We start from the raw sequence: 56,124 nt of genomic DNA, 5'->3' as shown, positions 1-56,124 counted from the left end.
CTGCCGGTCGCCACCGCCTCGATGGCGAGCCGCTCCTGCTCGGCGGTGGGCGCGACGGCCTCCGGCTCGTCGGGGTCGTCCCCGGCGAGCACGGCGGCCACCCTCTTGACCAGGTCGGCGACGAGCGAGCCCCGCCAGGACGACCAGGCGGCCGGCCCGGTGGCCAGGGCGTCCGCCTCGGTCAGCGCGTGCAGCAGCTCCAGCGTGCCCTGCGATCCGACCGCCTCGGCGACCGACCGCACGGTGGCCGGGTCCTCCAGGTCACGCCGGGTGGCCGTGTCCACGAGCAGCAGGTGGTGCCGTACGAGCGTCGCGAGTACGGCGACGTCGTCGCGGTCGAAGCCGATGCGCGCGGCGACGTCCTTCGCGATGATCTCGCCGGCCACCGAGTGGTCGCCGGGCCAGCCCTTGCCGATGTCGTGCAGCAGTGCGGCGACGAGCAGCAGGTCGGGGCGGTGGACGCGCCGGGTGAACTCCGAGGCGCGGACGGCCGTCTCGATCAGGTGCCGGTCGACGGTCCAGATGTGCACGGCGTTGCGCTGGGGACGGCACCGCACCCGCTCCCAGTCGGGCAGCATCCGGGTGATCAGCCCCTCGGCCTCCAGCGCCTCCCAGACGTCGATGGTGGGCTGGCCCGAGCCGAGCAGGGTCACGAGCTGCTCACGCGCCTCGGCGGGCCAGGGCGTGGGCAGGGGGCGCACTCCGGCCGCCATGCGCCGTACGGCGTGCAGGGAGAGCGGGAGTCCGGCCTGGGCGGCGGCGGCCGCGGCACGCAGCGGGAGCACGGGGTCGCGATCGGGGCGCGCGGCGCGGGCGAGCACCACCTCGCCGTCCTGCTCGACGACCCCCTCGGCCAGCGGCGACCTCTCGGCCACCGGCTTGCCGCCCCCGAGCATGGCGCGCAGCCGCGGCCGCACGGCACGCGACCTGAGGACGCGTCCCACCTCGCGCCAGGTGACGTCACTGGCGTACGAGATGACCCGCGCGGCTTCGTAGACCTGCCGCAGCAGGGTGTCGGCGTCGAGCAGCCCGAGCTCGGCGGCGACCTGATCCTGTTCCTGGAGCGCGAGCCGGTCGGTCGCGCGGCCCGTCGTCAGATGCAGGGCGTCCCGGACGTCGAGCAGTCGCCGCCGGGCGTCGTCGAGGCCCTCGCGCGGGGCGTCGGCCAGCCAGGAGGCGGCGACGGCACGCAGGGCGGTGGCGTCCCTGAGGCCGCCCCGGGCCTCTTTGAGATCGGGTTCGAGCAGGTACTGCAGTTCGCCCTGGCGCTCGGCACGCTCGGCGCACAGTTCCTGGAGCTCGGGAAGGCGCTTGGGGGCCTGGTTGCGCCAGTCGGCCAGGACCGCGGTGCGCAGGCCCGCGGTGAGCCCCAGATCGCCGGCGATGTGGCGGGCGTCCAGGAGGCCGAGCTGGACCTTCAGATCCTCCGCGGCCGTCTTGCGGGCCTCCGCCGGCGTGCGCACGGAGTGGTCGAGGGCGAGCCCGAGGTCCCACACGGGGTACCAGATGCGGTCGGCCAGCGCGGCGACCGCGCCGGAGTCACCGCCGTCGTGCAGCAGGACCAGGTCCAGGTCGCTGCGCGGGGACAGCTCGCCCCGGCCGTAACCGCCGACCGCGATCAGGGAGACCCCGCGCAGTGCCTCGGCACCCGCGGTGAACAGCCCCGAGAGCCAGTCGTCCGTCAGGTCGGAGAGGGCCGAACGGCGCGGCGGCCCGGACCGCGCCCCCTCTTGGAGGAGGCGCAGCCGGGCCGCCGCGTAGCCGCTGGGTCCCGAGTCCTCTACGTCCTTGTGCACGTCCGTGCTCGTCACCCAGTAGCTCCAGTTCTGTTCTTCGGTCAGAGCGCGTCCGGGCCGCGCTCGCCCGTCCGGACCCGTACCGCGGTCTCGACCGGCAGGGACCAGACCTTGCCGTCACCGATCTTGCCGGTACGGGCCGCCTTGACGATGACGTCGATCAGCTGCTCGGCGTCGTCGTCCTCGGCGAGGACCTCGATGCGGATCTTCGGGACCAGGTCAACGGTGTACTCGGCACCGCGGTAGACCTCGGTGTGGCCCCGCTGACGACCGTAGCCGCTCGCCTCGGTGACCGTCAGGCCGTGGACCCCGAAGGCCTGGAGGGCTTCCTTGATCTCGTCGAGCCGGTGGGGCTTGACGACGGCGGTGATGAGCTTCATGCGTCCACCTTCTTGCCCGCGCCGTCGGCCGGGGCCGTGACGGAGGTCCGGGCGGCGCCACCACCGGCACCGCTGAAGTCGTATGCGGTCTCGGCGTGCTCGGCCTGGTCGATGCCCGAGATCTCCTCGTCCTCACTGACCCGCATGCCGATCGTCTTGTCGAGCAGGAAGGCCAGGATCGCGGAGGCGATCAGGGAGTAGGCGAGGACCGCGAAGACACCGGCGCACTGCTTCCAGAACTGGTCCAGGCCACCGCCGTAGAAGAGGCCCTCGACGTCGGACTGGCCCTTGCCGCTGGCGAAGAAGCCGATCAGCAGGGAGCCGAGGATGCCGCCGACCATGTGGACACCGACGACGTCCAGGGAGTCGTCGTAGTTGAACCGGTACTTCAGGCCGACGGCCGCGGCGCAGCCGACGCCGGCGATGGCGCCGATGCAGATCGCGCCGATCGGGGTGATCGCGCCACCGGACGGGGTGATGGCGACCAGACCGGCGACCGCGCCGGAGGCGGCGCCCAGCGTGGTGAACGCGCCGTGGCGGATCTTCTCGTAGGCGAGCCAGGCGAGCATGGCGGCCGCGGTGGCGATCTGCGTGTTGACGAACATCAGCGAACCGACGCCGTCGTCGTTGCCGAGCCACGAGCCGGCGTTGAAGCCGAACCAGCCGAACCACAGCAGGCCCGCGCCGAGCATGACCAGCGGGAGGCTGTGCGGGCGCATCGGGTCGCGCTTGAAGCCGACGCGCTTGCCGATGACCAGGATCACACCGAGCGCCGCGGCACCCGCGTTGATGTGGACCGCGGTACCACCGGCGAAGTCGATCACACCGAGCTCGAAGGCCCAGCCGCCGGTGCCCCAGACCCAGTGGGCGACCGGGAAGTACACGACCGTCGCCCACAGGGCCACGAAGAGCGCCCAGGCGGAGAACTTCACGCGGTCGGCGATCGCGCCGCTTATCAGGGCGGGCGTGATGATGGCGAACATCATCTGGAAGACGGCGAAGGCGAGGACCGGGATCGTGTACCCGGACCAGATGTCGCCCTTGTCGATGCCGGTCCATCCGAAGAAGTCGGATTCCCAGCCGATGAGCGAGCCGTGGTCCGTACCGAACGCCATGGAGAAGCCGTACACCACCCACAGGATGGTGACGATACCCATGCTGATGAAGCTCATCATCAGCATGTTGAGGGTGCTCTTGACGCGGACCATGCCTCCGTAGAAGAAGGCGAGTCCCGGCGTCATGACGAGCACCAGAGCGGAACAGATCAGCATGAAGCCTGTGTTGGCCACAGACAGCTTGTCTGCGGCGAGCGTGATGGCGGTTGGTGCCATCGGCGTCTCCTCGTCGTAGGTACGGCCCCGTGCGGGCGAAGCCAGAGCGGAATGAGGGGTGGGCCGGTTATGCGCCATGAGATTCGCGCAGCGCGGTTTCGGTGGAAGCCCCTCGTTGTTTCGCCGCCGTGACGAAGACGCCTTGCGTGTTACGCGTCGATGAACTGGCAGATATGGGCCGCGTCGATCGTTATCGTGGCGCAACCTTCGCTCAAGGAGTCAAACCGGCCGCGGTCGGCCTTCCGATGACCTGGCATGGGGGAGCCGAGTCGGGCAGTTCGGGAGGGCCGGCCGCGGCCGGGGTTCCGGGGATTCAGACGGCTTCCGCGGTCTCCGGGAGTTCCACGGCGAGCTTCTCGGTGAGATCCACGACCTCGGCGAGATCACCGAAATCGCGTACAGCCGTGTCGACCGTCTTTCGGATACGAGTGTTGACCCGCTCGGAGCGGACCTTCTTGGCGATGTGCATGGCCTGTTCCACCAGTACGGTGCTCTGCTCGGGTTCGCGCCGGAGCAGATGCACCGTGGCCATGCCGATGAGATTGAGTGCGTACGACCGCTGGTGCTCGCCGTCCTTGGAGAAGCGCTCCACCGCCCGCTGCATGAGGGGCTCGGCCAGGGAGGCGTAGGTGGGGCTGCGACCGGCCACGTAGGCCAGGTCCCGGTAGGAGTGGGAGTTCTCGCCGTACAGCTCGGCCTCCGAGAAGAACCGGATCCAGTCGGGGTCCGGCTCGTCCCAGTCGTCGGCGTCGGCGAAAACGTCCTCGGCCATCCGGACCGCCCTCTTGCACTTGCCGGGCTGTCCCATGTTGGCGTAGGCGCGGGCCTCCATCGCATACAGCATCGACTGGGTGCGCGGGCTCGCACAGTCCCGGCTGCCGTACTGCGCGAGGTGGATCAGCTCCAGGGCGTCCTCGGGCCGCCCGAGGTGGATCATCTGACGGCTCATGCTGGACAGGACATAGGAGCCGAGCGGCTTGTCGCCGGCCTCCTTGGCCGCGTGCAGGGCGAGGACGAAGTACTTCTGCGCGGTGGGCTGCAGCCCCACGTCGTACGACATCCAGCCCGCGAGTTCCGCCAGTTCGGCGGCGACCTTGAACAGCTTGCGGGTGGTGGTCTCGGGCTGGGGCTCCTGGAGGAGGTCCGTCACCTCGTGCAGCTGGCCCACGACCGCCTTGCGGCGCAGGCCGCCGCCGCACTGGGCGTCCCACTGGCGGAACATCTCGGTCGTCGACTCGAGGAGGTCGAGCTCGGGCTTGGAGAGACGGCCGACGCGCCGGGACGAGGCGGGGTCCGGTTCCCGGTGCGGGGTGGCGGGGGGCCCGGGGACGAGCCACCGCTGCATGGGCTCGATGAGGGACGGGCCCGCGGACAGGACCAGCGAAGTCCCGAGGAAGCCGCGCCGCGCCAACATGAGGTCGCTGCGCGAGAACTCGCTGAGCAGGGCCACGGTCTGCGGGCCCGTCCAGGGCAGGTCGACCCCGGTCGCGGACGGCGACTGGCGGGCGGCGCGCAGTCCGAGGTCCTCGACGGAGACGACGCATCCGAACCGCTCGGAGAACAGCTCGGACAGGATCCTGGGGATGGGTTCGCGGGGGTTCTCGCCGTCCAGCCAGCGGCGCACCCGCGAGGTGTCGGTGGAGATGTGGTTGGCCCCCAACTGGCGGGCTCTGCGGTTGACCTGGCGGGCGAGCTCGCCCTTCGACCAGCCGCTGCGCACGAACCAGGAGGTGAGCAGTTCGTTGGGGCGCTTGTCGGCCTGAGAGGACATCTGCGCGGCGCTCCCGGCGCCCGTCCCGCTTCCGCTGTTGCCGCCCACTGGAACGCCCCCATCCCTGAGACCACTTGTCGCCGAGTGCGCCAAGCCTTATCAGAATGCCGGTAAATACAGCCGTTCGTCCGGCAGTTGTCAGCCTTCGAACGGGGAACCGACTTGCCTCCGGCATACCCACAAGCGCATGTGCCCCCAGGACTCGTGCACTCAAAGTAACCCTACGATCACGCGTCCAGCCATGGCGATCCCGGAAACGCCACCATTCGCCACCCCTTCGAATGAACCTACGGTCACCTCCGCACGATTCACTTGACATAGACCGAGCAGGGGTAGGCGGAGCGGTGCACTCAGGGGCGCACATGACCTGACGCACCACCCGGGGCACCTCCGAGCGCCGATGTCGCCCGGAAGAAGCAACGGAGAGTGACTGGCCGCGTCCGTCGCGTAACCACCGGCGCGCTGGACCCGTTGGAGGGGGCATGGGCTTCACGATCGGCGGCATTCGGGAGATCCGTTCCGGTACCCGCAGGCGCGGCCGCTCCTCGGAGTGCACCACCGTCGCCGAGTTCACCGGACTCTGGGGCTGGGACGTCGTTCCGGGCGCGCGCGCTTCGGCCGGCGCCTGCTCCTGCGGCCGCGCGGACTGCCGTGAGCCCGGCGCCCACCCCCTCGACTTCGCACCCCCGGTCCCGGCCGGGGCCACGCTCGACGACGTGACCAAGGCGTGGTCGGAGTTCCCCGGCGCCTCGGTGATGCTGCCCGTCGGCCGTGCCTTCGACGTCATCGAGGTCGCCGAGCCGGCCGGGCGCCGCGCCCTGGTCCGCCTGGAGCGCATGGGCCTGCCCCTCGGCCCGGTGACCGCGACCCCCGAGGGCCGCGCCCAGTTCTTCGTCGCCCCCGGCGCCGCGTCCGACCTGAGCGAACTCCTCTACCGCATGGGCTGGGACGACGCCGCCTCCCTCGACCTGCGCGGCCTGGGCTCGGGCACGTACCTCACGGCTCCGCCGTCGGACCGGGGCGGCCTGGGGCCGGTGCGGTGGCTGCGGCCACCCTCCCTGGACACGGCCACGAAGCCGCCGGCGGCCCGTCTGCTGCTGGGCACCCTGGCATACGTGGCCCACCGGTCACAGGCGTAGGACGTACGGCGTACACAGCGAAGCGCCCGCTCCCAACTGCACCTTGGGGGCGGGCGCTTCTTCGCGAGTACGGCTTTTCACTCGCCGATCAGCGCGTCCACGAACGCTTCCGGCACGAACGGCGCCAGGTCGTCGGCGCCCTCTCCGAGGCCGATCAGCTTGACCGGCACGCCCAGTTCACGCTGGACCGCGACCACGATGCCACCCTTGGCCGTGCCGTCCAGCTTGGTCAGGACGATGCCGGTGATGTCGACGACCTCGGCGAAGACGCGGGCCTGCACCAGACCGTTCTGCCCGGTGGTGGCGTCCAGGACCAGCAGCACCTCGTCGAGCGGGGCGTGCTTCTCGACGACCCGCTTGACCTTGCCGAGTTCGTCCATGAGACCGGTCTTGGTGTGCAGCCGCCCCGCGGTGTCGATGAGGACCACGTCGATCCCCATCTCCTTGCCCTCCTTCACCGCGTCGAAGGCGACGGAGGCGGGGTCGCCGCCCTCGGGTCCGCGCACGGTGTGGGCGCCCACCCGCTCGCCCCAGGTCTGCAGCTGGTCGGCGGCGGCGGCACGGAAGGTGTCCGCGGCGCCCAGGACCACGCTCCGTCCGTCGGCCACGAGGACGCGCGCGAGCTTGCCGGTGGTGGTGGTCTTGCCGGTGCCGTTGACCCCGACGACCATGACGATGCCCGGCTTGCGCTCCGCGGGCTCGGTCTTCACCGTGCGGTCGACCTCGGTGCCGACCAGTTTGAGCAGTTCCTCGCGCAGCAGTCCGCGCAGCTCGTCCGGGGTGCGCGTGCCGAGCACCTTCACCCGCTCGCGCAGCCCGTCGACCAGCTCCTGGGTGGGGGCCACGCCGACGTCGGCGGTGAGGAGGATGTCCTCGATCTCCTCCCAGGTGTCGTCGTCGAGGTGCTCGCGCGACAGGAGCGTGAGCAACCCCTTGCCGAGCGCGTTCTGCGAGCGGGAGAGCCGGGAGCGCAGCCGGACCAGGCGGCCGGCGGTGGGCTCCGGGATTTCGATCTCGGTCGGGGGGAGCTCTTCTACGACGGGCGGCGCCGAGCCGTCCGGGAGGTCCACCTCCTCTATGGTCCGGCGCGGTTCGTCGCGCGGCGTCTCGGCCTCGTCGCCGACGTGCGGCTCGGCCGGAGGGGCGGTGATGTCGGGGGCGGCGGGAGGCGGCGGGGGCAGCGGCTTCTTGCGCCGACTGCCGACGACGAGCCCGCCGAGCACACCGAGCACGACCACGGCGATGACTACAGCAAGGATGACGGTTTCCATAACGCACCCAGTATCGGCCATGGGTCACGGCCGCACCCAGCGCGTGTTTTCACACAGGGAAAATAGCCACAAAGGGACTTTTGGTAGGACTAACGGCTCCCACAAGCGGTCCGGGCCGGCGCGTGCGCCTGCCGGCACCGGGGCGGCTTCAGCCCGGCAGCGGTCACCGCGTGGGCGGGACGGCCTCGGCACGGGCTCCTCCGCACGGCGGTCGAGTGGTTCACCGGCCCGCTCGCCTCGAACAACCCGGTCGGCGAGTACGGCCTCGGCCGGGCGGCGACGATCGCGATCTCGGGGCTGCCGTACGCGGCGCTGCTCAAGCCTGCTCTCGTCGACCGGCCCGGCGGACGGCCGATCGGGTCGACACCCCCGCCGGACCGTCCCTCGCCCTTCGGCACGCGCGTGCCGTCTCCATGGCAATCTGATGCCCCGTCAGCTACCGTCCCCGCACCATCCGCCCGGTGAAGGGGGACCCCCATGCCCGTCACGGTCGTCCGTTTCAACCTCGTCGAGCCCGGCGCGACGCCCGCGTCCCTCAGCGCCCGCTACCGGGCCGCCCTGGACATGGCCGCGTACGCCGACGAGCACGGGATCACCACCGTGCAGACCGAGGAGCACCACGGCGTCGACAACAACTGGCTGCCGTCGCCGTTCGCCTTCGCGGGCGCGGTGTTCGGCGCGACGCGGAGGATCGCGGTCACCGTCTCCGCCGTGATCGGCCCGCTGCACGACCCTCTCCGCCTGGCCGAGGAGATCGCCGTACTGGATCTGCTGAGCGGCGGACGGCTGGTGACGGTCGCCGGGATCGGGTACCGGCCGGAGGAGTACGCCCTGTTCGACGTGGAGTGGAGGCGGCGCGGCCGTCTCCAGGACGAGCTGCTCGAGACCCTGCTGAAGGCCTGGACCGGCGAGGAGTTCGAGTACCGGGGTCGTACCGTACGGATCACCCCGCGCCCCTTCACCGACCCGCACCCCCTCCTCCTGGTCGGCGGCTCCTCCAAGGCCGCCGCCCGCCGGGCCGCTCGCCTGGGTCTCCCCTTCTTCCCCAGCGCCCACCTCCCAGAACTGGAGGCCTACTACAAGGAGCGGCTGGTCGAGTACGGCACCGAGGGCTGGACCATGATGCCGACGGCCGAGACACCGTTGCTGCACATCGCCGAGAACCCGGACGAGGCGTGGGCGCGTCACGGAGAGCACTTCCTCCACGAGGCCCGGACCTACGCCTCCTGGCAGTCCGGCGACATCCGCTCGGCGGTGCGGTCGGCGGCCGCGAGCGTGGAGGAGCTGCGCGCGGAGGGCGTGTACCGGATTCTGACACCGGACGAGTGCGTCGAGCAGGGGCTCGACAATCTCGTCCTGCATCCACTGGCGGGCGGGATGCCGGTGGAGGAGGGGTGGCGGAGTCTGCGGTTGTTCGCGGAGGAGGTGCTTCCCGTACTGAACGGCTGAGCCGGGCGATCTCCGGTGGTCGACGAGGACTCGGCGATGCTCCACTGAGCCCATGAGCTTGTTGGTGGACGTGTTCGTCCGGGAGCCGGACGGCAAGCGGCGGATACTTGACGTGCCGGACGGCGTGTACCAGTCCGGCGGCTTCGAGTCGTGGCGTACGACGGTGTGGGGTTCGGAGTTCGTGCGCTCGCTCGGTGCGCGCTTCCTGCCCGTGCTCGCCTACCAGGACCTCTATGTCGAGGCCGAGGACGTGCCGGAGTTCCGGCGCGAGGTCGCCCTGCTGCACGCCCGTCTCGACGAGGTCGCCCACAGCACGCAGCGGCCACGGACGGTCGAGGAGCACCGGCACCAGATCGAGACCAGGTTGCAGATCATCGAGGAGAGCATCCGCAAGGCCCTGGAGATCGGCGGAGGCGTCCTCATCTGGTGACCCGCGGGGACAGCACCGCCGCCCCCGGTCCAGGCGGTTGCCGGACCAGGGGCGGCGGAGGGTTCGGGGAGAAGGGCAGCGGGGTGTTGGCCCCTCACCCCGGGTTCGCGGGGGCCGTCAGCCCATCTCCTCCAGCGACTTGCCCTTCGTCTCCTTGACGTACTTGAGGACGAACGGGATGGAGAGCGCGGCGAAGACCATGTAGATCACGTAGGTCGCGGAGAGGTTCCAGTCAGCCAGCGACGGGAAGCTCGCGGTGATGGCCCAGTTGGCGATCCACTGCGCGGACGCGGCCACACCGAGCGCGGCGGCGCGGATCCGGTTCGGGAACATCTCGCCGAGGAAGACCCAGACGACGACACCCCAGGACAGGGCGAAGAAGAGGACGAAGACGTGCGCGGCGATCAGCGCGGTCCAGCCCTGTGCGGCCGGCAGCTTGCCGTCGACCAGGTCGAAGGAGAACGCCCAGGCCTCCAGCGCGAGACCGATCACCATGCCGACCGAACCGATCAGGGCGAGCGGCCGGCGGCCGACGCGGTCCACGAAGATCATCGCGATCACGGTGCCGACGATGTTGATGATCGACGTCGTGAAGGAGTAGAGGAACGAGTCCGTCGGGTCGACGCCGACCGACTGCCACAGCGTCGAGGAGTAGTAGAACGCGACGTTGATGCCGACGAACTGCTGGAAGACCGAGAGGCCGATGCCGACCCAGACGATCGGCTTGAAGAAGAAGCTCCCGCCGAGCAGGTCCTTGAAGGTCGACTTGTGCTCGCTCTTCATGGCGTTCTCGATCTCGGCCACGCGCGCGTCGAGGTCGATCCTGTCACCCTCGACCTCCTCGAGGATCTCGCGGGCACGCTCGTGCTTGCCGACGGAGATCAGGAAGCGCGGGGACTCGGGGATGGCGAAGGAGAGCAGGCCGTAGAGGACGGCCGGGATCACCATGACGCCGAGCATGACCTGCCACGCCTCGAGACCCATCAGCTTGCCGCGCTGGTCGCCGCCGGCCGCGTTCAGCAGGCCCCAGTTGACCAGCTGCGAGACGGCGATGCCGATGACGATCGCGGCCTGCTGGAAGGACCCGAGGCGACCGCGGTAGGCCGGCGGGGCGACCTCGGCGATGTAGGCGGGGCCGATGACCGAGGCCATACCGATGGCGAAGCCGCCGACGATCCGCCAGAACGCCAGGTCGTACAGCGCGAAGGGCAGCGCCGAGCCGACGGCGCTGATCGTGAAGAGGACAGCAGAGATCTGCATGCACCGGATACGGCCGATGCGGTCCGCGATACGTCCCGCGGTCGCCGCGCCGATCGCGCAGCCGATCAGGGCGATGGCGATGACCTGCGCCAGGGCCGCGGAACCGATGTCGTAACGGCCCCGGATGGCCTCGACGGCGCCGTTGATCACGGAGCTGTCGTAGCCGAAGAGGAAGCCGCCCATCGCGGCCGCCGCCGCGATGAAGATGACGTGCCCGAGATGATCGGGGTGAGCCGCCTGGGCTCCTGACTTGGACGCCTGCTCTGTGCTGGTCAACGTGTACTCCTCGGGCCACCGGCAACGCTGCCGGCTGGGGGCGACCCTTCCAGATAGGTGGTACCTGAAGGTAAAAACAACATTGCCGACCCTATGCCTTCAAGTTTCGAAGTCAAGAGGGCGGTAGGTGTGAGAAAAGAGGCACGGATGACCAACACATGTTCAATACTTGAAGTGTTGATGGAGGGCTAACGGAGCCGCTGTGAAATCACCTTGGACACACCGTCGCCCTGCATGGAGACGCCGTACAGCGCGTCGGCGACCTCCATGGTCCGCTTCTGGTGCGTGATCACGATGAGCTGCGAGGCTTCCTGCAGCTCCTGCATGATCCGGATCAGCCGCTGCAGGTTGGTGTCGTCGAGGGCGGCCTCGACCTCGTCCATGACGTAGAACGGGCTGGGCCGAGCCTTGAAGATCGACACCAGCAACGCCACGGCGGTGAGCGAGCGCTCGCCACCGGAGAGCAACGACAGCCGCTTGACCTTCTTGCCCGGCGGACGGGCCTCGACGTCCACTCCGGTGGTGAGCATGTTGTCGGGGTCGGTCAGGATGAGCCGCCCCTCGCCGCCCGGGAAGAGCCGGCTGAAGACACCCTCGAACTCCCGGGCCGTGTCCCGGTAGGCCTCGGTGAAGACCTGTTCGACGCGTTCATCGACCTCCTTCACCACTTGAAGCAGGTCGATGCGGGTCTTCTTCAGGTCCTCCAACTGCTCACTGAGGAACTTGTGCCGCTCCTCCAGCGCCGCGAACTCCTCCAGGGCGAGCGGATTGACCTTGCCGAGCTGCTGGTACGCCCGCTCGGCCGCCTTGAGCCGCTTCTCCTGCTCGGCCCGGTGGAACTGCTTCGGCTGGTTGCGCGGATGCTCGGGATCGTCGGGCAGCTCCTCGCCCTCTGCGGGCGGGGAGGGCGGTACCGGCTGGTGGGGGCCGTACTCATCGATGAGCCCTGCCGGTTCGACACCCAGTTCCTCGAGCGCCTTGGTCTCCAGCTGCTCGATCCGCATCCGCTTCTCGGCGCCGAGCACCTCGCCGCGGTGCACGGAGTCGGTCAGCTTGTCGAGCTCTGACTTGAGATCGCGGCCGGTGTTCCGCGCGGCGGTCAGCTCCCGTTCCCTGAGCGCCTTGGCGGCGTCGGCGGCGGTCCGCTCCTCGTCCGCGCGCGCGAGGGACACCTCGACGTGCGCGAGCAACTGCCGCGCGCCGGAGGCGACGGCTTCGGCCACGGCGGCCTCGTGGCGCAGCCGGGCCCGCCGCTGTTCGGCACGCGCGCGTGCGTCTCGCTCCGCACGGGCGGCACGGTCGAGGGAATCGGCCCGTCCGGCGAGCCCCTTGACCCGCTCCTCATGGGTACGGACCTGGAGGCGGGCCTCCATCTCGGTCTGGCGGGCGTTGGCACCGTCGGCGGCGAGACGGTCCCGTACCGACGTGTCGGGCTCCTCCTCCACCGGCATCTCCTCGGCGACGGCGAGCCGTTCGGCGAGTTCCTCGACCTCTTCGAGCGCCTTCTCCAGGGCGTCCTGCGCTCGCGCGGCGGCCGCGGTGGACCGCTCCGCCTCACCGGCGGCGCCTTTCGCCTGGCCGGCGAGGCGGCCTAGCTGCTGAGCGACGGCCGACTTCTCCCGGTCGGCGGCACGTCGGCGCTCTCCGAGCTCCTCCACCAGGGCCGTGCTCTCCTTGCGGTGTGCCACCGCCGCGTGCTGGGCCTCGCCGAGTTCCTCGCACTGCACGGCCAGCTCTTCGAGTTCGGCGGCGGCCTGGTCGACGGATGCCTGTACTTCGAGGAGGCTGGGGGCGCCCGCGGAGCCGCCGTGCGCGAAGTGGGCGCCTAGGAGGTCGCCCTCGGCGGTGACGGCGGTGAGGTGGGGATGGGCGTAGACGAGGTCTTCGGCGTCTTCGAGGGTGCCGACGACGACGATGCCCTGGAGCAGGCGTCTTACTGCGGGGAGAAGATCCTGGGGGGCGCGGACCAGGTCTGCCGCGTGCTGATGTGTGGCCTCTGCGGGGCCGTCGTGGCTGGTCGCGCCGTTCCCTGGGCCCCTGAAAGGCGCGTCTTCGGCGCCGCCTGCCAAGAGGAGTGACGCTCGGCCCGCGTCCTGTTTCCGCAGCAGGCGGATCGCGTCCGCCGCTGCCGACGGGGAAGTCACCGCGAGGGCGTCCGCCGCCGCGCCGAACGCCGCCGCCAAGGCTGCCTCGTGCCCCGGAGTCACCGTCAGGAGTTCCGCCGCCGGACCCAGCAAACCTGTGAGGCGGTCCTTCGCGCCCAGCAGCGCTCCCGTCCCGTCCTTCCTCCGCAGTCCCATGGCCAGCGCCTCATGCCGGGCCTGCGTCGCCGCGCGTTTGCGTTCCGCCGCCGTGACCGCCTCTCGGGCCACCGTCAGCGCTGCCTCCGCCTCGGCGAGCCGGCACTTCGCCGCGTCGTGCCGCTCCGCCAGTTCCGCGTCGCCCGCGTCCAGGCCGTCCACCTCGGCCTTCAGTGCCTCGTACTCCTCCTGCGCGGCGACCGCCCGCTCCTGGGACTCGTCCCGGGCGGCGGCGAGGCGGTCGATCTCGGCCTGGGCGGAGGCGGCGCGGGAACGGGCCGCGTTGACCTGGCCGCCCAGCCGGGCGAGGCCTTCCCGGCGGTCGGCGATGGCACGGGCGACGTCCTTCAGGCGCCGTTCCTCCTGGATGAGCTCCCGCTCCAGTTCGGCGCGGTGCGCGACCGTGTCCTCCAGGGCGTGCTCGGCCGCCTCCAGAGCGGCCTCCAGCTCGGCCTCCTGCTCGCGGATGCGGGCGGCCTCGCGTTCCATGTCCTCGGGGTCACGGCCACGTCGTTCCTCGGGCGGCGCCGAGGTCGCGCTCTTCACGCGCGCGTCGGCCAGCGAGACCGTGCCGCGCACCCGCTCGGCGAGCTGGGAGAGCTCGTACCAGGTCTGCTGGGCGCGCTGCAGCCGGGGCGTGAGCTGTCGGACCTCGTCCTCCAGAAGCGCCTCCCGCTGGAGGGCCTTCTTCAGCTCCTGCTCGGCGGCGTCCTTGCGTTCCTTCAGCGCGGCCTCGTCCGCGACCTCGGTCTGCAGCGCCTGCCGCAGTCGTACGAGATCGTCGGCGAGCAGCCGGAGGCGGGCGTCCCGCAGGTCGGCCTGGATGACGGCGGCCCGGCGGGCCACCGCGGCCTGACGGCCGAGCGGCTTGAGCTGGCGCCGGAGTTCGTCGGTCAGGTCCTGCACGCGCGCGAGGTTGGCCTGCATCGCGTCGAGCTTGCGGAGGGCCTTCTCCTTGCGCTTGCGGTGCTTGAGGACTCCGGCGGCCTCCTCGATGAAGGCCCGGCGGCCCGTCGGATCGGCGTGCAGGACGGAGTCGAGCTGGCCCTGGCCGACGATGACGTGCATCTCGCGGCCGATGCCGGAGTCGGAGAGCAGGTCCTGGATGTCGAGGAGGCGGCAGGTGTCGCCGTTGATCTGGTACTCGCTGCCGCCGTTGCGGAACATGATCCGCGTGATGGTGACCTCGGCGTACTCGATGGGCAGGGCGCCGTCGGAGTTGTCGATGGTCAGGGACACCTCGGCGCGGCCCAGCGGCGGGCGGCCGGTGGTGCCGGCGAAGATGACGTCCTCCATTTTGCCGCCGCGCAGCGACTTGGCGCCCTGCTCACCCATGACCCAGCTGAGCGCGTCCACGACGTTGGACTTGCCTGAGCCGTTCGGCCCCACGACACACGTGATCCCCGGCTCGAACCGGAGCGTGGTCGCCGAGGCGAACGACTTGAACCCTCGGAGGGTCAGCGCCTTGAGGTGCACGCCGCTGGACTCTACCTTCCGGGGGTGTCTCACTCCATGAACGCGTTGTTGCCAGCGGTTTCACCGTTGAACGTGCAGGGCACACCAAACGTTAAGAGGGTGAAAGGATGCACGGGGGCAAGAAAGAAGGGACGCCGAAGCGTCCCTTGCAAACTCTGACAACTTAGCGGTTGATACAGGCCGCCCAACCACTGCGTGAGCTGTCGTGGAGCGATGCAGCGATCAGGTGAGCGCAGGCTCCGCCTGGTGTGCGTCGATGCTCTCCAGGAGACTTTCGTGAGAAGCGGCAGCCGCGAGCGCGTCGTTCTCGGCCTGGATCCGTACGAGCTCGGATTCCAGATCCTGTACGCGCTGCTGGAGCCGTCGCATCTCGGCGAGGAGTCGAGGGTCGGAGCCGCCGACGTAACCGAGAAGCGCCTTTGCCATGATGGATGGTCCTCCACACTGAGTGACCGACCGAAGCGGTGTGGGTCGTGAGGGATTCGCACCCGCGGTGCTTGACACTTTTGAGTTCATGCTGCTGTTCATCCATGCCAAACAGCTAAGGTGCGCGGGGTGCTTTCAGCGTCTCACCAAAAAGTTTGACGGTCAACACGATCACGCCCCGTATTGGCGGACAACCCGGTCCGGCGCGACCTGAGACGGCGGCGCTGCGGCTCCCTCGGGGCCCTCGGGACGTGACGGTCAGTCTTAGCCGCGGAGCTTGCCACGGCAGGGCCTTCTTGGCAACCACCAGCGACTTTCTGCTTCGGGCAGGTGCCAGTGGCATGTCCCTCCGCTTCCGCCTGGGCCGCTTTACAGAAACGGCTCATCGGATGGCGAAGCCGTCGTAACCCCCACGGGGTGTGTCCCAGATCTCGGTGACACCGTCTACGCGGCCGGGCGTGTCGTCACCCAGGAGCCAGTCGAGGAGTCCCTGGCATCCCTTTCGCGGGCCCTCCGCGACCACTTGCACGCGTCCGTCGTCCAAATTGAGAGCAAAACCACTCAGGCCGCCGATCTCCAGCGCCTTGGCCCGCGTGAACCAGCGGAAACCCACACCTTGGACGCGTCCGCGCACCCAGGCGACCAGTCGTACATCCTCGCTCATGGGTGCAACCTAACCGGCCAATGTCTCTCTGGGCACTCCCTCCCCAGGCGCCATGCGGTACTGTCCGCTGCCAATGAATCTCATACGAAACTCACTCGATCGTGTGGGTTTCGTGACTGGTTGACCGGGGGGACGCGTCGACCTCACGAACGAGGACTAGGAAGGCAAGCACATGGGACGCCACCGACGCTCCGCCGCCGGCCGCGCCGCCACGGGCCGCGCCACGGGGGTAACAGCGACACACAGCTCCTACGGGAGCGGTTACGACCCGCAGGACTCGTACAACTTCGCCTCGGTGGGCGTCTCGACGTACCCGGGCCAGGAGGACCCCGACCCCTACGCGCGCAGTGACGCCTACCTGTTCGCGTCGGAGGAGGAGTACGCGCTCTACCGGGGCGAGGGCTACACGCCCGCCGACGGTTCCCGGCGCAGTGGGTCGCACCGCCGGCGCAAGAGGAACCTCGTGACGCCGGTCAAGACCGGTCTGCTCGGGGTCTCGGCGGCCGTCGCGATCGGCACGGTCGCGGTCGCCACCGGTGTGGTGCCCGGCCTGGACAACTACAAGCTCGGCGGCGGCAGCACCACCGGCGGCGATGTGCAGGCGGCGGGCTCGCCGACCAACTCCCCGGCCGAGCAGGGCGGCACGTCCGGCAGCGCCGACAGCCGTGAGGACGGCAGCTCGACGAGCCGGGATGCCGACCGCGCCTCCTCGCCGTCACCGGCCCCCTCGACCTCGGCCTCGACCTCGACGCCCGCACCGGCCGAGAAGCCGACAAAGAAGCCGGCTGCCCCGCCGAGCAAGAAGCCGAAGACGACGCCTTCCCAGAGGGAGAAGAAGCCGGCGAAGAAGGAGACCACCGCGCCGGTGGAGGTCTCGACCGAGGCCGCCGCGGCGGCCGAGGTGCTCAGGCTCGTCAACGCCGAGCGGGCGAACGTCGGCTGCAGCCCGGTCGCCGCCAACAGCGCGCTGGCCGATCTCGCCGGGGCCTTCAGCCAGGCCATGGCCGACCAGGGCTTCTTCGACCACACCGACCCGAGCGGCGCCACGCCGTGGGACCGGGCCGCGCAGGCCGGGATAACCAGCCTCGGCGGCGAGAACATAGCCCGGGGCCAGTCCGACCCGGCCGCGGTCATGGAGGCCTGGATGAACAGCCCCGGCCACAAGGCCAACATACTGAACTGTGACTTCAAGACGCTGGGCGTGGGTGTGGTCTTCGGTTCTGGCGGCCCCTGGTGGACGCAGGACTTCGGCTACTAGAGGACACTGAGGCAGATTGCACTAACTTCCGGTTAGTGCAATCTGTTGGTTAGCGCTGCTTTCCAGTACGCTCATGATATGGACACCACGCAGCAGCCCCTGGAGGCGCAGGACCTCCCGTACGACGTGTTCGCCAAGGCCTGCCCTTCGCGCGGCACGCTGGAGCATGTGACGGGCCGCTGGGGCGGACTCACGCTCGGCGCCCTGTACGAGGGCTCGCTGCGCTTCAACGAGCTGCGCCGCCGGGTCGACGGCGTGAGCGAGAAGATGCTCTCCCAGACGCTCCAGGCGCTGGAGCGCGACGGCCTGGTGCACCGCGAGGCCCAGCCCACCAACCCGCCCCGGGTCGACTATGAACTGACCCCGCTGGGCCGCGAGGTCGCCGAGCGGCTGCTGGGCCTCATCCACTTCGTCGAGGGCCGCATGGACGACGTCCTGGCCGCCCGCGAGCGTTACGACGTGACGCGCGGCGCCCGCTGACACCTCGGGCAGAAGTAGCTGGACCGGTTCATCCAGGGCCGTCGGCGCATCGGCGTACCGCACCGCTTGCACGGCAGCCCCTCCCGGCCGTACGCGTCGAGGGACCGGTCGAAGTAGCCGGACTCACCGTTGACGTTGACGTACAGGCTGTCGAAGCTGGTGCCGCCGACCGCGAGGGCCGCGTTCATCACGTCCCGCACGTGGCCCAGGAGTTCGGCCGTGCGCGGGCGGGTGAAGTTCGCGGTGGGGCGCTCGTAGTGGATGCGGGAGCGCCAAAGGGCCTCGTCCGCGTAGATGTTGCCGACTCCGCTGATCAACGACTGGTCGAGCAAGGCCCGTTTGATGGTGCTGCGCTTGCGGCGCAGGGCCTGGTGGAAGGCCTCGTCGTCGAAGAGCGGGTCGAGAGGGTCGCGCGCGATGTGCGCGATGACGTCGGGCAGCCCGTCGGGGGTGTTGTCGTGCAACGACAGCCCGCCGAAGGTCCGTTGGTCGACGAAGCGCAGCTCGGTGTCCACCTCGTCCGCGAACCGCACCCGGATCCTGAGGTGCTTCTCGTCGGGGGCGGCATGCGGCTGGACCAGCAGCTGGCCGCTCATGCCGAGGTGGGCCAGGATCGACTGGTCCGTGTCCTCCAGGGGCAGCCAGAGGTACTTCCCGCGGCGGCTCGGGGTGCCGACGCGGCGGCCCTTGAGGCGGTGCGCGAAGTCGTCGGCACCGGCGAGGTGACGGCGGACCGCGCGCGGGTGCAGCACCTCGGCCTCGGCGACCGTACGGTGGGCGACCCACCGCGCGAGGCCCCGCCGTACGACCTCGACCTCGGGCAACTCGGGCATGGGGCTCCCCCGTCACGGACCGGTGTATGAACCGAGCGCCCGCCCCGGTGTTCGGGGGCAGGCGCTCGGCTGCGCTGTTCTTCCAGACGCGCTGGTGCTCCAGGCGTCAGTCGGAGACGGACGACGGACCTTCTTCGTCGTCCTTGGCGGCTTCGACGACCTCAACGGCCTCGACGGCCTTTTCGGCCACCGCCTTGGCGCGCTCGTCCGCGGCGGCCCGGATGGACCTCCAGGCGGACTCCGCGGCCTGCTGCTCCGCCTCCTTCTTGCTGCGGCCGGTGCCGGTGCCGTACGAGACGCCTCCGACGCGGGCGGCAGCAGTGAAGGTCTTCTCGTGATCGGGGCCGGTCTCCGTGACCAGGTACTCGGGCACGCCGAGCCCCTCGGTCGCGGTGAGCTCCTGGAGACTGGTCTTCCAGTCCAGGCCGGCACCGAGGTTGGAGGACTTCTCGATCAGGGGGTCGAACAGGCGGTGCACCAGTTCGGAGGCCGCTTCGAGACCCTGGTCGAGATAGACCGCGCCGATCACCGCTTCCAGGGTGTCGGCGAGGATGGATGCCTTGTCCCGGCCGCCCGTGCCCTCTTCACCACGGCCGAGCCGGATGAAGGAGCCCAGGTCGAGCCCACGGCTGACCTCCGCCAGTGCGCGTGAGTTGACCACCGCGGCCCGCAACTTGGCCAGTTGGCCTTCGGGCAGGTCGGGGTGGGTGGTGTACAGCGTGTCCGTGACCACGAGGCCGAGCACGGAGTCCCCGAGGAACTCCAGCCGTTCGTTGGTCGGCAGACCGCCGTTCTCATACGCGTAGGAACGGTGGGTCAGCGCACGCACCAGAAGGGCGGACTCGAGTTTGTACCCGAGCCGCCCTTCCAACAGCGTGTGGGACGAGGCCTGGTTGTCGCCCGCGTTCTTCTTCGGCGTGGACACAGTGCCTCTCACCAGCCGCTCAGACCTCGAGGACCTGGCGCTTGTTGTAGGTGCCACAAGCAGGGCACGCGATGTGCTGCAGCTTGGGCTCGTGGCAGCGCTCGCACGCAACCAGGGTGGGGACCGCAGCCTTCCACTGCGACCGGCGGTGGCGCGTGTTGCTGCGCGACATCTTCCGCTTCGGAACAGCCACGGCTACTTCTCCTGCTTCTCGTCGACGCCCGGTTCGGCGCCGCTCATCTCGTCCTTCTCGCCGTCTTCGAGTGAACCGGCGAGTCCCTGCAGTGCCGCCCAACGGATGTCGACGGCGTCATGGTGGTGGTCCGGGTCGTCCGTGAGCCGTGCCCCGCACTCGGAGCACAGGCCCAGACAGTCGTCCTGGCACACCGGCTGCATCGGCAGTGCGAGCACCACCGCATCACGCAGCACGGGTTCGAGGTCGAACAAGCCGTCCTCGATGAAGAGCCTGTCCTCGTCTTCCTCGGCGTCGTCGGCCGGTTCCGCTTTCACGCGGCCACGGTCGTCGGCGTCAGGGTACGAGAACATCTCCTGGAAATCCGCTTCGAGCACCAGCTCAAGCGGCTCCAGACACCTTACGCACTCCCCCTCGGCCTGTGCACGGGCGGTGCCTGTGACAAGCACCCCTTCCATGACCGACTCGAGGCGGAGTTCGAGCACGACCGGGGCGCCTTCCGGCACTCCGATCACTCCCTGGATGCCGAGATCCTTGGGAGCGTCGATCTCGCGGGTCAGGCGCTGCAGCGCGCCAGGACGCCGCCCCAGCTCGTGTGTGTCGAACACGAGAGGGTTGCGGTGGTCAAGGCGGGCGTTCAGGGCCATTCCTGCTTTCGATCTTCGAGCTCAGGGGGTCGCCGCCCTTCGGTGCTCCCGGGCAGCGTTGATCGCGGACGTACGCGCGACCGAAGAGCCAGGATACTGGACCTTTCGCTCACGGCCCAATCCGGTGCTCTCCTACTGGCCGCGACCCTGCTCGTACGCCCTCAACTGCTCCGGCGTGATCATGCCGGTGTCGAAGAGGCTGGTCTCGTCCAGGGCGTAGCTCTGCTGCGACTGGTGGGTCTGCTGGGCCTGCTGGGCCTGCTGCGCCTGGTTCGGGTCGTACTGCTGCTGGTCGTAGCCCTGGTAGGCATAGGGATCGGCCTGCTGGTAGCCGTACGGGTCCTGCTGGGCGTAGGGGTCGGGCTGCTGCTGATAGGCGGCGTAGGCGTCGCTCTGCTGCTGGTAGCCGTACGCCGGCTGCTGGGTGTAGTCCGGCTGCTCGGACTGGCCGCGGGCCTGGGTCCGGGCGTCCTGCTCCGCGAGGGCGGTGAGGTCGGCCAGGTAGTCGGCGTCGCTGGAGTGCTGGACGGTGGAGGTGTCGTCGGCGAGGGCGCCGAGGTCGTCGGTGGCGATACGGCCGTGCAGCTTCTGGCGGCCGCGGCCGACGGCCTCCAGGGTCTTGGCCAGGACAGCCTCGAAGGCGCCGAGTTTGGCGTCGACGTAGGAGTCGGCGTCCTTGCGCAGGGTCTCGGGGTCGTGGCTGCGCTCGGGGGCGTCCTCGTCCTCGTAGCCGTTCTCGTCGACGCCCGGGCCGGTGCCGAGGAGCTTCTCGCGGCCGCGGCCGACCGAGCCGAGGGTCTTGGTGAGGACGACCTCGAAGTTGGCGAGCTTGGAGTCGACGTAGTCGTCGGCCTCCGCCCGGACCTCCTCGGCCTCCTGGCGGGCCTCGTTCAGGATCCGGTCGGCCTCGGCCTGGGAGCGGCGGGCGACCTCGGTGTCGGAGATCAGGGAGCCGCGCTCGGCGTGCGCCTGCCCGATGATCCGCTCGGCCTCCTGGCGGGCCTGCTCGACCATCTGCTCGCGGTCGCCGATCAGTTCCTGGGCCTGCGCGAGGGAACCGGGCAGGGCCTGGCGCAGCTCTTCGAGCATCGCGAGCAGTTCGGCGCGGTTGACCATCACCGAGGCCGACATGGGCATCGACCGGGCACCGGAGACCGTGGAGACGATCTCGTCGAGCTTGTTCTGCACGTCCACCTGTGCTCGCCACTCTCTACAGCTGTGTTGGAGACGGACGGGACGACTGTAGTCCCATCAGCCCTTGCGCAGGCGCTTGTCGAGTGCCTCCAGGACCAGCGGCGGGACCAGGTGGGAGACGTCTCCGCCCCAGGTCGCGACCTCCTTGACGAGCGAGGAGGACAGGAAGCTGTAGGTGGGGTTGGTCGGGACGAAGAGGGTCTCGACGCCCGAGAGGCCGTTGTTCATCTGGGCCATCTGGAGCTCGTAGTCGAAGTCGCTGACCGCGCGTAGGCCCTTGACGATGGCCGGGATGTCGCGCTCCTTGCAGTAGTCGACGAGGAGGCCGTGGAAGGCCTCCACGATCACGTTGCCGTACTCGGCGGTGACCTCGCGGATCAGGTCGATCCGCTCGTCGATCTCGAAGAGGCCCTTCTTGGACTTGTTGATCATCACCGCGACGTAGACCTCGTCGTACAGTCTGGAGGCGCGGGAGATGATGTCGAGATGTCCGTTGGTGATCGGGTCGAACGACCCGGGACAGACGGCGCGGCGCACTTGAGATCCCTCGCTCTCCGGTCCGGTCATCGTGCGTCTTCGCACGTAGAGGCGGCGCGACCGTACCAAAACGTTCCCTCGCCGTAGCGACGGGCCTTGACCGCGTCGAAACCGGGCGGCCACTGGAATTCTCCACCTCTGGTGCTGCGCTCCACGGTGACCAGGGCCTGCGGCGCTAGCCAGTGTTCGGTGCGGAGTGTGAGGAGAATCTCGCGAAGATCGTGATCTGTGACTCGGTACGGCGGGTCGAGGAAGACGAGGTCGTACGGCTCGGTCGGCGCCGGTTGTTGAATGATCTGTTCCGCTTTGCCTGCCCGTACCTCGGCGCCGGGGAGGCCGAGGTTCTTGACGTTCTCGCGGATCGTGCGGGCGGCTCTCCCGTCGGCCTCGACCAGGAGGGCGTGGCTCGCGCCGCGGGAGAGGGCTTCGAGGCCGACCGCGCCTGAGCCGGCGTACAGGTCGAGGACCCGCTCGCCCGCCAAGGGGCCGCCGAGGAGGGACTGCCAGGTGGAGAAGAGACCTTCGCGCGCGCGGTCCGAGGTGGGACGGGTTCCGTTGCCCGGCGGGACGGCCAGGCGGCGTCCGCCGGCTCTGCCCGCGATCACGCGAGTCATCTTCGGTCCTTGTTCGGGGGATGGTTGCGGATCCAGTTTCTCAGCCCTTTTCCAGGTACTGCTCCCTCTCCTCGTCCAGGAGCGCGTCCAAGGCTGTGCGCAGGCCGGGAAGGCCTGTCAGCTCGGGATCCGCCTCCACCACCGCCGTCGCCTCCTGCCTCGCCTCCGCGATGATCTCCTCGTCCTCGATCACGGCGAGGACCCGCAAGGAGGTCCGGGCACCGGACTGGGCCTGGCCCAGCACGTCACCCTCCCGGCGCTGCTCCAGGTCGATGCGGGAGAGCTCGAAGCCGTCGAGGGTGGCGGCGACCGCGTTGAGGCGCTGGCGGGCCGGGCTCGCCTCCGGCATCTCCGAGACCAGGAGACACAGACCCGCCGCCGAACCCCGGCCCACCCGGCCGCGCAGCTGGTGGAGCTGGGAGACGCCGAAGCGGTCGGCGTCCATGATGACCATCGCCGTGGCGTTCGGGACGTTGACGCCCACCTCGATGACCGTGGTGGCGACCAGGACGTGGGTCTCGCCCGCGGCGAAGCGGCGCATGACCGCGTCCTTGTCGTCCGGGTGCATCCGGCCGTGCAGCACCTCGACCCGCAGGCCGCTCAGGGGGCCCTTGGCCAGTTGGTCGGCGATGTCCAGGACGGCGAGCGGCGGGCGCTTCTCGGCCTCGTCCTCCGCGGACTTCCTGGCCTTCTTCGGGTCGTCCTCCGCGTCACCGATGCGGGGGCAGACGACGTAGGCCTGATGGCCGTTCTGCACCTCCTCGCGGACCCGCTCCCAGGCGCGGGTGAGGAAGTGGGGCTTGTCGGCGGCGGGGACGACATGGCTGGCGATGGGTGAGCGGCCGGCCGGGAGCTGGTCCAGGACGGAGGTCTCCAGGTCGCCGAAGACCGTCATCGCGACCGTGCGCGGGATGGGCGTGGCCGTCATGACGAGGAGGTGCGGCGGCTGCTTGCCCTTGCCGCGCAGGGCGTCCCGCTGCTCGACCCCGAACCGGTGCTGTTCGTCGACCACGACCAGACCCAGGTCGTGGAACTGCACCTTGTCCTCGATCAGCGCATGCGTCCCGATCACGATCCCGGCTTCACCGGTGACCAGATCCAGCATGGCCTGCCGGCGGGCGGCCGTCCCCATCGAACCGGTGAGCAGCACGACCTTGGTGCCCTGCTCGGAACCGCCGAGCATGCCACCCTCGGCCAGCTCCCCCATCATCTCCACGATCGACCGGTGGTGCTGCTGGGCGAGCACTTCGGTGGGCGCCAGCATGGCGGCCTGCCCGCCCGCGTCGACCACGGCGAGCATGGCGCGCAGGGCCACCATCGTCTTTCCAGATCCGACCTCGCCCTGTAGCAGGCGGTGCATCGGATGGTCCGTCGCCAGGTCGTCGAAGATCTCCTTGGAGACCTTCTGCTGCCCGTCCGTGAGGGTGAAGGGCAGTCGGTCGTCGAAGGCCGAGAGGAGGCCGTCCGGTGCGGGTTTCCGCGGTACCGCCGGGAGTTGGGCGTCCGCGTGGCGGCGGCGGGCCAGGGCCACCTGGAGGACGAAGGCCTCGTCCCACTTGAGGCGCGACTGGGCGTCGGCGATGTCGGCCTTGGTGTGCGGGCGGTGGATCTTGAGGAGTGCCTCGGGGAGTGGGACCAGGCCGCGGCCCTCGCGGAGCGACTCCGGGAGGGGATCGACCGCCTCCTGAGCGCTCGGCAGGACCGTCTGGATCGCCTTGCCGATCTTCCAGGACTCCAGTTTGGCGGTGGCGGGATAAATGGGAATCAGGGCGCCCGCCCAGGTCTCCACCGTCTCGGCTGCCTCGTCGTCGGCCCCGCGCAGCAACTCGTAGGCCGGATGAGCCAGTTGGAGGCGGCGGTTGAAGAGGGAGACCTTTCCGGCGAACATCGCGCGGGTGCCGGGCAGGAGTTCCTTGTGGGGCTTGTGCACGCCGTGGCCGAAGAAGACCAGTTGGAGGCGGCCGCTGCCGTCCGTGATGGTGACCTCCAGGCGCTGGCCCTTGCCGCGCGGTGCCTTGGCGGAGGCGAAGGTGTGCAGACGGGCGTCGGCGACCTGGGCGACCACGGTGACATGCTCGTCCATCGGCAGCTCGGCGAGGTGGGTCAGCTGCCCCCGCTCCTCGTATCTGCGCGGGTAGTGGTGCAGGAGGTCGCCTACGGAGTGCAGGCCGAGATGCTCGGCCATCACCTTCGCGGTGGCGGGGCCGAGCACCTTCTTCAACGGTTCTTCCAGTGCGGGCACGAGATCCATTGCACACCACGCCACTGACATTGCCGTATACATAGTGGGAAACCCCTGGTCAGACGGCTGGTTGGGGACTTAGGATGGCCCGCTCCGGCCATCCCCGCGGATCCCCGCCCCACCCGGGACCGCCCGACCCCGCGCCGCGCGAACGTTCCTCCCACCGGCGCTGCGACGATGGATTCCCAGACCTCACAGACACCCCAGGTACCTCAGCAGCCTCATACGTTTCAGGTCGACCTGCGCGGTCTGGTGGACCTCCTCTCCCATCACCTCTACTCCAGCCCCAAGGTCTATCTGCGCGAACTGCTCCAGAACGCGGTGGACGCGATCACGGCCCGCCGGGCCGAACAGCCGGACGCCCCGGCCCGCGTGCGGTTGTACGCCGAGAACGGCACCCTGCGGGTCGAGGACTCCGGGGTGGGGCTCACCGAGGCGGACGTGCACAGCCTGCTGGCCACCATCGGACGCAGTTCCAAGCGGGCCGAGGGACTTCAGGAGGCCCGCTCCGACTTCCTCGGCCAGTTCGGCATCGGGCTGCTCGCGTGTTTCGTGGTCGCCGAGCGGATCCGGGTGGTCAGTCGCAGCGCCCGTACGCCGGACGCGCCGCCCGTGGAGTGGACGGCGAGCGACGACGGTTCGTACGAAGTGCGGACGCTGCCCCCCGACGCCCGTCCGGAGCCGGGGACCACCGTGCACCTGGTCGCACGGGCGGGCGCCGGCGAGTGGCTGACGCCGGAGCGGGTCCTGCGGCTCGCGCGGGACTTCGGCTCCCTGCTGCCGTACGACGTCCGGGTCGGCGACGAGGCGGTCACCGACCTGCCCGCCCCCTGGGACCGGCCCTACCCCTCCCCCGCCACCCGCAGGGTGGCCCTGGCCCGGCACTGTCACGACCTGTTCGGCTTCACCCCGCTGGACTCGATCGAGCTGAACGTGCCGCTCGCCGGGATCCGGGGCGTGGCCTACGTCCTTCCTTCGGCGGTCAGCCCCGCCCAGCGGGCGACCCATCGCGTCCATCTCAAGGGCATGCTGCTGACCGAGCGGGCCGAACAGCTGCTGCCGGACTGGGCGTTCTTCGTGCGCTGCGTCCTGGACACCGACAGCCTGCGTCCCACGGCCTCGCGTGAGTCGCTGTACGAGGACGAGACGCTGGCCGCCGTACGGGAGGCCCTCGGGGAAAGGATCAGGTCCTGGCTGACGGGCCTCGCCGCCGGGGACCCGGAACGGCTCGCGGCCTTCCTGTCCGTGCACCACCTGGGCGTGAAGTCGCTCGCACGGCACGACACGGACATGCTGCGCACGATGCTGCCGTGGCTGCCGTTCGAGACGACCGACGGGCGGCTGTCGCTGGAGGAGTTCGCGCAGCGGCACCCGGTGGTGCACTTCACGCGGACCGTCGAGGAGTACCGGCAGGTCGCGCCGATCGCCTCCGCGCAGGGCGTCGGGGTGGTCAACGGCGGTTACACGTACGACAGCGACCTGGTCGAGGCGCTGCCCTCGGTGCGGCCGGGGACGGTCGTCTCCGAGCTGGACGCGGACACCGTCACCGCCCACATGGACCTGGTCGACCCGGCCGAGGAGCTGGCGCTCGCCGGTTTCCTGGCGGCCGCGCGGGCCAGGCTCGATCCGCTGGGCTGTGACGTGGTCCTGCGCGCGTTCCGGCCGCTGTCCGTGCCCGCGCTGCACCTGGACGACCGGGATGCCCGGCACGAGCAGGCGCGGGCGGCGGCCGAGGACCGCGCCGACGACCTGTGGGCGGGCATCCTCGGCTCGCTGCGCGGCAGCGCCCCACGCGCGCGTCTGGTGCTTAACCATCTCAACCCGCTGGTGCGGCGGATCGGTGCGCTCGGCGATCCGGACCTGATCGGCACCGCCACCGAGTCCCTGTACGGGCAGGCCCTGCTGATGGCCCAGCGCCCGCTCAGGCCCGCGGACTCGGCCTTGCTGAACCGGGCCTTCATGGGCCTGCTGGAGTGGGCCACGAACGGCGAGGAGGGCCCGTGACGAGCGGGATCGACGGGATGGACGGCGACCACGGGGTCACGGGCTTCGACGCCCTGCGCCGGGCGATGGCGGAGAACGCCGAGGAGCCGGAGGGGCCCGCCCGCAACGCGCGCGCGGAGCAGCTGCTCGCCGAGGCCGAGAAGCTGAACATCCCGCTCGCGGTGATCGAGGCGCTCGGGCACCAGCTGAAGGTCTACAACTACAGCTCCGAGAAGGCCAAGATGTTCGTCCCCTTCGCGCGGCTGCTGCGCATGTGGGACGAGCGGCCGGAGGACTTCGACGAGTACGAGACGCACTCCCTGCACTGGGTCTTCAAGTGGATGACGACCGGCATGCTCGACCAGCCGCACGTCCCGCTCGCCGCCATGGAGAAGTGGCTCGGCGAGATGGAGCACCGCTACCGGCTGGCCGGGCACTCCGAACGGGCCGTGCGCAGCGCGGAGTACAGCGTGGCCGCGCATGTCGGGGACCTGGCGCGGGCCGAGCGCGCGTACGCCGCGTGGCTGGGCGCAGACCGGGACGCCATGGCCGACTGTCACGCCTGTGAGCTGCACGAGCAGGGCTGGTGGCAGACGCAGTGCGGGAGGGACGAGGAGGCGCTCGCACTGTGGGCGCCGGTTCTGGAGGGCGAGTTCACCTGCGCCCACGAGCCGCACGCGGTCCTCGCCTCCTCGCTGACGCCGCTGCTGCGGCTGGGCCGGCTCGACGAGGCGCGCGCCAACCATCTGCGGGGCTTCAGGCTCGTGCGGTCCATGGAGAGCATGCGCAGCGCCTACGCGGACCATGTCGAGTTCTGCGCCCTCAGCGGCAACGAGGCGCGCGGTCTGGAGCTGCTCGCCGAGCGTCCCGCCTACTTCACCGACGACGGGCATCCGCGCAGCAGGCTGGACTTCACGGCCGTGGTGGCCCTGCTCATGGACCGGCTGACCGAGCTGGGCCTGGGCGACCGGCCGGTGCCGGGGCCCGCGGGCCGGCAGTGGACCGCGTCCGAACTCGCCGCCCACGCGCGCACGGAGGCGCTCGCGCTGGCCGCCCGCTTCGACGAGCGCAACGGCACCCCGCATGTCAGCGAGCGGGCACGCGCGCGCATGGCTCAGCGCCCGCTGGTGGAGCGGCTGCCGCTGGGAGTGCGGGCGGTCCGGACGGCCGCCACCCCGGTCGCGCCACCGGTCCCGGTGACTGCTCAGGAGCCCGGTCTGCCCGCGCTGATCGCCGAGGCGCGGCGGCTGTCGGACACCCTGCAGCCGAACGCCGTCGAGGCGTGGGCGGCGGTCGCGAGGGCCGCACGGGGCGTCAAGCTCGAGCCGCGCGACCGGGCGGAGATCGCCGACCACCAGGCGATGGACCTGGGTCCCGCGGGAACCGAACTGTTCGAGCGGGCCGCCGAGTTGTACGCGGAGGCGGGCGACCCCGGCGAGTCGCTCGCGGCACGCGCGCGTGCCGCCTACGTACGCGCGCTGGCGGGCGAGGTCGACGAGGCGCTCACCGTGGTCGCCGGGTTGTACGACGAGGTCCTCGCGCTGTACTCCGTGGACGACACGGGCGTACTGCAGACGGCGTCGGTGCTGATGTCCCGGGCGCGCATCCTGATGCGGCAGGTGCACGAGGCCGAGGAGGACGCGGCCCTCCCGGAGGCGGAGCAGGCCGTGCGGGAGGTGCTCGCGCTCGTCGAGGGGCGGACCGGGGACGACGTACGGCTCGCCGCGCGGGTCGCCGAGGCGCAGGCGATGCTGGCGGAGCTGGCCTCGCGGGCCGGGGACGTGGAGGGGTCCGCAGAGCTGTTCACGTGGGCCGTGGCGGGGTTCGTCGAGGCGGGCCTGCCGTGGTTCGCGGTGGAGTACGAGGCCCGGCTGGCCGGGCTCCTGCACCATCTGGGCGATCCGGTGGGGACGGAGCGGGCGCTGCGGGCGGCCCTTGAGCACGGAGGCCCGCACCTGGAGGCGATCGGGCGGGCCCAGCTGCATCTCCAGCTCGCCGAGGTCGTCGGCGGCCGGGGGCTCGACGAGGAGGCGGCCGAGCACGCCCTGGAGGCCGCTCACTGGGCCGACGAGGCCGGGGAGGGCCCGACGCTGGGTGCCCTGGCCCGACACCAGCTGGGCGGGTTCCTGCTGCGGCAGGGCCGGTGGGCCGAGGCCGCCGAGGTGCTGGAGTCGGCGCTGCCCGACCTGAGCGCCGAGACGCACGGTGACGGAGCGGTCGTACAGACGCAGTGGTGGCTCGGTGACTGTCTGAGCGAGCTGGGCGAGCACCGGGAGGCGGCCGAACGGCGTCTGCAGGCCGCCGAGATCGCCCGGCACTGGCCCGAGCAGCACGACCACGCGACGCTCGCCCACCTCGCCGCCGAGTCCCTCGGGGCCGCGGGTCTGCCCGCCGAGGCCGACCGGGCGTACGCGCGCGCGGGCGGCCTGTGGCGTGAGCTCGGCAACGTCCACGGGCTGATCCGGTCCCTGCGCGCCCGCGCGTGGCTGGCGCTGCGCGTCGAGGACGGGGCCGACGGGGCACGGGAGTTGATGGCGGAGGCGGTCCGGGAGTGCGAGGCCGCGCTGGGTGAGACGCGGGCCGAGGAGGAGGCGTGGCAGCGGCTTGTCGGCGAACTCGGCCACACCCACCGGCAGTTCGGGGACCTGCTGGCCCGTTCCGTGCCCGAGGACGCCGAGGACGACTCGATCCGGGCGGTGTTGGAGGAGTCGCTGGCCCAGGTGGTGGAGGCGATCGTGGTGTTCGCCTCGCTCGGCGACGACGCCCTGGACGCCCGGACCGGTGCCGAGCTCGCGGCGGGCTGGCTGGCGGCGGATCTGAGCCGGCCGGCGGAGGCGGCGGCACGCGCGCGTGCGGTGCTCGACGCCTATGGCGGCACGGACGGCTCCGGCGAGGCCCGCGACGACGAGACGGCGCGGGCCCGGCGGGCCGAGGCCGAGCAGATGATGGGGCTCATGGAGGAGCAGGACGGCTGAGCGCCCAGGGGTGCTATTCGACCCCGATGAGCAGCACGGCTCCCTGCCGTCCGCCCCGGTACACCACCGTGTCGACGGCGAGGTGGGACTCCCGTACGCGCGTCTCCAGGTGGTCGGCGACCGCCTCGGGGGCCTCGTCGCCGAGGACGAGGGTGACCAGTTCGCCGCCGGCCGAGAGCATGCGGTCCAGGACGGTCTCGGCCGTGACGGTGACGTCCGAGCCGATCACGGCCACGTCCCCGTCGATGAGGCCGAGGACGTCACCGGCCTGGCAGATGCCGGCCATGGTCCAGGACTGGCGTTCGGCGACGGCGACCTCGGCGTAGCGGGTCGCGCCGGCCGCCGAGGTCATCTGGACGACGTCCTCGTCGAACCGGCGCTCCGGCTCGTGCACGGCGAGCGCCGCGATGCCCTGGACCGCGGAGCGCGTCGGGATCAGCGCGACGCGGATGCCCTCCGCGCGGGCCTGCTCGGCCGCGGCGGCCGCGGTGTGGCGCAGGTCGGCGTCATTGGGCAGCAGCACGACCTCGCGCGCGTGGGCACGCCGTACGGCCTCCACGAGCTCCCCGCTCGCGGGCGGCTCCCCGGGGCGGGCGAGCACGGTGGTCGCGCCGGCCTCGGTGTACAGCCCGGCCAGGCCCTCGCCGGGCACGACGGCGACGACGGCCCGCTGGGCGCGCTCGCGCGGCAGGCGTTCGGCGCCGGTGGTGTGCACGTCACCGAGCGCGAAGTGCGTGACGCGGATCCGGTACGGCCGCCCGGCCTCGATGCCCGCCTCCACGGCGGCGCCGGCGTCGTCGACGTGCACATGGACGTTCCACAAGCCGTCGCCGCCGACCACCACGAGCGAGTCCCCGAGCCCGTCGAGCCGCTCCCGCAGCCGTGCGACGGCCCTGTCGTCGGCCTCCAGGAGGTAGATCACCTCGAAGGCGGGCCCACCGGTGCCCGGGGCGTCGGCACATTCGTCGGGGGCGGCCGTGGCGGCTTCGGCGGAGCCCGCTTCCGGAAACGTCCCGCTCGTGACCGGCACCGCCCTGGGCGCCTCCCCCGTGAACGTCTCCACCAGCGCCCCCAGCACCGCCACCAGTCCTCGCCCGCCTGCGTCCACCACCCCGGCCCGCTCCAGGACGGCCAGCTGGCCGGGTGTCGCGGCTAGGGCGGCGCGCGCACCGTCGTAGGCGGCCCGGGCGACCGTCCCGCAGTCGCCCTGTGCAGCCCCGGCGGCGTCGGCGGCGGCCGAGGCGACCGTGAGGACCGTGCCCTCGACGGGGTGGGCCACGGCCTGGCGGGCGGAGTCGGCCGCGTGCCGCAGGGCGAGCCGGAGTCCCTCGCCGTCCGTGTGAGCCGTCTCACCGTCGGCGGCCAGCACCTGGGCCATGCCCCGCAGCAGCTGGGCGAGGATCGTGCCCGAGTTGCCGCGGGCGCCTATGAGGGCCCCGTGCGCCATCGCGCGCGCGGCGTCCGCCAGTGCCGGTTTCCCCGAGCCATGGGCGTCGTGGCCCTCGAACACGGCTTCCACGGCCGCGAACGCGGACTCCGCCGTCAGATACAGGTTCGTGCCGGTGTCCCCGTCGGCGACGGGGTAGACGTTGATCGCGTCGATCTCCTCGCGCGCCCGGCCCAGGGCCCGCAGCGCGAGACCGCACCAGGTGCGCACCGCGAGAGCATCGAAGAATGTCTGCGGCACGTGTGCCACCTGCGCCTCCTCGGGCTGCTGGACTGGACGCAGCGTAGACCCCGGGCGGGTGTCCACCGGAAGAGGGCCGGGAACGAGTGGCTGGTCAGCCATGGTAGTTTCGTTCTACTGGCGCAGTCGTTGTATGCTGCTCCGGTTGCCCGATCCCGATCGGGCCATTCCCCCTGGCAGTGCCACTCAGATCTCTGATCCTACGATCTCGATCCAGGCTTGCCGGGATCCGACCGTAAGTGCATCTGAAGTCTTTGGAGTGACCCGTGGCTGCCAACTGCGACGTCTGCGGCAAGGGGCCGGGCTTCGGCAACAACATCTCGTTTTCGCACCGCCGTACGTCCCGTCGCTGGAACCCGAACATCCAGCGACGCCGTATCGTGGTCGGCGGGACGCCGAAGCGCGTGAACGCTTGCACCTCGTGCATCAAGGCCGGCAAGGTCTCGCGCTGACGCACAGCTAAGCGCGCGGCCGCTGCTGGTTCGCTGCACTGAGCCGGTCCACCGAGAGGTGGGCCGGCTTTTTGCCGTGTCCCGGGACCGGCCGAGCTGCCAGAATCCGGTGAATGCGCTTCGGCATCCTGGGCCCCCTGGACATCCGCACCGACGACGGCGTCCGCGTCGACCCCGGCGGCCCCCGTCCCCGCGCCCTGCTCACCCTGCTGCTCCTCGACGCGGGCCGCACGGTCCCCGTGGAACGCCTCATCGACGGCCTCTACGGCGCCGAGCCGCCCGTCGGCGCCGCCAACGCCCTCCAGTCGCAGATCTCCCGCCTCCGCAGGCGTCTGGCCCCGCACACGGAGATCGAGGCGACGGCGGCCGGTTACCGCATCGCCGTCACCGCCGACACGACAGACGCTCTCCAGTTCGAAAAGCTTGTCGCGGACGGACGGGCCGCTCTCGCCGCCGGAGACCACCAGCGGGCCGCGGCCGCGCTCCGGGACGCCCTCGCCCTGTGGCGCGGCCCGGCCCTGCCCGACCTCCCGGACGCGCATGCCGAGCGGGCCCGGCTCGCGGAGCTCCGGCTGGCCGCCGTACAGGACCGGATCGACGCGGATCTCGCGCTCGGCTGCGGCCCCGAACTCGTACCGGAGCTGCGGACGCTGCTGTCCGCATATCCGCTGAGCGAGCGCCTGTACGGGCAGCTGATGCGGGCCCTGCACGCGGACGGGCGGCCAGCGGAGGCGCTCACGGTGTTCGAGGAGGCCCGGCGCACGCTCGCCGACGAACTCGGCGCCGATCCCTCGCCCGAACTGTCGGCGCTGCACCTGGAGCTGCTGCGAGGGCGGCGAACCGAGCGCCGGAAGGGTGTCCCCGCCCAGCTCACCCGTTTCGTCGGCCGGGAGACCGAGCTCGACCGGATCGCCGGGGCCCTGTCCGAGGCACGGCTGGTCACGCTGACGGGCCCCGGCGGAGCGGGCAAGACCCGGCTCGCGATCGAGGCCACGCAGGCCCACGCGGGCGCGTGCTTCGTCGAACTCGCGCCGCTCACCGACGCCACCCGCATCCCTTATGCCGTCCTGACCGCGCTCGGGGTGCGCGACGGCTTCCGTACCCCGGCGACCGACGGCACGGACCGGCTGCTGGCCGCCCTGGAGGACCGCGAGTCGCTCCTCGTGCTCGACAACTGCGAGCACCTCGTCGAGGAGGCCGCCGGGCTCACCGCCCGGCTCCTCGCGGCCTGCCCCGGCGTCCGTGTGCTCGCCACCAGCCGCGAGTCCCTCGGCATCACGGGCGAGGTCGTGGTGCCCGTGCCGCCGCTGCCGCCCGAGCCCGCGGTGCGGCTCTTCCTGGACCGCGCCCGGGCCGTCCGCCCCGGATTCGAGAGCCACGCGCGTGTGGCCGGCATCTGCGCGGCCCTCGACGGGCTGCCGCTGGCGATCGAGCTCGCGGCCGCGCGTCTGCGCACTCTCACCCCGGACGAACTGGCGGAGCGCCTGGACGACCGGTTCCGCCTCCTCAACCGCGGCGACCGCTCCAAGGCGCCCCGGCACCGCACCCTGCGGGCCGTCGTGGAGTGGAGCTGGGACCTGCTGGACGACGAGGAGCGGGAGCTCGCGAGCCGGCTGACGGTCTTCCCGGGCGGGGCCGGCCTGGAGGCGGTCGAGACGGTGTGCGCGACCCCGTACCCGGAGGACCTGCTGGCCTCGCTGGTGGAGAAGTCCTTCCTGGAGGTGTCCGAGGGCCGTTACCGCATGCTGGAGACGATCCGCGCGTTCGCCGCCGAGCGGTGCGACCGGGTTCGGCCGCTGCGGGACGCCCACGCCGCGTACTTCCGCGAGCTGGCCGAGCGGGCGGAACCGGCTCTGCGCGGCGGCGGCCAACTCCCCTGGCTGGCCCGCCTGGACGCCGAGCGGGACAACCTGGACGCGGCCCTGCGTCATCTCGTCGCGACGGCTCCCGAGGACGCCCTGCGGCTCATGGCGGCCCTGTCCTGGTTCTGGCGGTTGCGCGCCCCGCACGGCGAACGCGTGCCGCTGGCCCACGCCCTGCTGGCGGCGTTGGGCGACTCCCCTCCCCCGGGCCTCGCCGAGGAGTACGCCCTGTGCCTGATGAACACCGTCACCGGCCGCGGCGACGACCCCGGCGAACCGGGCCGCATCGCGCGCGTGGCCGCCCTCATGCACGCCCTGGACGGGCCGCTGCGGCTGCCGTTCACGATGGTCCTGTGGTCGCTGGCGGGCGGCCCGCTGTACGCCGTGAACGACGACCTGCTCGCCGTCCAGGTCGGCGACCGGCCCTGGGGCCGCGCGCTGCTGGATCTGGGGCTCGCCTACCAGGCGCAGTTCAAGGGCGATCCGGTGGCTTCCGAGGCGACGTTCGCGCGCTCGCTGGCCGGCTTCCGTACGACCGGCGACCGCTGGGGCATGGCCAACTGCCTGGACCCGCTGGGCGGTTTCGCCGGCCGGCGCGGCGAGTACGACCGCGCCCTGGAGTTGTTCGACGAGGGCCTGGAGTACGTCCGGGAACTGGACGCACCCGAGGAGACCTCCGACCTGCTGCGGTCCCGGGCCACCGTGCTGCTGTACCGCGGCGACACCGAGGAGGCGGTGGCGCACTTCTCGCGCGCCGCCGACCTGGCCCGGGCGGGGGGCGCCCCGGACAAGGTGGCGGCCGCCCGACGCGGTCTCGGCGACTCGGCCCGGCTCTCCGGGCACGGGCACCACGCGCGCGTGCACTACGAGAGCGCCCTGGAAGCCTGTGCCGCGAACTGGTTCAGCGCCGGCGAGACCGTCCTGATCCTCATCGGCCTCGGCCACACGGCCGCCGCCGAGGGCGACCCGGAGCAGGCCCGCGACTGGTTCTGCCAGGCCCGCACGCACGCCTTGGAGGCCCTGGACGCCCCGGACCTCCTCGCCCTGGCGGCCGTCGCCGAGGCCCTGGCCTCCGTCGCCCCGCACCCCGGCCGGGCGGCCGAACTCCTGGGCGCCGCCGAGGGTCTGCGGGGCGCGTCGGCCGAGGGCGACCCCGATGTCGTACGGACGAAGGAGTCCGTACGGCGACAACTGTCGCCCGAGGCCTACGACAAGGCCTTCGAGCACGGCCGCGCCCTTCGGTCAGCAGCGGTCAGCGAACGGTAGGAGGACGGTCAGCGGTCCCGTCGAAGCTGCGGGCATGACGAACAAGACGCACGACCTCAGTCACCTCACCGTCCTGATCTCCGGAGCCAGCGTCGCCGGGCCGGCGCTCGCGCTGAACCTCATGCGCTACGGCGCCCGGGTCACCGTCGTCGAGAAGGCGCCGGAGCTGCGCGGCGGCGGCTTCGCCGTCGACTTCCGCGGTCATGTGCACCGCAGGGTGCTCACCGAGATGGGCATCTGGGACGAGATCCACGTCCGTCAGACCCACATGGGCCGCCAGATCGTCGTCGACGCGGACGGCGCCCCGAAGGTGGACCTGCCGTCGGACATGATGAGCGGCGACGTGGAGATCTTCCGCGGCGAACTCGCGCACATCATGTACGAGCGCACCCGGGACCGCGTCGAGTACGTGTTCGGCGACTCGGTCGCCACGCTCACCGACTCGGCCGACGGTGTCGACGTCACCTTCGAGAAGGGCCCGGCGCGCCGCTTCGACCTGGTGATCGGCGCGGACGGCCTCCACTCGCGCACCCGGTCCCTCGTCTTCGGCGACGAGTCCCGCCATCTGCGCTTCCTCGACCACTACGTGGCCGGCTTCGAGGTCCCCAACCACCTGGGCCTGGACCGCACCGGCCGGGTGTACAGCGAGCCGGGCCGGGCGATCGCACTCGGCAACTACGACGGCGATCCGGACCGCGCGGGCGCGCTGCTGGTCTTCCGCTCCGAGCGGCTGTCGTACGACCGCCGGGACCCGGCCGCGCACAAGCGGATCCTCGCCGAGCGGTTCGCGGGGATGGGCTGGGAGGGGCCGAACGTCCTGAAAGCCCTCGAGGCGGCCGACGACGTCTATTTCGACGCGATCGCCCAGATCCACGTCGACCGGCTCACCCAGGGGCGCGTGGCACTTCTCGGGGACGCGGGGTACGGGGCCACGATGGGCGGGATGGGGACCGGGGTGGCGATCGTCGGCGCGTACGTCCTCGCCGGTGAGCTCGCCCTGGCGGGCGGCGACCACCGTGCGGCGTTCGCCGCCTACGAGGCCCGGATCGCGGGCTTCGCCAAGGGCTGCCAGAAGACCTCGGGCAACGCGGGCCCGTTCTTCGCGCCGGCCACCGAGCGGCGGATCCGCAGCCGGGACCGGATGTACCGGCTGCTCGCCTCCCGTCCCCTCGCGGCCTTCTTCAAGCGGCTCACCGAGAAGTCGGCGACCAACATCAAGCTGCCGGAGTACCCCGGCGCGTGAGTGCCCAGGCGTGGTCCACGGGGCCGATCCCGCCGCCGAGCGCGAACCCGGCGGCGATCGCCCCGGTGACGTACTCCTTGGCGGCCGCCACCGCCTCCGGCACGGACTGTCCCTTGGCGAGCTGCGAGGCGATCGCGGAGGCCAGGGTGCAGCCCGTGCCGTGCGTGTGCCGGTTGTCGTGGCGGGGCGCGCGCAGCCAGTGCTCCGCACGGCCGTCGGTGAGCAGGTCGACGGCGTCGCCGGTCAGATGGCCGCCCTTGATGAGCACCCACGTCGGTCCGTACGACAGGACCGCCTCGGCGGCCTCTCGCATCCGGGACTCCGAGTCGACCCGGACGCCGGTGAGTTGCGCCACCTCGTCGAGGTTCGGGGTGGCGACGGTGGCGACCGGGAGCAGCTTCGTGCGGACGGACTCCAGGGCGGAGGAGGCCAGCAGCGAGTCGCCGTGCTTGGAGACGCCGACCGGGTCGACCACGGCCGGGGCGTCGGTGGCCGCGAGCAACTCGGCCACCGCCTCGACGAGTTCGGCCGAGGCGAGCATCCCGGTCTTCACGGCCCGGACGCCGATGTCGTCCACGACACTGCGGTACTGGGCCCGCACCGCCTCGACGGGCAGCTCCCAGGCGCCCTGTACGCCCAGGGAGTTCTGCGCGGTGACGGCCGTGACGACACTCATGCCGTGCACGCCGAGCGCGAGCATGGTCTTCAGGTCGGCCTGGATTCCGGCGCCGCCGCCGGAGTCGGAGCCGGCCACCGTGAGCACCAGGGGCTTCACGACTCGATGTCCCCGCCGAAGTGGTCCCAGCCGCCCTTGCTCGTCCAGGGCGCCCCGTCGACCGTCACCTGGGGCAGCGCCGAGGGGTTGAGGACCTCGCCGATCACCTTCCAGCGGGCCGGGAGCTTCACGTCCGGTGAGAAGGTCGCCACGATCGCGTGGTCCTCTCCCCCGCTCAGCACCCACTGCATGGGGTCGACACCGACGGCCTGTCCGATGTCGTTCATCTGGGAGGGGATGTCGATCGCGCCGGAACGGATGTCGATGCGGACCTTGCTGGCCTCGGCGATGTGTCCGAGGTCGGCGATCAGCCCGTCGCTCACGTCGCACATCGCGGTCGCGCCGAGCGCCGCGGCGGCCGGGCCCGCGTGGTACGGCGGCTCGGGGCGCCGGTGCGCCTCCACGAACGCGCGGGGCGAGCGGAAGCCGCGGGAGAGCACCGCGTACCCGGCCGCGGACCAGCCCAGCCAGCCGGTCACCGCGACGAGGTCGCCGGGCTGGGCGCCGGCCCGGGTCACCGGCTCCTGGCCCCGCAGATCGCCGAGGGCGGTGATGGAGACCATGATCGTGTCTCCCCGTACGACGTCCCCGCCGACCACCGACGCGCCCGCGACCTGGCACTCGTCACGCAGGCCGTCCATGAGCTCCGAGGGCCAGGTGACGGGGAGTTCGGCGGGCACGACCAGGCCGAGCAGCAGGGCGGTCGGCACCGCGCCCATGGCGGCGATGTCCGCGAGGTTCTGCGCGGCCGCCTTGCGGCCGACGTCGTAGGCCGTGGACCAGTCGCGGCGGAAGTGCCGGCCCTCCAGAAGGATGTCGGTGCTCGCCACGACCCTGCGGTCGGGCGCGGCGACCACCGCGGCGTCGTCGCCGGGACCCACCCGGACCGCCGGGGTGGTGGTGAGACGGGAGGTGAGCTCCCTGATGAGCCCGAACTCGCCGAGCTCACCAACAGTGCCCTTCATGGCCCTTACGCCCCTTCTGTGCCGTGCCGTGCCCGGTCGCGCGTCATCAGTGTCCTCGATACGGTCGAGGGGACCGTGAACTTCTGCAGTGTCCGCACCCCGGCGCGGGCGTCCACGCCTCCGCGGGTCTCCCCGCGACGAGCGGCGACGCGATACCGTGGCGTTCCTTTTCCCCACATGATCCTCGTGGCCGCCCTGGAGGTTCCGTGGTACAGGCGTACATCCTGATCCAGACGGATGTCGGCAAAGCGTCGACCGTCGCCGAGACGATCAGCAAGATTCCTGGAGTCATCCAGGCCGAGGACGTGACAGGACCGTATGACGTGATCGTCCGTGCCCAAGCCGACACCGTGGACGACCTGGGCCGCTTGGTGGTCGCCAAGGTCCAGCAGGTGGATGGCATCACCCGCACCCTGACCTGCCCGGTCGTCCATCTGTAGCCCCCGTCTACCCTTGGCCGGTGAACTTCTTCCGTCACCGGCCTCTCCGTCTGCCCACGCTCGCCCTGCTGATCGCGGTCGCGGGCTGCTCCTCCGCAGACGACAGCGCGTCGGCGGCGGTTCCCAGTCCGGGTACGAAGGCCACCAAGCTGTGCGCGAACCTGGACAAGGCGCTGCCGCCAAAGCTGGACGGGCTGAGTCGTGAGGATCCCGAGCCCGCGTCCACACTGACGGCGGGCTGGGGAAGCCCGGCGATCATACTGCGCTGCGGTGTCGTGCAGCCGCCCAAGATGGTCGACCCCAAGGTGGCCGAGGGCAGCGACCCGGACGCGGTCGCGGGCGGTGTGAACGGCGTCGACTGGCTGATGGAGAAGGAGGACGACGGCGCGTATCGCTTCACCACAGCCAATCGCAGCGCGTACGTCGAGGTCACGGTACCGAAGGGGCGGGACAGCACCGGGGCGCTGGTCGACCTCGCTCCGGCCGTGAAGAAGGCGATCCCCGAGGGGATCGCCGACTAGCTGACGACCGGCTAACGAAGCCCCGTCGGCCTGCGCAGTGCCGCCTCGATCAGCCTGTCCACCAGCTCCGGGTAGCTGATCCCGCTCTTCTCCCACATCTGCGGGTACATCGAGATCGGTGTGAAGCCCGGGAGCGTGTTGATCTCGTTGATCACGAACTCGCCGTCCTCGGTGAGGAAGAAGTCCGCGCGGACCAGACCCTCGCAGGAGGCCGCGTCGAAGGCGTCGACCGCGAGCTTCTGGACCTCGGCCGTCTCCTCGGGCGTGAGCGGCGCCGGCACGATCCCCGGGGTCGAGTCGATGTACTTCGCCTCGAAGTCGTAGTACGCGTGCTCCTGCGGCGGGGGGATCTCGGCCGGGACCGACGCGCGCGGGCCGTCCTCGAACTCCAGGACACCGCACTCGATCTCGCGGCCGCGCAGCGCCGCCTCCACGAGGATCTTCGGGTCGTGGCTCTGCGCCTCGGCGATCGCCTCGTCAAGGCCGGACAGGTCGTCGACCTTGGTGATGCCGATCGACGAACCCGCGCGCGCGGGCTTCACGAACAGCGGCCAGCCGTGCTCGCCCGCGAAGTCGACGATCTTCTTGCGGGCCGCGGACTCGTCCCGCTCCCACTCGCGCGGCCTGATCACCACGTACGGGCCGACCTTGAGCCCGAAGGAGGTGAACACCCGCTTCATGTACTCCTTGTCCTGGCCGACGGCCGAGGCGAGCACACCCGCGCCGACGTACGGGACACCGGAGAGCTCCAGGAGGCCCTGGAGGGTGCCGTCCTCGCCGTAGGGGCCGTGCAGGACGGGGAAGACGACGTCGACCTCGCCGAGGGCCTTGGGCACCGATCCCGGCTCGCTGTAGACGACTTCACGGTTCGCGGGGTCGACGGGGAGCACCACGCCGCCCTCGCTCGACTCGGCGAGTTCCTCGACGCTCGGCGTACGGCGCTCGGTGATCGCCATGCGTTCCGGTTCGTCGGCGGTGAGCGCCCAACGGCCGTCCCGGGTGATGCCGATCGGCAGGACGTCGTACTTGGTCCGGTCGATGGCCCGCAGTACGGCGCCGGCGGTGACCACGGAGATCCCGTGTTCGGAGCTGCGCCCGCCGAACACGACGGCCACGCGCGGCTTGCGAGGCGGCTGCTGAGGGCTCTGGGGGAGGTTCTCGGTGCTCATATCGCGTTGAGAGTACCCGTTGGTAGTGCCCCGATACAGCGTGCGCCCCCGCGGCGAACGAGGCAAAAAGCGAGGTGGTAGCTCAGCGTCGTTCGGGTTTCGCGCTGCGCGACATCAGCTCCTTGACGGCGACCACCGGGGCCTTGCCCTCGTGCACGATGCCGACGACGGTCTCGGTGATCGGCATGTCGACGCCGTGCCTGCGGGCCAGGTCCAGCACGGACTCGCAGGACTTGACGCCCTCCGCGGTCTGCTTGGTGACCGCGATGGTCTCCTGCAGGGTCATGCCCTTGCCGAGGTTGGTGCCGAAGGTGTGGTTGCGCGACAGCGGCGAGGAGCAGGTCGCCACCAGGTCGCCGAGACCGGCGAGTCCGGAGAACGTCAGCGGGTCGGCGCCCATGGCGAGTCCGAGCCGGGTCGTCTCCGCGAGACCGCGCGTGATGAGCGAACCCTTGGCGTTGTCACCGAGGCCCATGCCGTCCGCGATACCGACGGCGAGGCCGATGACGTTCTTCACGGCGCCGCCGAGTTCGCAGCCCACCACGTCGGTGTTGGTGTACGGACGGAAGTACGGCGTGTGGCAGGAGGACTGGAGCCGCCGGGCGACCGCCTCGTCGGTGCAGGCGACCACGGCGGCGGCCGGCATCCGGGCGGCGATCTCCCGCGCGAGGTTGGGCCCGGTGACCACGGCGATGCGGTCGGCCCCGACCTTCGCGACGTCCTCGATCACCTCGCTCATCCGCATCGCGGAGCCGAGTTCGACGCCCTTCATGAGGGAGACGAGAACCGTGTCGGGCGCGAGCAGGGGGGTCCAGTCGGCGAGGTTGGCGCGCAGGGTCTGCGAGGGGATCGCGAGGACGGTCAACTCCGCGTCGCGCGCGGCCTCCGCGGCGTCCGCCGTCGCCCGGAGGTTCTCCGGGAGTTCGACGCCGGGAAGGTAGTCCGGGTTCGTCCGCGTGGAGTTGACGGCTGCCGCGAGTTCGGGACGCCGCGCCCACAGGGTGACCTCGCACCCCGCGTCGGCGAGCACCATGCCGAACGCGGTGCCCCATGAACCGGTACCGAAGACGGCCGCCTTGACGGGCTTGCTCACTTGCTCTTCTCCCCCTCGTGGCCGTTCTGCGCCTGGGTCCGGCGCCGCTGCTCGATCCGCTCGCGGCGCGGGTCGTAGGCCGTCTCGGGTGCCTTCACACCGCGGATCTGCTCCAGCTGGGCGGTGACGGCGGCCATGATGACCTCGGTGGCCTCCTTGAGGAGGTCCGGGGTCATCTCCTTGCCGTAGAACGGCGACAGGTCCACGGGCGGGCCCGCCAGGACGTGCGAGGTCTTGCGCGGCAGCACATGGAGCTTCTTGGCGTACGGCGGCAGCAGTTCGTTGGCGCCCCACTGCGCGACGGGGATCACCGGGCACTTGGTCTGCAGGGCCACCCGCGCGGCACCGGTCTTGCCGACCATGGGCCACTGGTCGGGGTCCCGGGTGATGGTGCCCTCGGGGTAGAACGCGACGCATTCGCCGCGGTCCACGGCGTCGATGGCGGCCCTGAAGGCGCTGAGCGCGTCCGTGGTCTCGCGGTAGACGGGAATCTGGCCCGTGCCGCGCATCATGGCGCCGATGAATCCCTTGTTGAAAAGACCGCTCTTCGCGAGGAATCGCGGAACACGTCCGGTGTTGTACTGGAAGTGCGCGTACGCGAAGGGATCGATGTGCGAATTGTGGTTGACCGCGGTGATAAATCCGCCGTCGGCCGGAATATGCTCCATTCCACGCCAGTCCCGCTTGATCAGAACCACGAGCGGCGGTTTGGCGATCACCGCTGCCAAGCGGTACCAGAAGCCGATTCTGCGGCGGGGCACGCGGACACCTTCCTCTAGGGCCTGGGGGGCCGCACAAGTGTCGCCCCAGGCCGCCGGTCTGTCGAGAACACCGTACGCCCCGCCACCGACACCACCGGATGGGCCGCGTGACGACTGAGTGACAATGGCCGCCACCAGAGAAGGACGGAACACGCGTGCAGTGGACGTTGGTCATCCCGCTGAAGCCCTTGGCGCGGGCCAAGAGCAGGCTCTCGGACACCGCGGACGACAGGGTGCGCCCGGGGCTGGCCCTCGCCTTCGCCCAGGACACCGTGGCGGCCGCGCTGGCCTGCCCCGCGGTCGGTGATGTGGCGGTAGTCACGGATGACGCCCTGGCGGGCCGCGAGCTGGCGGCGCTGGGCGCCCGGATCGTCCCCGACGAGCCACGGGGCGGCCTGAACGCGGCCCTGTCGCACGCGGCGGCCGTCGTACGGTCCACCCGTCCCGAATGCGCGCTCGCGGCCCTGAACGCCGATCTTCCGGCGCTACGGCCCCTGGAATTGGCCCGGGTCCTCGATGCCGCCGCGGAATTCCCGCGCGCTTTTCTCGCGGACGCCGCGACAATCGGCACCACTCTGCTGGCGGCCCGGGAAGGCGCGGAATTGCGCCCCGCCTTCGGCCCGGATTCCCGCGCACGACATCGCGCCTCGGGAGCGACGGAACTCCCGCTCACCGGGGTGGATTCCGTACGACAGGACGTGGACACCGGCGAGGACCTGCGGGCCGCGCTCGCCCTCGGGGTGGGCCCTCGGACGGCCGCCGCCGCGGCGCGGTTGCTGATTCCCGGGCAGTAGGCTGCGGCCATGCAGGCGACCGCGTACACGTACGACCCCGAAAGCCGCAGCGGGCAGGTGATTCTCGACGACGGCACCCCCGTCCCCTTCGACACACCGGCGTTCGACGCGGGCGGTCTGAGGCTGCTGCGTCCCGGACAGCGCGTGCGCATCGAGATGGACGGGGACAAGGTCACCCTGGTGACCCTCCAGACCTTCTGAACACCCTGTGCACACGCCGCGGGCCGGACTCCGATGCGGAGTCCGGCCCGGCGCGTGAGTGCCCTGTGCCCTTACCTCTTGCGGGCCGTGGCCTTCTTGGCGGTGGTGGTGCGGGCCGCCGACTTCTTGGCCGGGGCCTTCTTGGCGGTCGCCTTCTTCGCGGGGGCCTTCTTGGCCGTCGCCTTCTTGGCGGTGGTCTTGCCGGCGGCGGTGGTCTTGGCGGTCGCCGCGCTCTTGGCGGGCGCCTTCTTCGCCGGGGTCTTCTTCGCGGTGGCCGTCGTCTTCTTGGCCGTCGTCTTCCTCGCGGTGGTCTTCTTGGCCGCGGCGGTCTTGGCGGTGGCCTTCTTCGCGGCCGCCTTCTTGACCGTGGCCGAAGCCCCGCCGGTCAGGCTGCCCTTGGGCGCCTTCTTGACCGCGACGTCGTTCTTCGGGAGCTTCTTCGTGCCGCTCACCAGGTCCTTGAAGCCCTGGCCCGCGCGGAAGCGCGGAACGGAGGTCTTCTTGACCCGAACCCGCTCGCCCGTCTGGGGGTTACGGGCGTAACGGGCCGGCCGGTCGACCTTCTCGAACGAACCGAAGCCGGTGACCGAGACCCGGTCGCCCGCGACCGTAGCGCGGACGATGGCGTCCAGGACCGCGTCGACCGCGTCGGCGGCCTGCTGGCGGCCGCCGACCTTGTCGGCAATCGCTTCTACGAGCTGCGCCTTGTTCACGTCTTCCCCTTCGGAGACATTGCCAGAACGAAAGTGTTCAAGCTTTTTCGCACGTTAGGCAGATATATACCGCAAATCAAACACGAAACGGGCTTATCACCCTTGTGCCGCAACGAACTCGGCTGCTCTGGACTTGTTCAGCGTTCCTCTTCGGGGATTCGACCCGCGTCGAGGTCGGCCATGAACCCCTCCAGACGCCTTGTCGCTTCGACGACGTCGTGCTTGGCCGCGGCCGTAATGACCAGCAGCTTCCGGGTCAGCGCCATCCGTACGCCCTCCGGGACTTGCAGTGCGCGCACCCTTGCGTGCGCTTCCTTGAGTTGGTCCGCGACTGCCGCATAGAGCTCGAGTTGGCCGTCGTGTTCCATGCACAGATTGTGCCATCTGGGGCGAGTTGTCGCCTGCTAGGGGTGCAACTGCCGCCTCAAACGGCCTTCCGGGCACATCCGGAAGCCGCGGCTACAAGGGACGCGTACCCCGACAACACCCGCCGTAACGTGGGAAGTTGAACGGGCGTGTCGCATCGCGCGAGGCCGTCGGGGCGCAGACACGGCCGTACCCCCGATCGGGCTGATCGGGGGTACGGCGGGGGTGTTGAGGTGGCCGAAACTCGACTTGTTCAGTTGCTCCGAAGGAGGGTCCGGGTGTTCCGGCCGCCCTCGGGGTCAGCTCTGGAGCGTCCTCGGCTTGTACGAGGGCCGCTTGGCCTCGTAGGCGGCGATGTCGGCCTCGTTCTGGAGGGTGATGGAGATGTCGTCCAGGCCGTTCAGCAGCCGCCAGCGGGAGTTCTCGTCCAGCTCGAAGCTCGCCGTGATGCCCTCGGCGCGCACCTCGCGGGCCTGGAGGTCGACGGTGATCTCGGCCTCGGGGTCCTTCTCCGTGAGGTCCTGGAGCGCGTCCACGATCTTCTGCTCCAGAACCACTGTGAGCAGGCCGTTCTTGAGCGAGTTGCCGCGGAAGATGTCGGCGAAGCGGGAGGAGATCACGGTCTTGAAGCCGTAGTTCTGCAGCGCCCACACCGCGTGCTCACGGGAGGAACCGGTACCGAAGTCGGGGCCGGCGACCAGGACCGTGGCGCCCTTGCGCTCGGGCTGGTTGAGGATGAACTTCTCGTCCTTGCGCCAGGCCTCGAACAGTCCGTCCTCGAACCCGTCCCGCGTCACCTTCTTGAGCCAGTGAGCAGGGATGATCTGGTCGGTGTCGACGTTGGAACGGCGCAGCGGGACGGCCCGGCCGGTGTGCGTGGTGAATGCTTCCATGACTCTCAGACTCCAGCGGCGACAGGGGCGTCGGACAGATCGGCGGGCGAGGCCAGGTGGCCCAGCACCGCGGTCGCGGCCGCGACCTGCGGCGACACCAGGTGCGTACGACCGCCCTTGCCCTGCCGGCCCTCGAAGTTGCGGTTGGAGGTGGACGCGGAGCGCTCACCGGGGGCCAGCTGGTCCGGGTTCATGCCCAGACACATCGAGCAGCCCGCGTGCCGCCATTCGGCGCCGGCCTCCTTGAAGACGACGTCCAGACCCTCGGAGACGGCCTGCAGGCCCACGCGCGCGGAGCCGGGAACGACCAGCATCCGTACGCCGTCGGCGACTTTGCGGCCCTTGACGAGCTCGGCGGCGGCGCGCAGGTCCTCGATCCGGCCGTTGGTGCACGAACCTACGAAGACGGTGTCCACCTTGATGGAGCGCAGCGGCTGCCCGGCCTCCAACCCCATGTATTCCAGGGCCTTTTCGGCGGCGAGGCGCTCCGAAGCGTCTTCGTACGAAGCGGGATCGGGGACGTCCGCCGAAAGCGGCGCACCCTGGCCGGGGTTGGTGCCCCAGGTGACGAACGGCGCCAGCTCGTCGGCCTTGATGACGACCTCGGCGTCGAACTCGGCGTCCTCGTCCGTCTTCAGGGTCTTCCAGTACGCGACGGCCGCGTCCCAGTCCTCGCCCTTGGGCGCGTGCGGGCGGCCCTCGAGATAGTCGAAGGTGGTCTGGTCGGGGGCGATCATGCCCGCGCGGGCGCCGGCCTCGATCGACATGTTGCAGATGGTCATGCGGGCTTCCATCGAGAGCTTCTCGATGGCGGAGCCGCGGTACTCCAGGACGTAACCCTGGCCGCCACCGGTGCCGATCCTGGCGATGATCGCCAGGATCAGGTCCTTGGCGGTGACGCCGTCGGGCAGTTCGCCGTCGACCGTGATGGCCATGGTCTTCGGGCGGACCAGCGGCAGCGTCTGGGTGGCCAGGACGTGCTCGACCTGGGAGGTGCCGATACCGAACGCCAGGCCGCCGAAGGCACCGTGCGTGGAGGTGTGGGAGTCGCCGCAGACCACGGTCATGCCGGGCTGGGTCAGTCCGAGCTGCGGACCCACGACGTGCACGACGCCCTGCTCGACGTCGCCCAGCGGGTGCAGGCGCACACCGAAGTCGGCGCAGTTCTTGCGCAGCGTCTCCAGCTGGATCCGGGAGACCGGGTCCGCGATGGGCTTGTCGATGTCGAGGGTCGGGGTGTTGTGGTCCTCGGTGGCGATGGTCAGGTCGAGCCGGCGCACCTGGCGACCGGTCTTGCGCAGACCGTCGAAGGCCTGCGGGCTGGTCACCTCGTGCAGCAGGTGCAGATCGATGAAGAGGAGGTCGGGCTCGCCCTCGGCGCGCCGGACGACATGGTCGTCCCAGACCTTCTCCGCGAGTGTCCTACCCATCGCTTTCCCTCCGGCCGGCAAACGTCCACCGGCCCAACTAGAGATCTTGAGGAGACGGCACCCGGCCCCTGTTCACGGGCGCCCGTCACCAGGCCCGTACGGTCACCGGGCCGCTGTGTCTACAAGGGTTGCGCGTCTCACGAAAAAAGGAACTTGCGTTTCACAGAGTGAGACGTGAGTATCGTTTCATGGACAACAGTAGCGGCGTCGGCGTTCTGGACAAGGCAGCCCTTGTCCTGAGCGCTCTGGAGTCCGGTCCGGCCACCCTCGCGGGCTTGGTCGCGGCGACCGGACTGGCACGACCCACGGCACACCGGCTGGCCGTGGCTCTGGAACACCACCGCATGGTGGCACGCGACATGCAGGGCCGTTTCATTCTGGGCCCACGCCTCGCCGAGCTGGCCGCGGCCGCCGGCGAGGACCGTCTCCTCGCGACGGCCGGCCCGGTGCTCACGCATCTGCGCGACATCACCGGCGAGAGCGCACAGCTCTACCGCCGCCAGGGCGACATGCGCATCTGCGTCGCCGCGGCGGAGCGCCTGTCGGGACTGAGGGACACGGTCCCGGTCGGCTCGACGCTCACCATGAAGGCGGGCTCCTCGGCCCAGATCCTGATGGCGTGGGAGGAGCCGGAGCGCCTGCACCGCGGCCTCCAGGGCGCCCGCTTCACCGCCACGGCCCTGTCGGGCGTGCGACGCCGCGGCTGGGCCCAGTCCATCGGCGAACGCGAGCCGGGCGTCGCGTCGGTGTCCGCACCGGTACGCGGCCCGTCCAACCGCGTGGTGGCCGCCGTCTCGGTCTCCGGTCCCATCGAGCGCCTGACCCGCCACCCGGGTCGCATGCACGCCCAGGCGGTCATCGACGCCGCCGCCCGCCTCTCCGAGGCACTGCGCCGCACGGGCTGAGGAGGACTCCTTCGGAACGAGACCGGCCTCAACGCCGCGGCAGGTCTCGGACCGACGGGAAGTTGCCCCACCCAGGGGGCGCGGGGAACCGCGCGATCAGCCCCCCACGGGCCCGCACCTGACCCCCTCCGAAGCCCCGACGGCGCAGCATCCGCCACCACACAGGCGGTCGCCGCCCGTCCGACCCGCCGTCGCTCGGCGTGCAGTTCCCCGCGCCCCTCAGGGAGTCACGCTCCCGGACTTGTGGGCGAACCGCTCCTTGGCAGACCGCCCCCTGCGCTCAACCGGCACCTGACCATGCGCCGCCGCGAGTCCGAACGCCGGCATGTCCGCGTAGATCGACTCGTAGGACCCCTCCGGCACCACATACGTCTCATGCCACAGCCCCACGTGCTGCCGTGCCTTCCCCGCCTTCTCCTTGCGGTTGATGATCGCCCACGCCCGGTGGTGGAACATCTCCGGCGAGTGCGCGTAGGCGTACAGCTTCTCCTTCGACTCCCAGTACTGGACGACGTAGTACGTCCGCGGTGAGGCCGTCAGCAGCACATGCGAGAGCAGTCCCCGCTCCGGAGCCTTCTGCAGTTCCCGCAGCATCCGCGGCATGGCCAGGAAGACCGGGACCCAGTGGTGCACGGCCCAGAAGTGGTTGATGCGCATCCCGATCAGCAGGACCACGACGTCCTTCTCCGCGGACGCGGTGGTGCGGCCTGCGGCGACCTTCTTCCCGACCATGGGACCCCCTCGTTGGCGAGCAGCACTATCCGAGTGCGGCATGTTTGGATAGTGCCGGTATCCGAGAGGGGGTGCAAGAGATGCGGCTGGCCGAACTCAGCGAGCACAGCGGTGTGTCCACCGCGACGATCAAGTACTACCTGCGCGAAGGGCTGTTGCCACCGGGACGCCAGATCAACGCCACGACGGCCGAGTACGACGAGGAGCATCTGCGGCGGCTTCGGCTGGTGCGCGCGATGATCCAGGTGGGCCGGGTACCGGTGGCGAAGGTGCGCGAGGTGCTCGGGCACGTGGACGACGACTCCCTGGGCCGCTCGATCCGGCTCGGCGCGGCGCTGTGGGCACTGCCACAGGTGCCCGAGCCGGACGAGGACGACGAGTACGTCCGGGCCGCGCACCAGGAGGTCGCCGCGCTCCTGGACCGGCTCGGCTGGGAGAACGCCAAGCAGCTCACGACCATCTCCCCCGCTTACCGCTCACTGGTGGTGGCGGTGGCCGCGTTCCGCCGGCTCGGCTACGAGTGGGGGGCCGAACAGCTCGCGCCGTACGCGGAGTTGATGCACCGGACAGCCGTCCTCGATCTGGACAACCTGGAGACGCACCCGTCGGAGGCGGAGCGGGTCGAGTTCGCGATCCTGGGCGCGATCCTCAACGAGCCGCTGCTGCAGTCGCTGCACCGGCTGGCCCAGGAGGAGGAGTCGACGCGGCGCTACGGCTTCGCATGAGCCCCGGACACGGCGAAGGCCCTCCACCGAAGTGAAGGGCCTTCCTCTACGTACCCCCGACCGGATTCGAACCGGCGCTACCGCCTTGAGAGGGCGGCGTGCTAGGCCGCTACACAACGGGGGCGTGGAGCCTGCGTTTCCGCAGGTCCGAGCTGGTCTACCTGGACTCGAACCAAGAATGACGGTACCAGAAACCGTAGTGTTGCCAATTACACCATAGACCAAGGTGATTTAGAGTAAATCGTACCCCCGACCGGATTCGAACCGGCGCTACCGCCTTGAGAGGGCGGCGTGCTAGGCCGCTACACAACGGGGGCCCCAGCGATCCCGAGTTGATCGAGATCAGTACCCCCGACCGGATTCGAACCGGCGCTACTGCCTTGAGAGGGCAGCGTGCTAGGCCGCTACACAACGGGGGCTTCGCGGAATCGATCTCCGCTTTTTGCAGATGAGCTCTGCGAGCTGGCCTACCTGGACTCGAACCAAGACTAACTGAACCAGAATCAGTCGTGCTGCCAATTACACCATAGGCCACTGGAACGCAAGCCCCTACGGGGATCTTGTTCTAGTTCTGCTCCTCCGGATCCCGGCCTTTCGGCCCGCTCCCCGGCGGCGCAGGAAGAACATTACCTGAAGGTGGACGGGGCTCCAAAACGGGTATCCGCGCCGAGGATGGCGGGCAGTTCGGCGAGCGAGGCGATGCGCCGCGGTCCGGCGGGGGTGGGGAGATGGGCGTGCACGGCGCCGTCGCGGTCGATCCAGACCGACAGCAGTCCGGCCTCGGCGGCGCCCCGACCGTCGATCTCCGGGTGGTCGCCGACGTACGCCACCTGGTGCGGGGCCAGTTCCAGGGCGTCGCAGGCCGCGAGGAAGGCTCCGGCCTCGGGCTTGGAGACGCCCAGTTCGGCCGCGCACAGGATGACCTCGAAGCGGTCGTGCACGCCGAGCACGCGCAGCTTGTGGTCCTGGACGTGGATGCTGGAGTTGGACAGCACCGCGTGCCGGTGGCTGGCGGCGAGGGCGTCCAGGGCGGGCAGCACGTCGGGGAAGAGGGCCCAGGCGGTCTCGTAGTGCGCGATGTACCGCTGGAACCAGGCGTCCGCCTCTGTGTCGGTCAGCTCCTCGCCCAGGAACACCCGCACCCGGTCGCGCCGCTGACCCTGGAAGTCGACCTCCCCCGCCGAGAACCGCGCCCACTGGGTGTCGGTCACCGCCCGCCACCGCACGATGGCCTGCTCGACGTTCTCGTACGTCTCGAGCAGCCCCTCGGCCGTCAGATGCAGACGCATTCCGATGCGGTCGGCTCCCGTGTAGTCGAACAGGGTGTCGTCCACGTCCCAGACCACGGCCCGAATGCTCATGATCCGACGGTAACCCGGGGTTTGGGGCCGCGTCCGGCGATTGCGGCCCCTCCGGACTCGGGCGGGCGGCGCGGCGTGCACTGGCACACTGGGCTCATGACCGAGTACCGCGTCCAGTTCACCGTCGAGGCCCGCACCACGTATGACGCCTTGCCCGCTGAGCGCCGAGCCCACCTGGACAGGGCCGTGCGGATACTGGCCCGTGACCCGTTCCGGAAGACGTCGACCGCGCCACTGGGGCCGGACGACAATCTGCGCAAGGCCTATGTGGCCCCTGGCCTGATGCTGGAATACGTGGTGGCCGGCGCGATCATGGTCGTTGTCGTCGTCTGGATCTTCGACGAAAGCCAGTACCTGATTGACGAAGCCGACGCTCAGTGACCATGTGTGAGGGGCGGCACCCGGAGTTCCAGGTGCCGCCCCTCACACGTGCGTCGGCTACGCCGTCAGCTTCGCCAGCGCCGCGTCGATGCGGGCCAGCGTCTTCTCCTTGCCCAGGATCTCCAGGGACTCGAAGAGGGGCAGGCCGACCGTACGGCCGGTGACGGCCACGCGGACCGGGGCCTGGGCCTTGCCGAGCTTGAGGCCGTGGGTCTCGCCGGCGGCCAGCACGGCCTCCTTGAGGGACTCCGGCGAGGTCCAGTCCGCGGACTCCAGGTTCTCGCGGGCCGTGCGCAGCAGGGCGTCCGAGCCCTCCTTCATCGCCTTGTTCCACGAGGGCTCGTCGAAGACCGGCTCCGGCAGGAACAGGAAGTCGACGTTGTCGGTGATCTCGGAGAGGACCTTGAGGCGGGTCTGGGCGTGCGGGGCGATCGCCTGCCACTTCGACTCGTCGAAGTCCTCCGGGGACCAGGGGGCGAAGGGGGCCTTGAGCCACGGGGCGCAGCGCTCCGTGAAGTCCTTCACGTCCAGGAGACGGATGTGGTCGGCGTTGATCGCCTCGCACTTCTTCAGGTCGAAGCGCGCCGGGTTGGGGTTCACGTCCGCGATGTCGAAGGCCGCGATCAGCTCGTCGGTGGTGAAGATGTCCTTGTCCGCCGAGAGCGACCAGCCCAGCAGGGACAGGTAGTTGAGCAGGCCCTCGGGCAGGAAGCCGCGCTCCCGGTAGAGGTTGAGCGAGGCCTGCGGGTCACGCTTGGAGAGCTTCTTGTTGCCCTCGCCCATCACGTACGGCAGGTGCCCGAAGGCCGGCACGGACTTCGCCACGCCCAGCTCGATCAGCGCCTTGTACAGGGCGACCTGGCGTGGGGTGGAGGACAGCAGGTCCTCGCCGCGCAGGACGTGCGTGATCTCCATCAGCGCGTCGTCGACCGGGTTCACGAGCGTGTAGAGGGGCGCCCCGTTGGCTCGTACGATCCCGTAGTCCGGCACGTTCTCCGGGGTGAACGTCAGCTCGCCGCGGACCAGGTCCGTGAAGGTGATCGTCTCGTCGGGCATACGGAAGCGGACGATGGGCGTACGGCCCTCGGCGACGTACGTGGCGACCTGCTCCTCGGTCAGGTCGCGGCAGTGGCCGTCGTAGCCCGAGGGCCTGCCGGCGGCGCGAGCGGCCTCGCGGCGGGTGTCCAGCTCCTGCTGGGAGCAGTAGCAGTAGTACGCGTGACCGGCGTCCAGGAGCTTGGCGGCGACGTCCTTGTAGAGGTCCATGCGCTGCGACTGCCGGTACGGCGCGTGCGGGCCGCCGACCTCGGGGCCCTCGTCCCAGTCGAAGCCCAGCCAGCGCATCGAGTCGAGCAGCTGGTTGTACGACTCCTCGGAGTCGCGGGCCGCGTCGGTGTCCTCGATGCGGAAGACGAGCGTGCCCTGGTGGTGCCGGGCGAACGCCCAGTTGAACAGGGCGGTGCGGACCAGGCCCACGTGGGGGTTACCGGTGGGCGAGGGGCAGAAACGTACGCGGACGGGTGCGCTAGCCACGCTTGACAACCTTGTTGGTGAGAGTGCCGATGCCTTCGATGGTGACGGCGACCTCGTCGCCGACGGTGAGCGGCCCGACGCCTGCCGGGGTGCCCGTGAGGATCACGTCGCCGGGGAGCAGCGTCATGGCCTCGGAGATGTTGACGATCAGATCCTCGATTCCGTGGATCATCTCGCTGGTGCGGCCGAGCTGGCGTTGTTCGCCGTTGACGGTGAGCTGGATCGTCAGGTCGGAGGCCGTCTCCAGGTCCAGGTCCGTCTCCACCCAGGGGCCGAGCGGGCAGGAGGTGTCGAAGCCCTTGGCCCGCGCCCACTGCTTCTCGCGCTTCTGGACGTCACGGGCGGTGATGTCGTTCGCGCAGGTGTAGCCGAAGATCACGTCCTTGACGCGCTCGCGCGGCACCTCGCGGCACATCCGGCCGATGACGACGGCGAGTTCGGCCTCGTGATGGACGTCCGCCGAGAAGGAGGGGTACTGGATCTCGTCGCCGGGGCCGATCACCGAGGTGGAGGGCTTGAAGAAGGCGAAGGGGACGTCCGGGACCTCGTTGCCCAGTTCCTTCGCGTGGTCGGCGTAGTTGCGGCCGTACGCCACGACCTTGTTGGGCAGCACCGGCGGCAGCAGACGCACCTTGTTGACCGGGACCTTCGTACCGGAGAGCTCGAAGTCCGCGAACGGGATGCCCTTGATGATGTCGAGGACGAGCTCGTCCGGCCTGTCGCCCTCGACCGCGCCGAAGGCGACGTTCCCGTCGATGGAGAATCTGGCGATGCGCACGGGATCTGGGCGCCCCTCTACTCGGCCGACTGGAGTCTGACGCTCCAGGCTAACGCGGGGAGGGGACGGCACCGCGCGTATCACCGCGGTGCCGTGGCCGTCGTACGGTTGTGATCTACTCGGCGGCGGCGGAGACCGGGATCTCCATCAGGACCGTCCGCCGGGGGTTGGCGGTCTGGGCCGGGAGGGCGAGGGAGTGCTCCGGCTGCTCCGGGATCTGCAGTGCGTCGGCGTCCTCGAGGTGCGCCAGCGTCGTGCGCCGCGGGTTGGCAATGTTGCGGAACATCATCGTCGTCTTCACGGTTGTACTCGACCTCGACAGTGGTGGTTTGGGCAGATGGGGCCTTCTTGTAAAGCGCCAGGCTAAACATGCCATTCCCCTCCCAAGCCGCGAAGACCTCATGATCGGCGTGTGAGTTTGCTCACTGACCTGTGGGCAAATCGGACAATTCCGAGCCTTAACTCACCCCAACGAAACGGACATTGACCCCCTGAAGCCCTCATTCCGCTCCTGATCATGGCGACTGGGACACCCACCCCCGCGGGTGGACTCGCGGATTTATGTCCGTTATCTACGAGAACGCTTCCCACACCCGGTGACACGACCCTCACGTGGTGTCACGTAGGTCACGGTCTGACCCTCGGACCTTGTTGGAGATCCGGCACTGTGCTGGAATTCCACGGACCGCCGCGGGATCGAACCGGCGCACAGGGGGCGCAGAGAAGCGCCGAGCGGCGGTGAGAAGGGGGAGCAGCGCCGGTCACTCAGACCACCCGGGGTGCGTATTCAGGGCGCTCCCCACAACGCCGACACCGTGCTCCGCCGTCCTGCGGAGGAGCGCCTGGTCCAGAGGTTGCGACGCTAGTGCAGGGACGTTTCAAGAGGGATGGCAGCGCTTCGGCCGAGCCGGAGCAGCACGGCGGGACTGGCCCCAATGTCGGCAGTTCCTCCCCCCAGCACGCCCAGAACCCGGGCCCGGCCGTCGACGGCGGCTCCGGCCCCGGGCGTCTCGGCACGTCGGCGTCCTCGGGCCCGGCGGCCGCGGCCAAGCCGCCGGTCAAGCCCCCGAAGGGCGCGAACGGCCCGGGGTCGCGCGTAGCCCTGCGCAACTGGCGCATCTCCACGCGCCTGGTGTCGCTGCTCGCGCTTCCCGTGGTGGCGGCCACGTCGCTGGGCGCGCTGCGCATCAACGACTCCATGGACGACATCCAGCAGCTCGACAACATGAAGCTGCTGACGGAGATGACGAAGCAGGCCACCGAGCTGGCCGCGGCCCTCCAGGAGGAGCGCGACCAGTCGGCCGGTCCGCTGGCGCACGACTCCACGGCGAGCAACATCACGGTCAAGGGCTACCGGGACAAGACGGACCGGGCCGCGACCAACTTCATCAACGCCGCCGAGGACATCGACACGGCCGGCAAGGACGGCAACCTCCAGGGCGTCCGCGACAGCCTCGTCGGCCTCGTCCGCGACCTGGACACGCTGAGCAAGATCCGCAGCGACGCCTACGAGACCAAGGGCAACGCGACGCAGACGGTGGAGTCCTACCACCGCCTGATCACCCACCTGCTCGGCCTCTCGCAGGACATGGCGCAGGCGACCAGCAACCCGGAGATGATCCAGAGCACGCGTGCCCTGGCGGCCTTCTCCTCCGCCAAGGAGTACGCGTCCAGCCAGCGCGCGATCCTCGCGGCGGCGCTGCCCGCGTCCAACAAGACACTGGGCAGCCTCTCCGAGACCGACCGGCTGTACGGCCAGGGTGCGCTCGACAGTGAGGCGTCCGACCTCAACACCTTCCGGAGCATCTACGGCGACAACGACGCCGAGGAGCTCCTGCAGCCCATCGAGGACGGCAACTCCAACATCGAGGCCGCCGAGCAGTACGCCGGCCGTGCCTTCGGCCGCCAGGGCGGCCTCGCCGACCTGGACAAGCGCTCCTACAAGGACTGGGTCGACGACAGCTCGACCAAGATCCAGCAGATGGGCAACATCGAGCACACGCTGCTCGAGGACATGGAGCAGAAGGCCCGCGAGCTGCGCAGCGCCACCGAGCGCGACGCGATCATCGCCGGTGCCCTGATCCTTCTCGTGCTCGGTGTCTCGCTGGTCGGCGCCTTCGTCGTGGCCCGGTCCATGATCCGCTCGCTGCGCCGCCTCCAGGAGACCGCCACCAAGGTCGCCCAGGACCGGCTGCCCGAGCTGGTCAAGCAGCTGTCCGAGTCCGACCCGCAGGACGTCGACACGTCCGTGGAGTCGGTCGGTGTGCACTCCCGGGACGAGATCGGCCGAGTGGCCGCGGCCTTCGACGACGTGCACCGCGAGGCGGTCCGCCTCGCCGCCGAGCAGGCCCTGCTGCGGGGCAACGTCAACGCGATGTTCACCAACCTCTCGCGCCGCTCCCAGGGCCTCATCCAGCGTCAGCTCTCGCTCATCTCCGAACTGGAGTCCCGCGAGGCCGACCCGGACCAGCTGTCCTCGCTGTTCAAGCTCGACCACCTCGCGACCCGCATGCGCCGTAACGGTGAGAACCTCCTCGTCCTCGCGGGCGAGGAGCCCGGCCGCCGCTGGACCCGTCCGGTCCCGCTGGTCGACGTGCTCCGCGCCGCCGCGTCCGAGGTGGAGCAGTACGAGCGCATCGAGCTGGCCTCCGTGCCGACCACCGAAGTGGCCGGCCGCGTGGTCAACGACCTCGTTCACCTGCTCGCCGAGCTGCTGGAGAACGCGACCTCGTTCTCCTCGCCGCAGACCAAGGTCAAGGTCACCGGTCACGCACTGCCCGACGGCCGCGTCCTGATCGAGATCCACGACACCGGCATCGGCCTCTCCCCCGAGGACCTCGCCGCGATCAACGAGCGGCTCGCCTCGCCGCCCACCGTGGACGTCTCCGTCTCCCGCCGCATGGGTCTGTTCGTGGTCGGCCGGCTGTCGCAGCGCCACGGCATCCGCATCCAGCTGCGCCCGTCCGACTCCGGTGGTACGACCGCGCTGGTCATGCTGCCCGTGGATGTCGCCCAGGGCGGCAAGAAGCCGCAGCCCAAGCCCGGCCAGAGCGCGCCCGGTACCCCCGCGGCCGCTCAGGCCGCCGCCGGTGTGGCCGCGGCCCGTCGTGGCGGCGGCAACGGCCAGGGCGGTGCCCTCGGCGGTGCCCTCGGCGGTGCGCCCGCGGCCCGTCGTGGCGGCGGCAACGGCCAGGGCGGTGCCCTCGGCGGTGCCCTCGGCGGTGCGCC

50 protein-coding genes and 5 tRNA genes (1 of these 55 only partly in view) are annotated in these 56,124 nt (G+C 70.5%); 18 read left to right on the top strand and 37 right to left on the bottom strand.

Annotated features, from left to right (window positions below; all coding sequences use genetic code 11):
- The 4 genes from BFN33_RS41560 to BFN33_RS41545 form a co-directional block, all read right to left on the bottom strand.
- Positions 1-1,811 carry the 5' portion of a [protein-PII] uridylyltransferase gene (locus BFN33_RS41560; protein WP_069765412.1) on the bottom strand. It extends 643 nt beyond the left edge of the window, so the window shows 1,811 of its 2,454 coding nt (coding positions 1-1,811); its start codon is at positions 1,809-1,811; its stop codon lies off the left edge, out of view.
- A gap of 26 nt (positions 1,812-1,837) precedes the next feature.
- A complete protein-coding gene (locus BFN33_RS41555) occupies positions 1,838-2,176 on the bottom strand; it encodes a P-II family nitrogen regulator (RefSeq protein ID WP_003997576.1) in 339 nt (112 codons plus the stop codon).
- A complete protein-coding gene (locus BFN33_RS41550; protein WP_069765411.1) occupies positions 2,173-3,507 on the bottom strand; it encodes an ammonium transporter in 1,335 nt (444 codons plus the stop codon). The genes BFN33_RS41555 and BFN33_RS41550 overlap by 4 nt, the downstream gene beginning before the upstream one ends.
- A 313-nt stretch (positions 3,508-3,820) precedes the next feature.
- Positions 3,821-5,326, bottom strand: a complete 1,506-nt coding sequence (locus BFN33_RS41545) for a hypothetical protein (RefSeq protein ID WP_069765410.1) — start codon at positions 5,324-5,326, stop codon at positions 3,821-3,823.
- Positions 5,327-5,760: 434 nt separating this feature from the next.
- Between BFN33_RS41545 and BFN33_RS41540 the strand changes: the two genes are divergently transcribed.
- Positions 5,761-6,417: a bifunctional DNA primase/polymerase gene (locus BFN33_RS41540; RefSeq protein WP_069765409.1), complete on the top strand. Its 657-nt coding sequence runs from the start codon at positions 5,761-5,763 to the stop codon at positions 6,415-6,417.
- Positions 6,418-6,494: 77 nt separating this feature from the next.
- On the opposite strand, the gene ftsY is transcribed toward BFN33_RS41540, so the two are convergent.
- On the bottom strand, positions 6,495-7,688 hold the full coding sequence (gene ftsY, locus BFN33_RS41535; protein ID WP_069765408.1) for a signal recognition particle-docking protein FtsY: 1,194 nt from the start codon (positions 7,686-7,688) through the stop codon (positions 6,495-6,497).
- Between the two features lie 477 nt (positions 7,689-8,165).
- Here ftsY and BFN33_RS41530 point away from each other — a divergent pair, with 477 nt between their 5' ends.
- Together BFN33_RS41530 and BFN33_RS41525 are read left to right on the top strand one after the other, a co-directional pair.
- The gene (locus BFN33_RS41530; RefSeq protein ID WP_069765407.1) at positions 8,166-9,137 is read left to right on the top strand and encodes an LLM class flavin-dependent oxidoreductase; all 972 of its coding nucleotides are present in this window, start codon (positions 8,166-8,168) and stop codon (positions 9,135-9,137) included.
- A gap of 52 nt (positions 9,138-9,189) precedes the next feature.
- Entirely contained in the window at positions 9,190-9,567 is a 378-nt protein-coding gene (locus BFN33_RS41525) for a hypothetical protein (RefSeq protein ID WP_069765406.1), read from the top strand.
- Positions 9,568-9,684: 117 nt separating this feature from the next.
- Here BFN33_RS41525 and BFN33_RS41520 read toward each other — a convergent pair whose 3' ends face one another.
- The 4 genes from BFN33_RS41520 to BFN33_RS41505 form a co-directional block, all read right to left on the bottom strand.
- Positions 9,685-11,103 carry a sugar porter family MFS transporter gene (locus tag BFN33_RS41520; protein ID WP_069765405.1) on the bottom strand — a complete coding sequence of 473 codons (1,419 nt, stop codon included), beginning with the start codon at positions 11,101-11,103 and terminating at the stop codon, positions 9,685-9,687.
- A 188-nt stretch (positions 11,104-11,291) separates the two neighbouring features.
- Positions 11,292-14,879 carry a chromosome segregation protein SMC gene (smc, locus tag BFN33_RS41515; protein ID WP_069765404.1) on the bottom strand — a complete coding sequence of 1,196 codons (3,588 nt, stop codon included), beginning with the start codon at positions 14,877-14,879 and terminating at the stop codon, positions 11,292-11,294.
- Between the two features lie 222 nt (positions 14,880-15,101).
- The gene (locus BFN33_RS41510) at positions 15,102-15,305 is read right to left on the bottom strand and encodes a hypothetical protein (protein WP_057616507.1); all 204 of its coding nucleotides are present in this window, start codon (positions 15,303-15,305) and stop codon (positions 15,102-15,104) included.
- Positions 15,306-15,687: 382 nt separating this feature from the next.
- Positions 15,688-15,969: an acylphosphatase gene (locus tag BFN33_RS41505; RefSeq protein WP_057616505.1), complete on the bottom strand. Its 282-nt coding sequence runs from the start codon at positions 15,967-15,969 to the stop codon at positions 15,688-15,690.
- Positions 15,970-16,141: 172 nt separating this feature from the next.
- Between BFN33_RS41505 and BFN33_RS41500 the strand changes: the two genes are divergently transcribed.
- Both BFN33_RS41500 and BFN33_RS41495 read left to right on the top strand, forming a co-directional pair.
- Positions 16,142-17,227, top strand: coding sequence for a CAP domain-containing protein (locus BFN33_RS41500; RefSeq protein ID WP_069765403.1), 1,086 nt, complete (start codon positions 16,142-16,144; stop codon positions 17,225-17,227).
- A gap of 78 nt (positions 17,228-17,305) precedes the next feature.
- The gene (locus BFN33_RS41495; protein WP_069765402.1) at positions 17,306-17,707 is read left to right on the top strand and encodes a helix-turn-helix domain-containing protein; all 402 of its coding nucleotides are present in this window, start codon (positions 17,306-17,308) and stop codon (positions 17,705-17,707) included.
- Here BFN33_RS41495 and mutM read toward each other — a convergent pair.
- The 8 genes from mutM to recG all read right to left on the bottom strand — a co-directional run bounded on the left by mutM (position 17,680) and on the right by recG (position 24,901).
- On the bottom strand, positions 17,680-18,540 hold the full coding sequence (gene mutM, locus BFN33_RS41490) for a bifunctional DNA-formamidopyrimidine glycosylase/DNA-(apurinic or apyrimidinic site) lyase (RefSeq protein WP_069765401.1): 861 nt from the start codon (positions 18,538-18,540) through the stop codon (positions 17,680-17,682). The two genes, BFN33_RS41495 and mutM, sit on opposite strands and share 28 nt — an antisense overlap.
- 106 nt (positions 18,541-18,646) lie before the next feature.
- On the bottom strand, positions 18,647-19,465 hold the full coding sequence (gene rnc / locus BFN33_RS41485) for a ribonuclease III (protein WP_069765400.1): 819 nt from the start codon (positions 19,463-19,465) through the stop codon (positions 18,647-18,649).
- A 19-nt stretch (positions 19,466-19,484) separates the two neighbouring features.
- Positions 19,485-19,658, bottom strand: coding sequence for a 50S ribosomal protein L32 (rpmF, locus tag BFN33_RS41480; RefSeq protein ID WP_006139588.1), 174 nt, complete (start codon positions 19,656-19,658; stop codon positions 19,485-19,487).
- Between the two features lie 2 nt (positions 19,659-19,660).
- Positions 19,661-20,305, bottom strand: coding sequence for a DUF177 domain-containing protein (locus tag BFN33_RS41475; protein WP_057616496.1), 645 nt, complete (start codon positions 20,303-20,305; stop codon positions 19,661-19,663).
- 132 nt (positions 20,306-20,437) lie between these two features.
- A complete protein-coding gene (locus tag BFN33_RS41470; protein WP_069765399.1) occupies positions 20,438-21,499 on the bottom strand; it encodes an ATP synthase F0 subunit B in 1,062 nt (353 codons plus the stop codon).
- 57 nt (positions 21,500-21,556) lie between these two features.
- Entirely contained in the window at positions 21,557-22,066 is a 510-nt protein-coding gene (gene coaD, locus BFN33_RS41465) for a pantetheine-phosphate adenylyltransferase (RefSeq protein ID WP_079141304.1), read from the bottom strand.
- Positions 22,063-22,650, bottom strand: a complete 588-nt coding sequence (gene rsmD / locus BFN33_RS41460; protein WP_069765397.1) for a 16S rRNA (guanine(966)-N(2))-methyltransferase RsmD — start codon at positions 22,648-22,650, stop codon at positions 22,063-22,065. The genes coaD and rsmD overlap by 4 nt, the downstream gene beginning before the upstream one ends.
- Before the next feature lie 40 nt (positions 22,651-22,690).
- A complete protein-coding gene (gene recG / locus BFN33_RS41455; protein ID WP_069765396.1) occupies positions 22,691-24,901 on the bottom strand; it encodes an ATP-dependent DNA helicase RecG in 2,211 nt (736 codons plus the stop codon).
- A gap of 168 nt (positions 24,902-25,069) precedes the next feature.
- Between recG and BFN33_RS41450 the strand changes: the two genes are divergently transcribed.
- Both BFN33_RS41450 and BFN33_RS41445 read left to right on the top strand, forming a co-directional pair.
- Positions 25,070-26,896, top strand: a complete 1,827-nt coding sequence (locus BFN33_RS41450; RefSeq protein ID WP_069765395.1) for an HSP90 family protein — start codon at positions 25,070-25,072, stop codon at positions 26,894-26,896.
- A 17-nt stretch (positions 26,897-26,913) separates the two neighbouring features.
- Positions 26,914-29,850 (top strand): tetratricopeptide repeat protein, encoded by a 2,937-nt coding sequence (locus BFN33_RS41445; protein ID WP_069765489.1) that lies wholly within the window; start codon positions 26,914-26,916, stop codon positions 29,848-29,850.
- 13 nt (positions 29,851-29,863) lie between these two features.
- On the opposite strand, the gene BFN33_RS41440 is transcribed toward BFN33_RS41445, so the two are convergent.
- A complete protein-coding gene (locus BFN33_RS41440) occupies positions 29,864-31,546 on the bottom strand; it encodes a DAK2 domain-containing protein (RefSeq protein WP_069765394.1) in 1,683 nt (560 codons plus the stop codon).
- A 257-nt stretch (positions 31,547-31,803) separates the two neighbouring features.
- Between BFN33_RS41440 and rpmB the strand changes: the two genes are divergently transcribed.
- From rpmB to BFN33_RS41425, 3 genes are all read left to right on the top strand, one after another.
- On the top strand, positions 31,804-31,989 hold the full coding sequence (gene rpmB, locus BFN33_RS41435) for a 50S ribosomal protein L28 (RefSeq protein WP_069765393.1): 186 nt from the start codon (positions 31,804-31,806) through the stop codon (positions 31,987-31,989).
- 113 nt (positions 31,990-32,102) lie between these two features.
- Positions 32,103-35,117: a BTAD domain-containing putative transcriptional regulator gene (locus BFN33_RS41430; RefSeq protein ID WP_069765392.1), complete on the top strand. Its 3,015-nt coding sequence runs from the start codon at positions 32,103-32,105 to the stop codon at positions 35,115-35,117.
- Positions 35,118-35,151: 34 nt separating this feature from the next.
- On the top strand, positions 35,152-36,360 hold the full coding sequence (locus BFN33_RS41425) for an FAD-dependent monooxygenase (protein ID WP_069765391.1): 1,209 nt from the start codon (positions 35,152-35,154) through the stop codon (positions 36,358-36,360).
- Here BFN33_RS41425 and thiD read toward each other — a convergent pair.
- Both thiD and BFN33_RS41415 read right to left on the bottom strand, forming a co-directional pair.
- Positions 36,332-37,135 (bottom strand): bifunctional hydroxymethylpyrimidine kinase/phosphomethylpyrimidine kinase, encoded by an 804-nt coding sequence (gene thiD / locus BFN33_RS41420; RefSeq protein ID WP_069765390.1) that lies wholly within the window; start codon positions 37,133-37,135, stop codon positions 36,332-36,334. The genes BFN33_RS41425 and thiD overlap by 29 nt on opposite strands.
- Positions 37,132-38,100, bottom strand: a complete 969-nt coding sequence (locus BFN33_RS41415) for a thiamine-phosphate kinase (RefSeq protein ID WP_069765389.1) — start codon at positions 38,098-38,100, stop codon at positions 37,132-37,134. The genes thiD and BFN33_RS41415 overlap by 4 nt, the downstream gene beginning before the upstream one ends.
- Positions 38,101-38,306: 206 nt before the next feature.
- Between BFN33_RS41415 and BFN33_RS41410 the strand changes: the two genes are divergently transcribed.
- Both BFN33_RS41410 and BFN33_RS41405 read left to right on the top strand, forming a co-directional pair.
- Positions 38,307-38,540 (top strand): Lrp/AsnC family transcriptional regulator, encoded by a 234-nt coding sequence (locus BFN33_RS41410; RefSeq protein ID WP_057616476.1) that lies wholly within the window; start codon positions 38,307-38,309, stop codon positions 38,538-38,540.
- A 20-nt stretch (positions 38,541-38,560) separates the two neighbouring features.
- Positions 38,561-39,061 carry a DUF3515 domain-containing protein gene (locus tag BFN33_RS41405; RefSeq protein WP_069765388.1) on the top strand — a complete coding sequence of 167 codons (501 nt, stop codon included), beginning with the start codon at positions 38,561-38,563 and terminating at the stop codon, positions 39,059-39,061.
- Between the two features lie 11 nt (positions 39,062-39,072).
- Here BFN33_RS41405 and BFN33_RS41400 read toward each other — a convergent pair whose 3' ends face one another.
- The 3 genes from BFN33_RS41400 to BFN33_RS41390 form a co-directional block, all read right to left on the bottom strand.
- Entirely contained in the window at positions 39,073-40,230 is a 1,158-nt protein-coding gene (locus BFN33_RS41400; protein WP_069765387.1) for a D-alanine--D-alanine ligase family protein, read from the bottom strand.
- An 82-nt stretch (positions 40,231-40,312) separates the two neighbouring features.
- Positions 40,313-41,323 carry an NAD(P)H-dependent glycerol-3-phosphate dehydrogenase gene (locus BFN33_RS41395; protein ID WP_069765386.1) on the bottom strand — a complete coding sequence of 337 codons (1,011 nt, stop codon included), beginning with the start codon at positions 41,321-41,323 and terminating at the stop codon, positions 40,313-40,315.
- Positions 41,320-42,084 (bottom strand): 1-acyl-sn-glycerol-3-phosphate acyltransferase, encoded by a 765-nt coding sequence (locus tag BFN33_RS41390; protein WP_069765385.1) that lies wholly within the window; start codon positions 42,082-42,084, stop codon positions 41,320-41,322. The genes BFN33_RS41395 and BFN33_RS41390 overlap by 4 nt, the downstream gene beginning before the upstream one ends.
- 155 nt (positions 42,085-42,239) lie before the next feature.
- On the opposite strand from BFN33_RS41390, the gene cofC reads away from it, so the two are divergent.
- Positions 42,240-42,878: a 2-phospho-L-lactate guanylyltransferase gene (gene cofC, locus BFN33_RS41385; RefSeq protein WP_069765384.1), complete on the top strand. Its 639-nt coding sequence runs from the start codon at positions 42,240-42,242 to the stop codon at positions 42,876-42,878.
- Positions 42,879-42,887: 9 nt separating this feature from the next.
- Positions 42,888-43,079 (top strand): hypothetical protein, encoded by a 192-nt coding sequence (locus tag BFN33_RS41380; RefSeq protein ID WP_069765383.1) that lies wholly within the window; start codon positions 42,888-42,890, stop codon positions 43,077-43,079.
- 71 nt (positions 43,080-43,150) lie between these two features.
- On the opposite strand, the gene BFN33_RS41375 is transcribed toward BFN33_RS41380, so the two are convergent.
- The 4 genes from BFN33_RS41375 to leuC all read right to left on the bottom strand — a co-directional run bounded on the left by BFN33_RS41375 (position 43,151) and on the right by leuC (position 46,481).
- Positions 43,151-43,792, bottom strand: a complete 642-nt coding sequence (locus BFN33_RS41375; RefSeq protein ID WP_069765382.1) for an HU family DNA-binding protein — start codon at positions 43,790-43,792, stop codon at positions 43,151-43,153.
- A gap of 137 nt (positions 43,793-43,929) precedes the next feature.
- On the bottom strand, positions 43,930-44,160 hold the full coding sequence (locus BFN33_RS41370) for a hypothetical protein (RefSeq protein WP_007384922.1): 231 nt from the start codon (positions 44,158-44,160) through the stop codon (positions 43,930-43,932).
- Positions 44,161-44,457: 297 nt separating this feature from the next.
- Complete coding sequence (leuD, locus tag BFN33_RS41365; RefSeq protein WP_069765381.1) at positions 44,458-45,051, bottom strand: 3-isopropylmalate dehydratase small subunit; 594 nt, start codon at positions 45,049-45,051, stop codon at positions 44,458-44,460.
- Between the two features lie 5 nt (positions 45,052-45,056).
- Positions 45,057-46,481 carry a 3-isopropylmalate dehydratase large subunit gene (gene leuC, locus BFN33_RS41360; protein ID WP_069765380.1) on the bottom strand — a complete coding sequence of 475 codons (1,425 nt, stop codon included), beginning with the start codon at positions 46,479-46,481 and terminating at the stop codon, positions 45,057-45,059.
- A gap of 188 nt (positions 46,482-46,669) precedes the next feature.
- Here leuC and ndgR point away from each other — a divergent pair, with 188 nt between their 5' ends.
- Entirely contained in the window at positions 46,670-47,386 is a 717-nt protein-coding gene (gene ndgR, locus BFN33_RS41355; protein ID WP_007384919.1) for an IclR family transcriptional regulator NdgR, read from the top strand.
- A gap of 219 nt (positions 47,387-47,605) precedes the next feature.
- On the opposite strand, the gene BFN33_RS41350 is transcribed toward ndgR, so the two are convergent.
- Positions 47,606-48,118, bottom strand: a complete 513-nt coding sequence (locus BFN33_RS41350) for a DUF4188 domain-containing protein (protein WP_069765379.1) — start codon at positions 48,116-48,118, stop codon at positions 47,606-47,608.
- Between the two features lie 80 nt (positions 48,119-48,198).
- On the opposite strand from BFN33_RS41350, the gene BFN33_RS41345 reads away from it, so the two are divergent.
- Positions 48,199-48,843: a MerR family transcriptional regulator gene (locus tag BFN33_RS41345; protein ID WP_069765378.1), complete on the top strand. Its 645-nt coding sequence runs from the start codon at positions 48,199-48,201 to the stop codon at positions 48,841-48,843.
- A gap of 51 nt (positions 48,844-48,894) precedes the next feature.
- Here the strand turns inward: BFN33_RS41345 and BFN33_RS41340 are convergent.
- The 6 genes from BFN33_RS41340 to BFN33_RS41315 all read right to left on the bottom strand — a co-directional run bounded on the left by BFN33_RS41340 (position 48,895) and on the right by BFN33_RS41315 (position 50,204).
- Positions 48,895-48,967: transfer RNA gene (locus BFN33_RS41340), tRNA-Glu, on the bottom strand.
- Between the two features lie 28 nt (positions 48,968-48,995).
- Positions 48,996-49,067 (bottom strand) — tRNA-Gln (locus tag BFN33_RS41335).
- Positions 49,068-49,087: 20 nt separating this feature from the next.
- Positions 49,088-49,160 (bottom strand) — tRNA-Glu (locus BFN33_RS41330).
- A 29-nt stretch (positions 49,161-49,189) separates the two neighbouring features.
- Positions 49,190-49,262, bottom strand: a tRNA-Glu gene (locus tag BFN33_RS41325).
- A 43-nt stretch (positions 49,263-49,305) separates the two neighbouring features.
- Positions 49,306-49,377 (bottom strand) — tRNA-Gln (locus BFN33_RS41320).
- 92 nt (positions 49,378-49,469) lie between these two features.
- The gene (locus BFN33_RS41315; RefSeq protein ID WP_069765377.1) at positions 49,470-50,204 is read right to left on the bottom strand and encodes an HAD family hydrolase; all 735 of its coding nucleotides are present in this window, start codon (positions 50,202-50,204) and stop codon (positions 49,470-49,472) included.
- A gap of 96 nt (positions 50,205-50,300) precedes the next feature.
- Here BFN33_RS41315 and BFN33_RS41310 point away from each other — a divergent pair, with 96 nt between their 5' ends.
- Positions 50,301-50,585: a hypothetical protein gene (locus tag BFN33_RS41310; protein WP_069765376.1), complete on the top strand. Its 285-nt coding sequence runs from the start codon at positions 50,301-50,303 to the stop codon at positions 50,583-50,585.
- A gap of 57 nt (positions 50,586-50,642) precedes the next feature.
- Here BFN33_RS41310 and gltX read toward each other — a convergent pair whose 3' ends face one another.
- The 3 genes from gltX to BFN33_RS41295 form a co-directional block, all read right to left on the bottom strand.
- On the bottom strand, positions 50,643-52,127 hold the full coding sequence (gene gltX, locus BFN33_RS41305) for a glutamate--tRNA ligase (RefSeq protein ID WP_079141303.1): 1,485 nt from the start codon (positions 52,125-52,127) through the stop codon (positions 50,643-50,645).
- Positions 52,111-52,896, bottom strand: a complete 786-nt coding sequence (locus BFN33_RS41300; RefSeq protein ID WP_069765374.1) for a fumarylacetoacetate hydrolase family protein — start codon at positions 52,894-52,896, stop codon at positions 52,111-52,113. The genes gltX and BFN33_RS41300 overlap by 17 nt, the downstream gene beginning before the upstream one ends.
- 115 nt (positions 52,897-53,011) lie before the next feature.
- Complete coding sequence (locus BFN33_RS41295) at positions 53,012-53,197, bottom strand: hypothetical protein (protein ID WP_069765373.1); 186 nt, start codon at positions 53,195-53,197, stop codon at positions 53,012-53,014.
- 564 nt (positions 53,198-53,761) lie between these two features.
- On the opposite strand from BFN33_RS41295, the gene BFN33_RS41290 reads away from it, so the two are divergent.
- A partial coding sequence (locus BFN33_RS41290) for a nitrate- and nitrite sensing domain-containing protein (protein ID WP_256123019.1) occupies positions 53,762-56,124 on the top strand: 2,363 nt, incomplete at its 3' end.

Source organism: Streptomyces sp. LUP47B (assembly GCF_001746295.1).
Classification (GTDB): domain Bacteria; phylum Actinomycetota; class Actinomycetes; order Streptomycetales; family Streptomycetaceae; genus Streptomyces.
Note: the sequence above shows the minus strand (reverse complement) of the source record. Positions and strands in the feature narration are given on the sequence as shown.

Excerpts from the sequence above, each read along its gene's own strand:
- BFN33_RS41555 (WP_003997576.1), bottom strand. The coding sequence starts at position 2,176 with ATGAAGCTCATCACCGCCGTCGTCAAGCCCCACCGGCTCGACGAGATC.
- BFN33_RS41550 (WP_069765411.1), bottom strand. The coding sequence starts at position 3,507 with ATGGCACCAACCGCCATCACGCTCGCCGCAGACAAGCTGTCTGTGGCC.
- BFN33_RS41540 (WP_069765409.1), top strand. The coding sequence starts at position 5,761 with ATGGGCTTCACGATCGGCGGCATTCGGGAGATCCGTTCCGGTACCCGC.
- ftsY (WP_069765408.1), bottom strand. The coding sequence starts at position 7,688 with ATGGAAACCGTCATCCTTGCTGTAGTCATCGCCGTGGTCGTGCTCGGT.
- BFN33_RS41530 (WP_069765407.1), top strand. The coding sequence starts at position 8,166 with ATGCCCGTCACGGTCGTCCGTTTCAACCTCGTCGAGCCCGGCGCGACG.
- BFN33_RS41525 (WP_069765406.1), top strand. The coding sequence starts at position 9,190 with ATGAGCTTGTTGGTGGACGTGTTCGTCCGGGAGCCGGACGGCAAGCGG.
- BFN33_RS41510 (WP_057616507.1), bottom strand. The coding sequence starts at position 15,305 with ATGGCAAAGGCGCTTCTCGGTTACGTCGGCGGCTCCGACCCTCGACTC.
- BFN33_RS41505 (WP_057616505.1), bottom strand. The coding sequence starts at position 15,969 with ATGAGCGAGGATGTACGACTGGTCGCCTGGGTGCGCGGACGCGTCCAA.
- BFN33_RS41500 (WP_069765403.1), top strand. The coding sequence starts at position 16,142 with ATGGGACGCCACCGACGCTCCGCCGCCGGCCGCGCCGCCACGGGCCGC.
- BFN33_RS41495 (WP_069765402.1), top strand. The coding sequence starts at position 17,306 with ATGGACACCACGCAGCAGCCCCTGGAGGCGCAGGACCTCCCGTACGAC.
- mutM (WP_069765401.1), bottom strand. The coding sequence starts at position 18,540 with ATGCCCGAGTTGCCCGAGGTCGAGGTCGTACGGCGGGGCCTCGCGCGG.
- BFN33_RS41475 (WP_057616496.1), bottom strand. The coding sequence starts at position 20,305 with ATGGCCCTGAACGCCCGCCTTGACCACCGCAACCCTCTCGTGTTCGAC.
- coaD (WP_079141304.1), bottom strand. The coding sequence starts at position 22,066 with ATGACCGGACCGGAGAGCGAGGGATCTCAAGTGCGCCGCGCCGTCTGT.
- rsmD (WP_069765397.1), bottom strand. The coding sequence starts at position 22,650 with ATGACTCGCGTGATCGCGGGCAGAGCCGGCGGACGCCGCCTGGCCGTC.
- recG (WP_069765396.1), bottom strand. The coding sequence starts at position 24,901 with ATGGATCTCGTGCCCGCACTGGAAGAACCGTTGAAGAAGGTGCTCGGC.
- BFN33_RS41450 (WP_069765395.1), top strand. The coding sequence starts at position 25,070 with ATGGATTCCCAGACCTCACAGACACCCCAGGTACCTCAGCAGCCTCAT.
- BFN33_RS41445 (WP_069765489.1), top strand. The coding sequence starts at position 26,914 with ATGGACGGCGACCACGGGGTCACGGGCTTCGACGCCCTGCGCCGGGCG.
- BFN33_RS41430 (WP_069765392.1), top strand. The coding sequence starts at position 32,103 with ATGCGCTTCGGCATCCTGGGCCCCCTGGACATCCGCACCGACGACGGC.
- BFN33_RS41425 (WP_069765391.1), top strand. The coding sequence starts at position 35,152 with ATGACGAACAAGACGCACGACCTCAGTCACCTCACCGTCCTGATCTCC.
- BFN33_RS41415 (WP_069765389.1), bottom strand. The coding sequence starts at position 38,100 with ATGAAGGGCACTGTTGGTGAGCTCGGCGAGTTCGGGCTCATCAGGGAG.
- BFN33_RS41400 (WP_069765387.1), bottom strand. The coding sequence starts at position 40,230 with ATGAGCACCGAGAACCTCCCCCAGAGCCCTCAGCAGCCGCCTCGCAAG.
- BFN33_RS41380 (WP_069765383.1), top strand. The coding sequence starts at position 42,888 with ATGCAGGCGACCGCGTACACGTACGACCCCGAAAGCCGCAGCGGGCAG.
- BFN33_RS41370 (WP_007384922.1), bottom strand. The coding sequence starts at position 44,160 with ATGGAACACGACGGCCAACTCGAGCTCTATGCGGCAGTCGCGGACCAA.
- leuD (WP_069765381.1), bottom strand. The coding sequence starts at position 45,051 with ATGGAAGCATTCACCACGCACACCGGCCGGGCCGTCCCGCTGCGCCGT.
- leuC (WP_069765380.1), bottom strand. The coding sequence starts at position 46,481 with ATGGGTAGGACACTCGCGGAGAAGGTCTGGGACGACCATGTCGTCCGG.
- ndgR (WP_007384919.1), top strand. The coding sequence starts at position 46,670 with ATGGACAACAGTAGCGGCGTCGGCGTTCTGGACAAGGCAGCCCTTGTC.
- BFN33_RS41350 (WP_069765379.1), bottom strand. The coding sequence starts at position 48,118 with ATGGTCGGGAAGAAGGTCGCCGCAGGCCGCACCACCGCGTCCGCGGAG.
- BFN33_RS41345 (WP_069765378.1), top strand. The coding sequence starts at position 48,199 with ATGCGGCTGGCCGAACTCAGCGAGCACAGCGGTGTGTCCACCGCGACG.
- BFN33_RS41315 (WP_069765377.1), bottom strand. The coding sequence starts at position 50,204 with ATGAGCATTCGGGCCGTGGTCTGGGACGTGGACGACACCCTGTTCGAC.
- BFN33_RS41310 (WP_069765376.1), top strand. The coding sequence starts at position 50,301 with ATGACCGAGTACCGCGTCCAGTTCACCGTCGAGGCCCGCACCACGTAT.